The 55,668-nt window shown below is 69.5% G+C and carries 50 protein-coding genes (2 of these 50 only partly in view); 35 read left to right on the forward strand and 15 right to left on the reverse strand.

From position 1 onward, the window contains the following. On the forward strand, positions 1-2,000 hold the 3' portion of the coding sequence (gene pbpC, locus AC6JA9_RS15030; protein WP_497959999.1) for a penicillin-binding protein 1C. It extends 373 nt beyond the left edge of the window; only the last 2,000 of its 2,373 coding nucleotides appear in the window; the start codon falls outside the window, past its left edge; it ends in the stop codon at positions 1,998-2,000. A gap of 24 nt (positions 2,001-2,024) precedes the next feature. Here pbpC and AC6JA9_RS15035 read toward each other — a convergent pair whose 3' ends face one another. After that, the gene (locus tag AC6JA9_RS15035) at positions 2,025-3,818 is read right to left on the reverse strand and encodes a CotH kinase family protein (RefSeq protein ID WP_497960000.1); all 1,794 of its coding nucleotides are present in this window, start codon (positions 3,816-3,818) and stop codon (positions 2,025-2,027) included. Positions 3,819-4,158: 340 nt separating this feature from the next. Here AC6JA9_RS15035 and AC6JA9_RS15040 point away from each other — a divergent pair, with 340 nt between their 5' ends. Then, a complete protein-coding gene (locus AC6JA9_RS15040; protein ID WP_223746578.1) occupies positions 4,159-4,626 on the forward strand; it encodes a YgaP family membrane protein in 468 nt (155 codons plus the stop codon). Between the two features lie 49 nt (positions 4,627-4,675). Here AC6JA9_RS15040 and AC6JA9_RS15045 read toward each other — a convergent pair whose 3' ends face one another. Then, positions 4,676-8,227, reverse strand: a complete 3,552-nt coding sequence (locus AC6JA9_RS15045) for a tolB protein precursor protein (RefSeq protein WP_223746579.1) — start codon at positions 8,225-8,227, stop codon at positions 4,676-4,678. 188 nt (positions 8,228-8,415) lie between these two features. Here AC6JA9_RS15045 and AC6JA9_RS15050 point away from each other — a divergent pair, with 188 nt between their 5' ends. Continuing rightward, positions 8,416-9,867 (forward strand): LVIVD repeat-containing protein, encoded by a 1,452-nt coding sequence (locus AC6JA9_RS15050; RefSeq protein WP_223746580.1) that lies wholly within the window; start codon positions 8,416-8,418, stop codon positions 9,865-9,867. 71 nt (positions 9,868-9,938) lie between these two features. Here AC6JA9_RS15050 and AC6JA9_RS15055 read toward each other — a convergent pair whose 3' ends face one another. From AC6JA9_RS15055 to AC6JA9_RS15090, 8 genes are all read right to left on the reverse strand, one after another. Next, on the reverse strand, positions 9,939-11,357 hold the full coding sequence (locus tag AC6JA9_RS15055; protein WP_223746581.1) for a hypothetical protein: 1,419 nt from the start codon (positions 11,355-11,357) through the stop codon (positions 9,939-9,941). Between the two features lie 165 nt (positions 11,358-11,522). Next, entirely contained in the window at positions 11,523-13,166 is a 1,644-nt protein-coding gene (locus AC6JA9_RS15060; protein ID WP_497960001.1) for a hypothetical protein, read from the reverse strand. Beyond that, complete coding sequence (locus AC6JA9_RS15065; protein ID WP_141330679.1) at positions 13,163-13,945, reverse strand: outer membrane lipoprotein-sorting protein; 783 nt, start codon at positions 13,943-13,945, stop codon at positions 13,163-13,165. The genes AC6JA9_RS15060 and AC6JA9_RS15065 overlap by 4 nt, the downstream gene beginning before the upstream one ends. Positions 13,946-13,950: 5 nt before the next feature. Next, positions 13,951-15,252: an ABC transporter permease gene (locus AC6JA9_RS15070; RefSeq protein ID WP_223746583.1), complete on the reverse strand. Its 1,302-nt coding sequence runs from the start codon at positions 15,250-15,252 to the stop codon at positions 13,951-13,953. A 3-nt stretch (positions 15,253-15,255) separates the two neighbouring features. Continuing rightward, positions 15,256-17,364, reverse strand: coding sequence for an ABC transporter permease (locus AC6JA9_RS15075; RefSeq protein ID WP_223746584.1), 2,109 nt, complete (start codon positions 17,362-17,364; stop codon positions 15,256-15,258). Between the two features lies 1 nt (position 17,365). Continuing rightward, positions 17,366-18,115 (reverse strand): ABC transporter ATP-binding protein, encoded by a 750-nt coding sequence (locus AC6JA9_RS15080; protein WP_223783105.1) that lies wholly within the window; start codon positions 18,113-18,115, stop codon positions 17,366-17,368. Next, a complete protein-coding gene (locus AC6JA9_RS15085; RefSeq protein WP_223746585.1) occupies positions 18,112-18,612 on the reverse strand; it encodes a GbsR/MarR family transcriptional regulator in 501 nt (166 codons plus the stop codon). Before AC6JA9_RS15085 ends, AC6JA9_RS15080 begins: the two co-directional genes overlap by 4 nt. A 235-nt stretch (positions 18,613-18,847) precedes the next feature. Beyond that, entirely contained in the window at positions 18,848-19,480 is a 633-nt protein-coding gene (locus AC6JA9_RS15090; RefSeq protein ID WP_223783104.1) for a S1 domain-containing protein, read from the reverse strand. 275 nt (positions 19,481-19,755) lie between these two features. Between AC6JA9_RS15090 and AC6JA9_RS15095 the strand changes: the two genes are divergently transcribed. The 28 genes from AC6JA9_RS15095 to AC6JA9_RS15230 all read left to right on the forward strand — a co-directional run bounded on the left by AC6JA9_RS15095 (position 19,756) and on the right by AC6JA9_RS15230 (position 42,718). Then, positions 19,756-20,037 (forward strand): hypothetical protein, encoded by a 282-nt coding sequence (locus tag AC6JA9_RS15095; RefSeq protein WP_046712697.1) that lies wholly within the window; start codon positions 19,756-19,758, stop codon positions 20,035-20,037. A gap of 135 nt (positions 20,038-20,172) precedes the next feature. Next, the gene (locus AC6JA9_RS15100; protein WP_223746587.1) at positions 20,173-20,742 is read left to right on the forward strand and encodes a hypothetical protein; all 570 of its coding nucleotides are present in this window, start codon (positions 20,173-20,175) and stop codon (positions 20,740-20,742) included. A 92-nt stretch (positions 20,743-20,834) separates the two neighbouring features. Then, entirely contained in the window at positions 20,835-21,269 is a 435-nt protein-coding gene (locus AC6JA9_RS15105) for a tetratricopeptide repeat protein (protein WP_046712699.1), read from the forward strand. A gap of 19 nt (positions 21,270-21,288) precedes the next feature. Beyond that, positions 21,289-21,681 carry a hypothetical protein gene (locus AC6JA9_RS15110; protein WP_223746588.1) on the forward strand — a complete coding sequence of 131 codons (393 nt, stop codon included), beginning with the start codon at positions 21,289-21,291 and terminating at the stop codon, positions 21,679-21,681. A gap of 7 nt (positions 21,682-21,688) precedes the next feature. Continuing rightward, complete coding sequence (locus AC6JA9_RS15115; RefSeq protein WP_223746589.1) at positions 21,689-22,525, forward strand: sigma-70 family RNA polymerase sigma factor; 837 nt, start codon at positions 21,689-21,691, stop codon at positions 22,523-22,525. After that, positions 22,407-22,958 (forward strand): EscF/YscF/HrpA family type III secretion system needle major subunit, encoded by a 552-nt coding sequence (locus AC6JA9_RS15120; RefSeq protein WP_223746590.1) that lies wholly within the window; start codon positions 22,407-22,409, stop codon positions 22,956-22,958. Before AC6JA9_RS15115 ends, AC6JA9_RS15120 begins: the two co-directional genes overlap by 119 nt. Positions 22,959-23,061: 103 nt before the next feature. Next, positions 23,062-23,877 (forward strand): type III secretion protein, encoded by an 816-nt coding sequence (locus AC6JA9_RS15125; protein ID WP_141333049.1) that lies wholly within the window; start codon positions 23,062-23,064, stop codon positions 23,875-23,877. A gap of 75 nt (positions 23,878-23,952) precedes the next feature. Next, positions 23,953-26,331 carry a hypothetical protein gene (locus AC6JA9_RS15130; RefSeq protein ID WP_497960003.1) on the forward strand — a complete coding sequence of 793 codons (2,379 nt, stop codon included), beginning with the start codon at positions 23,953-23,955 and terminating at the stop codon, positions 26,329-26,331. A 24-nt stretch (positions 26,332-26,355) separates the two neighbouring features. Then, a complete protein-coding gene (locus AC6JA9_RS15135) occupies positions 26,356-27,030 on the forward strand; it encodes a FliH/SctL family protein (protein ID WP_141323013.1) in 675 nt (224 codons plus the stop codon). A gap of 25 nt (positions 27,031-27,055) precedes the next feature. Next, positions 27,056-28,369 carry a type III secretion system ATPase SctN gene (sctN, locus tag AC6JA9_RS15140; RefSeq protein ID WP_141323014.1) on the forward strand — a complete coding sequence of 438 codons (1,314 nt, stop codon included), beginning with the start codon at positions 27,056-27,058 and terminating at the stop codon, positions 28,367-28,369. An 86-nt stretch (positions 28,370-28,455) separates the two neighbouring features. Further along, complete coding sequence (locus AC6JA9_RS15145) at positions 28,456-28,944, forward strand: flagellar assembly protein FliH (protein ID WP_046712706.1); 489 nt, start codon at positions 28,456-28,458, stop codon at positions 28,942-28,944. Positions 28,945-28,977: 33 nt separating this feature from the next. Beyond that, on the forward strand, positions 28,978-29,874 hold the full coding sequence (locus tag AC6JA9_RS15150) for a flagellar hook-length control protein FliK (protein WP_497960004.1): 897 nt from the start codon (positions 28,978-28,980) through the stop codon (positions 29,872-29,874). Beyond that, the gene (sctQ, locus tag AC6JA9_RS15155) at positions 29,871-31,295 is read left to right on the forward strand and encodes a type III secretion system cytoplasmic ring protein SctQ (protein ID WP_223746593.1); all 1,425 of its coding nucleotides are present in this window, start codon (positions 29,871-29,873) and stop codon (positions 31,293-31,295) included. Before AC6JA9_RS15150 ends, sctQ begins: the two co-directional genes overlap by 4 nt. An 87-nt stretch (positions 31,296-31,382) precedes the next feature. Beyond that, a complete protein-coding gene (locus AC6JA9_RS15160) occupies positions 31,383-32,036 on the forward strand; it encodes a FliO/MopB family protein (RefSeq protein WP_223783101.1) in 654 nt (217 codons plus the stop codon). A gap of 13 nt (positions 32,037-32,049) precedes the next feature. Then, positions 32,050-32,877: a type III secretion system export apparatus subunit SctR gene (sctR, locus tag AC6JA9_RS15165; RefSeq protein WP_223746595.1), complete on the forward strand. Its 828-nt coding sequence runs from the start codon at positions 32,050-32,052 to the stop codon at positions 32,875-32,877. Positions 32,878-32,890: 13 nt separating this feature from the next. After that, positions 32,891-33,154, forward strand: coding sequence for a flagellar biosynthesis protein FliQ (gene fliQ / locus AC6JA9_RS15170; RefSeq protein ID WP_223746596.1), 264 nt, complete (start codon positions 32,891-32,893; stop codon positions 33,152-33,154). Further along, positions 33,151-33,969, forward strand: a complete 819-nt coding sequence (locus AC6JA9_RS15175) for a flagellar biosynthetic protein FliR (RefSeq protein ID WP_046712712.1) — start codon at positions 33,151-33,153, stop codon at positions 33,967-33,969. Before fliQ ends, AC6JA9_RS15175 begins: the two co-directional genes overlap by 4 nt. A 22-nt stretch (positions 33,970-33,991) precedes the next feature. Next, the gene (gene sctU / locus AC6JA9_RS15180) at positions 33,992-35,074 is read left to right on the forward strand and encodes a type III secretion system export apparatus subunit SctU (protein WP_223746598.1); all 1,083 of its coding nucleotides are present in this window, start codon (positions 33,992-33,994) and stop codon (positions 35,072-35,074) included. 46 nt (positions 35,075-35,120) lie between these two features. After that, positions 35,121-35,402: an EscU/YscU/HrcU family type III secretion system export apparatus switch protein gene (locus AC6JA9_RS15185; RefSeq protein ID WP_141323021.1), complete on the forward strand. Its 282-nt coding sequence runs from the start codon at positions 35,121-35,123 to the stop codon at positions 35,400-35,402. Between the two features lie 53 nt (positions 35,403-35,455). After that, positions 35,456-35,935 carry a hypothetical protein gene (locus AC6JA9_RS15190; RefSeq protein ID WP_141323022.1) on the forward strand — a complete coding sequence of 160 codons (480 nt, stop codon included), beginning with the start codon at positions 35,456-35,458 and terminating at the stop codon, positions 35,933-35,935. A gap of 4 nt (positions 35,936-35,939) precedes the next feature. Next, a complete protein-coding gene (locus AC6JA9_RS15195) occupies positions 35,940-36,404 on the forward strand; it encodes a SycD/LcrH family type III secretion system chaperone (protein ID WP_074957228.1) in 465 nt (154 codons plus the stop codon). A 122-nt stretch (positions 36,405-36,526) separates the two neighbouring features. Then, a complete protein-coding gene (locus tag AC6JA9_RS15200) occupies positions 36,527-37,120 on the forward strand; it encodes a hypothetical protein (protein WP_223746599.1) in 594 nt (197 codons plus the stop codon). Between the two features lie 155 nt (positions 37,121-37,275). Beyond that, positions 37,276-37,491, forward strand: a complete 216-nt coding sequence (locus AC6JA9_RS15205; RefSeq protein ID WP_223746600.1) for a hypothetical protein — start codon at positions 37,276-37,278, stop codon at positions 37,489-37,491. A 164-nt stretch (positions 37,492-37,655) separates the two neighbouring features. Further along, positions 37,656-38,114 (forward strand): hypothetical protein, encoded by a 459-nt coding sequence (locus AC6JA9_RS15210; protein WP_223746601.1) that lies wholly within the window; start codon positions 37,656-37,658, stop codon positions 38,112-38,114. An 88-nt stretch (positions 38,115-38,202) separates the two neighbouring features. After that, positions 38,203-38,685 carry a tetratricopeptide repeat protein gene (locus AC6JA9_RS15215; protein ID WP_223746602.1) on the forward strand — a complete coding sequence of 161 codons (483 nt, stop codon included), beginning with the start codon at positions 38,203-38,205 and terminating at the stop codon, positions 38,683-38,685. A gap of 98 nt (positions 38,686-38,783) precedes the next feature. Then, positions 38,784-40,907 (forward strand): type III secretion system export apparatus subunit SctV, encoded by a 2,124-nt coding sequence (gene sctV, locus AC6JA9_RS15220; RefSeq protein WP_223746603.1) that lies wholly within the window; start codon positions 38,784-38,786, stop codon positions 40,905-40,907. 162 nt (positions 40,908-41,069) lie between these two features. Beyond that, positions 41,070-42,152 (forward strand): DUF1521 domain-containing protein, encoded by a 1,083-nt coding sequence (locus AC6JA9_RS15225; RefSeq protein WP_223746604.1) that lies wholly within the window; start codon positions 41,070-41,072, stop codon positions 42,150-42,152. Between the two features lie 44 nt (positions 42,153-42,196). After that, positions 42,197-42,718, forward strand: coding sequence for a tetratricopeptide repeat protein (locus tag AC6JA9_RS15230; RefSeq protein ID WP_370640324.1), 522 nt, complete (start codon positions 42,197-42,199; stop codon positions 42,716-42,718). A 54-nt stretch (positions 42,719-42,772) separates the two neighbouring features. Here the strand turns inward: AC6JA9_RS15230 and AC6JA9_RS15235 are convergent, their stop codons facing one another. Both AC6JA9_RS15235 and AC6JA9_RS15240 read right to left on the reverse strand, forming a co-directional pair. Then, positions 42,773-43,822 carry an FHA domain-containing protein gene (locus AC6JA9_RS15235; RefSeq protein WP_223746606.1) on the reverse strand — a complete coding sequence of 350 codons (1,050 nt, stop codon included), beginning with the start codon at positions 43,820-43,822 and terminating at the stop codon, positions 42,773-42,775. 34 nt (positions 43,823-43,856) lie between these two features. Beyond that, a complete protein-coding gene (locus tag AC6JA9_RS15240; RefSeq protein ID WP_223746607.1) occupies positions 43,857-44,918 on the reverse strand; it encodes a tetratricopeptide repeat protein in 1,062 nt (353 codons plus the stop codon). 100 nt (positions 44,919-45,018) lie between these two features. Here AC6JA9_RS15240 and AC6JA9_RS15245 point away from each other — a divergent pair, with 100 nt between their 5' ends. Next, entirely contained in the window at positions 45,019-45,537 is a 519-nt protein-coding gene (locus AC6JA9_RS15245; RefSeq protein ID WP_223746608.1) for an outer membrane beta-barrel protein, read from the forward strand. Here AC6JA9_RS15245 and AC6JA9_RS15250 read toward each other — a convergent pair. Beyond that, on the reverse strand, positions 45,534-46,337 hold the full coding sequence (locus AC6JA9_RS15250; RefSeq protein WP_370640325.1) for an RDD family protein: 804 nt from the start codon (positions 46,335-46,337) through the stop codon (positions 45,534-45,536). The two genes, AC6JA9_RS15245 and AC6JA9_RS15250, sit on opposite strands and share 4 nt — an antisense overlap. A 151-nt stretch (positions 46,338-46,488) precedes the next feature. On the opposite strand from AC6JA9_RS15250, the gene AC6JA9_RS15255 reads away from it, so the two are divergent. After that, positions 46,489-49,617 (forward strand): cyclic nucleotide-binding domain-containing protein, encoded by a 3,129-nt coding sequence (locus AC6JA9_RS15255; protein WP_223783099.1) that lies wholly within the window; start codon positions 46,489-46,491, stop codon positions 49,615-49,617. A gap of 252 nt (positions 49,618-49,869) precedes the next feature. Here AC6JA9_RS15255 and AC6JA9_RS15260 read toward each other — a convergent pair whose 3' ends face one another. Further along, positions 49,870-51,654 carry a hypothetical protein gene (locus tag AC6JA9_RS15260; protein ID WP_497960008.1) on the reverse strand — a complete coding sequence of 595 codons (1,785 nt, stop codon included), beginning with the start codon at positions 51,652-51,654 and terminating at the stop codon, positions 49,870-49,872. A gap of 204 nt (positions 51,655-51,858) precedes the next feature. Between AC6JA9_RS15260 and AC6JA9_RS15265 the strand changes: the two genes are divergently transcribed. After that, positions 51,859-53,418, forward strand: a complete 1,560-nt coding sequence (locus AC6JA9_RS15265) for a bifunctional metallophosphatase/5'-nucleotidase (RefSeq protein WP_223746610.1) — start codon at positions 51,859-51,861, stop codon at positions 53,416-53,418. Between the two features lie 114 nt (positions 53,419-53,532). Here the strand turns inward: AC6JA9_RS15265 and AC6JA9_RS15270 are convergent, their stop codons facing one another. Continuing rightward, complete coding sequence (locus AC6JA9_RS15270) at positions 53,533-54,984, reverse strand: hypothetical protein (protein ID WP_223783098.1); 1,452 nt, start codon at positions 54,982-54,984, stop codon at positions 53,533-53,535. Between the two features lie 132 nt (positions 54,985-55,116). Between AC6JA9_RS15270 and AC6JA9_RS15275 the strand changes: the two genes are divergently transcribed. After that, positions 55,117-55,668, forward strand: partial view of a stage II sporulation protein M gene (locus AC6JA9_RS15275; RefSeq protein ID WP_223746612.1) — the 5' portion only. It continues 465 nt past the right edge of the window; 552 of the gene's 1,017 nt are visible here — the first part of the coding sequence; the start codon lies at positions 55,117-55,119; its stop codon lies beyond the right edge, outside the window.

Below are 55,668 nucleotides of genomic sequence, written 5' to 3' on the forward strand. Positions count from 1 at the left end.
TGCGCATGCTGGAGCCCCGGCCGCGCACCTTCACCTCGAAGCTCGTGGAGTCCCTGCGCGCGGTGCAGCTGGAGCTGCGCCTGACGAAGCAGGAGGTGCTCGCGGCCTATCTCCAGTTCGTCCCCTACGGGCGCAACGTGGAGGGTGTGGAGGCCGCGGCCCTGGCGTACTTCGGCCACACCGCGGCGCACCTGAGCCCGGCCGAAATCGCCACGCTGCTGGCGGTGCCGCAGAACCCCAACCGCCGCTTCCCCACGCCGGAGAACCGCGAGCGGCTGCGCGCGGCGCGCGACGACGTGGCCCGCAGGCTGCTGGAGGCGGAGGCCCTTCCGCGTGGACCGGAGGAGGCGAGGGTGCCCGCCGAGCAGGTGCTCGCCGACGTGCGCGCCTCGGACGTGCCGGGCGGGCTCAAGGCCTTCCCTCGCGAGGCACCCCACGTGGCCGTGTGGCTCAGGGCCCAGCGCCCCGGCCAGACGCGGCTGTCCACCACGCTGGATGGGGGCACGCAGCGCCTGGTGGAGCGGGTGATGCGCGACGCGGCCCGGGAGCTGAAGGCCAAGGGCATCCACAACGGCACGGCGGTGGTGGTGGAGCGGGAGCAGGGCGCGGTGCTCGCGCTGGTGGGCAACTTCGACTTCTTCGACGCGGAGCACGGCGGGCAGATTGTCGGCTTCGCCACGCCGCGCTCGCCGGGCTCGGCGCTCAAGCCGCTGCTGTACGCCATGGGCATCGACCAGGGCCTCACCGGCCCCGAGCAGCTCGTGGCGGACATCCCGACGACGTACGGCGGCTATGCGCCGCGCAACTTCGACGGCCGCTTCCTGGGGCTCGTGCGGCTGGAGTACGCGCTGTCCCAGTCCCTCAACATGCCCTTCGTGCGGCTGCTCGAGCGCGTGGGCGTGGAGCGCTTCCTGGCCGCGCTGAGGACCTCGGGTGTCACCAGCCTGGTGCCGGACCCGGGCCACTATGGCCTGTCCGCGGCCGTGGGCGGCATCGAGCTGACGCCCCTGGAGGTCGCCGGGCTCTACGTGGCCATCGCGGGAGATGGCCGCGCCCGTCCGCTGCGTCTGCTCGACGAGGGCCAGCCGCCGGAGGCTCCGGTGGAGGTCATGTCCCCGGGCGCCGCGTGGCTGACGCGCAAGGCACTGGCGCTCAGGGACCGGCCGGACTTCCCGGAGCGGCGCCGGCTGACGGGCCTGCCCGCGCGGGTGCACTGGAAGACGGGCACGAGCTTCGGCCACCGCGACGCTTGGGCCGCGGGCTCCGGCCCCCGGCACACCGCCGTCGTGTGGCTGGGCAACTTCAACCACGCGCCGAGCGTGCACCTGGTGGGCGCGGACGCGGCGGGCCCGGTGCTGTTCGACATCCTCGAGGGCTTGGGGCCCCGGGGCCGCTCGCTGCCCGAGGACGAGACGGTGGTGCCGGAGGACCTGATGCGGGTGGAGGTCTGCGCGTACTCGGGGCACCTGCCGACGGAGGCGTGCACCCAGCGCAAGCACGTCCACGCGCGCCGCTCGGCCGTGCCCACCGCGGTGTGTCCGTATCACCAGCGCGTGGAGGTGGACGTGGCCACGGGCCTGTCCGTGGGCCCCACGTGCAGCGCGGGGCGCAAGACGGAGTCGCGTGTCTTCGTCACGTGGCCGGCGACGATTCGCCGCTGGCTGGAGGAGCAGCACCGCCGGCTGCCCGAGCCCCCCGCGCCCGCCCCGGGGTGTGAGCCCGGCGGCGCCCGGGCGGCGCCCTCCATCGTCTCACCGGCCCCCGGCCACGTCGCGCTGCTGATTCCGGGCGTGCCCGCCAACCAGCAGGAGGTGCCGCTGGAGGCGGAGGCCTCGCACGAGCGCGCGCTCACCTGGTTCGTGGACGGCGCGCTGCTCGGCTCGGCGCGCGCGGACGAGCGGGTCTGGTGGACGCCGTCGGTGGGCTCGCACGAAATCCTCGTCACCGATGACCGGGGCCTCACCGCCCGCCGCACGCTCGTCGTCCGCGAGCGGCGGTAGGCCCCGGCCGCGAGGGCGCTGCTCTCAGCGGGCCTCCCAGCCCGCCTCGCCGCGCTGGTACTGCTGGCCCGAGGGCAGCGCGCCGTAGAAGAGGAAGTCCTTCACGCCCACCACGGACTTGCCGTCGAACAGGCCCAGCTCGCCCTTGGGGGGCAGCTGGATGCCCAGCTCGGACGCCTTCAGCCGCACCTTCGCGCCCGGGGCCACGGTGAGCGCCGGGAGCACCGCGCCCATGGGCGCGCGCACCTGCGTGGGCGCATGGTCGCTCTGCGCCAGGCTCACCCGCAGGTTGGTGGTCAGCACCATGCCCTGGAGCGACACGGCCGTGGTGCCGTGGTTGGCCACGTCCACCCAGCCCTCCACCGGGTCGAACGCGTCGAACACCAGCGTCGAGCGCTGCGCCTTGAGCCGCGCCCAGTCCTTCTCCACGAAGGCCCGGCGCTCCCGGACGTAGCGCTTCATGTAGTCGCGGCTGGCGTGGAAGCGCGCGTAGTCGATGTACGGGGCCGTCCGCATGTGCGAGTCGATGAGCGCGTGCACCGCGTCGATGTACGGGTTGAGCACCTCGGGCTTGAACAGCTCGTCCAGCGCCTTCTCCAGCCGCTCGTCCAGCCGCCCGCGCAGCTCCGGGTTCATCAGCACGCGCGTGGCCAGGTTGGAGAACACGGGCAGGTAGCCCGGGTAGGACTGCGACTCATTCTTGCGCTGCAGGTACATCTTCTCCGTCCACGCGTCGGACAGCGTGAAGTTGAACAGCGGGTGGCGCATGCTGTTGGTGCTCGTGGCCATGTCGGGCACCGGGTTCAGGTACCACCAGCGCGCGTCCACGTTGTTGAGGTCCCACGGCACATAGGACCACTTCGCCACGGCCCGGTCGTAGATGAAGTAGCTCTCCGAGTCCTCGACGAAGTTGTTGGACATCAGCGCGTCCATCACCATGGAGCGCAGGTAGTGCTCCAGCTGGAGATGCTTGCCCAGCCTCTCGGCGAACTCGGGCTCCGGCGAGTGGTTGATGACGTCCATCATCGCGACGAGCGCGTCGTCGGGCTGCCGCTCGTTCGTCTTCTTCGTCCAGTTGCCCTGGTAGGGCACCTTCCACGTCTTCATCTCGCAGTCCTTCCACCCGCATCGGTAGATGGTCGCGTCGTCATCCGCGAAGGCGTGGGCCTTGAGGAAGGCCTTGTTCACCTGCTCGATTTCCAGGAACACGCCCTCGTTCTTGCCGTTGACCGTCAGGAGCACGTACGTCGCCTTGGACGCGGGCACGCGCATCGCCTCCAGCAGGTCGAAGGCCATCTTCTCCGCCAGCAGGGACGCGTCGGCGAACTCGGCCACCAGGTTGAGCGACGTGCGACCCTCGAAGCGGGTGCCGTCCGCGAAGCTCACGTTCCAGCTCTTCTTGTCGAAGAACCGCGCGGACGCGCCGCGCAGCCGCACCTTCACCGGGTACGTCATCCCCTTGGCCTTGAAGACGGCGTCCTGCTCGGGCGTCCACACGTCCTCGGCGAACTTCTTCATCGCCTCCGGAGGGATGATGAGCTCGTACTCGGGCACGCTCGTCTGCAGCTTCGGCATGACGTAGGGCCGCTGGGCCTCGGGCGTCGGAGGTGGCGGTGGTGGTGGAGGAGGAGGCGGCGGCGGGTCCACCGGCCCCGGGTCCTCGGGCGTCGGATTCGGCGTCGGGTCCACGGGCGTCGGATTCGACGGCGTCGGGTCCTCGATGACGGGTGGCGCCTGCGTCGGCGGAGACGGGGCCTCGGAACCACAAGCCCACATCCACATCAATGGAAGACAGAGCAAGAGTCGTGAGCGAGTCATCGACCGGGGTTGAGCAAGGCGCGTGCCTCATGGAGGCCAAGGTGCGCTGCCCGGTAGTGGACGAATCCACTGCGCCTTGGGGCCATGGGGTGGGAAGTCGATGAAAGGGATTTCCCATCCTGGTCCGGTCAATCGCCCCACCCTGGAGGGCAGAGGACCCGTCGCGCCGCGCGTCGCCTCCTGGGTCGGAACTGGAGCGGCCCCCCCGGAAGCGGGCCCTCTGGCGGGGCAGGCAGGCAGTCAGGGAAGCCACTTCTCTTCCCACCCGTCGCTGTTCCCGACGCGCCGTTGCGCCCCTAGCTTCATCGAGAAGAGGGGATCGCCGCGACAGGGAGACGCGATGGAGACCTGGAACCAGTCGTCTGATTCCGCCCGCAGCCACACGCCGCTGATGGTGAACCGTCGTATCGACGAGCACGTGGAGGCGTGCGTGCGGCACATGGCGACCCACGCCGACCGCCCGGAGATGAGCCGCTACCTCCAGACGCTGGAGCGCGAGTGGGACCTCAACCGCGCCGTCATGGTGGGCACCGCCGTGGCCGGCGCGCTGGGCCTCCTGCTGGGCAGGCGGGACGGCGGCGGCTGGCGGTGGCTCAGCGCGGTGGCCGCCGGCGTGCTCCTCCAGCATGGCGTCCTGGGCTTCGGCCCCCTGTCCGCTCCCTTGCGCGCGCTGGGTATCCGCACGCGCCGGGAGATCGATCTGGAGAAGTTCGCCATCAAGGCGCTGCGCGGTGACTTCGAGCGCATCCCCAATGACGGTGGCCCCATGGCCCGCGCCAACGCGGCGCTGGTGGCCGCGCAGTCCTGAGCTGTCCTGCCCCCGCTCACGACAGCGCGAGCGGGGGCCCGGACGATTCTCAGTGCCGGGGCGAGGTGTAGCCGCCACCCAGCGCCGGCATCAGCGCGGGCGAGGACGGCTGCGGCGCGCCGTTCTTGGCGCCCGTGTCGGCCGTGTCGAAGAAGCCGTTGAGGCCGGCGATGCCCAGCGAGAAGTTCGTCACCCAGCCCGAGTCCGGCTTGCCCGCGGCCGCGTTGATGTCGAGCGGCCGGGCGAAGTGCAGGCGCATCAGCAGCGGCCCCAGCGACACGTTGAAGCCGATGGCGGCGTTCAGCACGCGGTGGTCCCACAGGTCCCGTGAGCTGTTGCCCACGCCGCCCACGTCGACGCCAGCCACCGCCTCCAGGTCGTTGAGGAAGGCCACCCGGATGATGTCGTTGAGCGGCAGCTGCAGCTCCAGCGTGGAGTAGACGAAGTTGCGGCCCAAGAGCCACCGCTCGTCGCCGAAGTTCACGCCGCGCAGGGTGTCGAACGAGGACAGGAAGTAGGAGCGCGCGTAGCGTCCGCCCAGCGTGGTGCCCGCGCCGCCGCGCAGGAACAGGTGCGTGCGGCCGTAGATGGGGAAGTAGCGCTCGGCGTCGACGCGCACGTTGCCGTAGGCCTCGGAGTTGAACGGCTGCACACCCACCGTCGTCTCGAGCAGCGCGGAGCTGCCCGACAGCGGGCCCGTGGCGTAGTGGTACTTCAGGCTGTCGTAGCCGATCTGCCCGCTCAGCTCCGTCTGGAAGCGGATGGAGCCGTTCTTCTGGTTCCACAGCGACAAGAGCTCCCGGTTGGCCTCGTTGCGGTCCGGGAAGAAGAGGCGGAACTCCGTGTCGTCGTCGAGGAAGTACTTGGTGCCACCCACGCTCAGGTCACCCTGGATGAACAGGAATGTGCTCAGCGGGTAGCGCAGGCTGCCGAGCGCGCCGAAGTAGCGCTCCGCCGACGTGAAGAAGACGGGCAGGTCGTCGAACGTCTGGTCCACGCGGAAGCGCAGCGACTGGAAGAGGCCGCCGCCCCACGTCGTGCGGCGCTCGTCGTTGATGTAGAGCATGTAGCCGTCGGTGAGGTCGAAGCTGCCGTACACCGCCAGCGTCAGGATGAACTGGTGGTCGCGCATGCGGTCGCTCGCCGCGGCGAAGAGCTGACCGACGAAGCCGCCGCCGCCCGCGCCCGCGAAGCCGAAGATGGGGCCGAACTCCAGGTTCTGTCGGGCGAAGGGCCGGTAGGGCGTGGCGTCCGTGAGCGGGCGCACCGCGAGCGGGTTGGGCGGCTCGGGCGGCGGCTCGGGCGGCACGTCGAGCGCGAGCATGCGCGGCGGCCGGAGCACCGCGGGCTTGCGCTCACCGGAGACGTGGAAGAGCATCCACAGGCTGCCCTCGGGGCCGGGGCCTGGCTCGAACACGCCCGTGGTCAGGTCCGTGCGCCGCACGATGCGGCCGTCCGCCATCAGCTCGTGCAGGTCGGAGCTGCTGTTGTTGAAGGCGGTGAAGAACACGCGCCCGTCCGCCAGCGCCACCGGGTCCGCGTGGTCGCGGTCCTCGCTCGTCAGCCGCTCCACCTGGCGGGGCGCGTCCACCTTCACGCGGAAGAGGTTGAACTTGCGGTGAGACGTCGCATCCGACGTGAAGACGATGCCCGAGGGGCCCCACGTCACCTGGCGCTCGGAGAACACGTCGTCGGTGAGCCGCAGCGGCTTGGCGTCGGGGCTGGCGTTCAGGTCGATGACGTACACGTCGCGCAGGCCCTCGTCCTGGATGCCGATGAAGGCCACCCAGCGGCCGTCCGGGGAGATGGCCGGCGAGTACGCGGCGAGCAGCCCGTGCTTGTCGATGCGGTACGTCTTGCGGTCCCCCAGCTCCAGGTTCACCGACGTGCCCACCTCCCGGTCGATGCCGGTGCGGATGGGGTTGCGGCGCACCAGCACGTCCTGGGAGCGCTTCTCCACGGTGTGCTTGTAGTCCTGCACGTAGATGACGTCGCGCCCGGTGATCTCCGCGACGAACGCCAGCTTGTCCTTCGACAGCGCGAAGTTGCGGCCTGAGATGGGGTGCAGGGACTCCACGCCCGGCATGCCGTCGCTGGCCACCCGCACGTTCTTGTCCGGCGCGCGCGGGTCCATCATGTACAGCCGGCTCTCGCCCGTCTCCGGGACGATGGTGCGCATGGCCAGCACCGAGCCGTCCGGGGAGCTGGTGAACGCGGTGATGTAGCCGGGCGCCTTGTCGAGCAGGTCCAACGCGGGCGCGGACTGCTCCGAGCCCAGGTACGTCTTGTACGCGCGCCGCTTCAGCCAGTTCTCGAACCGCGCCGACAGCCGCTTCGGGTCATCGCCCGTCAGCCGCTCCAGCAGCTCCTCGAACTTCAGCGACGGCGTGTCCTTGGCGCCGCCCACCAGCCGGGGCGACTCCTCCAGCACGCGCTGGATGAAGCCCTTGCCGTACTCCTCCTCCAGGAAGGCCACGCGCACCTGGCCGACCTTGTAGATCCACAGGTAGCCGTAGGGCCCGGGGGAGAAGAAGTCGAGGAACGCGTAGCCCTTGTAGAGGTCCGGGTTCACGAGCAGGTCCCGGACCAGCATCTCCGCCTCGGGGTCCATGCCCCGCTTGGCGTAGAACTCCGCGAGGCCTTCGATGAACCACAGGGGGATGGCCTGGAGCGGCTCGCCGAACACCTTCGCCTGCTCCGTCACGGTGCGCACCTTCTGGATGGTGAACTGGTGCGCGAGCTCGTGCGTGCTGACCTCCTCGAAGAGCCGGTGGTCACCCAGGTACGGCAGGGTGAGCTTCAGGTCACCCTCGGTGCTGGTGACACCCAGGGTACCCTCGGACAGCGGGAAGAGGTTGGTCTGCAGGAACTCCTGGTAGCTGCTGTAGAGGATGTACGGGAAGGTCTCCGTGGGGACGTACTGGAACGTGTCCACCAGGTAGCGGTAGGCCTCCTCGATGAGCGGCGCGGCGCGCTCGGCGACGATGCGCTCACGCTCGTAGAAGTAGAAGCGCACCCCGCCGGCCTTCGCCCCCAGCGACCTGGCGTAGGTGTAGTTGAAGCCGCCATCCGGTGAGCCGCCCAGCGCGGGGCCTCCCAACGCGGGCGCGCCCAGCGCGGTGCCTCCGTCGGGGTCGCCCAGCGCGATGCCTCCGTCGGGGGCGCCGAGCGCGGCGGTGCTCAGGGGCGTGCCGCCGTCCTCGTTGGAGGCGACGGAGCCCGGAGGGGGCGGGGGGCCGGCATCCTCGGTCTGGACGAGCTCGGGTGCGGGGCTGGGCGACAGCGTGGTGGACGGCTCGGTGGGCGCGGCCGCGCCGGAGGGCGGGGATTTCGTGTCTCCGGCCTCCGCGTTGGCGGTGGGGGCGTCCGGGTTGGCGCCACCCTGGACGCCGGGGGGCTGGTCATGCGCCGTCCTGTCCGGAGGCCTGGCCTCTTCGCCCGTGGCCTGGGGGCCGACGAGGATGTCGACGTGCCGCCACTCGAACTCGTAGCTGTTCACCGGCGTCTTGCCCGGGCGGCGAGGCACGACGAAGACCTGGGCCAGCGCCAGCTCCGGCAGGAGCAGGGCCAGCGCGGCGGCAGCGAGGAGACGGGGGTTCACGAACACCTCATGGGTGGGGTACTGGCGAGACAGGGCTTCCTGGGAGGCTCGCTCTCAGGAGTGAGCCTATACAAGGGCCTCGTTTATTTCTTTCCGTTTACTTGCCCGACGGTGGGCGTCCCGCATCCCTTGGGGAGAGTGAGGGAGGGGCTTTCGTTGTGTGGCATGGCCCGGTATGCATACGGGTCATGAGACGCCTCTTCGTACTGAGCAGCACGCTGGTCCTTGCCCTGGGTTGCGGCAAGGACGGGGACTCCAAGAACAAGGCGGAGTGTCACCTTGCCGCCATCAACCTGTCGTCCTGTCAGCGTTCAAGCCTCGCGGCCCTGCAACCCGCGGGCGTGTGGAACGTCAATGTCGAACTGAACGATGGCTCGGGTTCGGCGGGCGCGCTGCGTCTGTCGGGTGCGGACGGCGCGAAGGTGCTGGGCTTCACCGTGACGGAGCAGCAGCACACGGAGGACTCGTACTACCTGGCCGCGGACGTGGTCGACCCGTTCGAGCGCACGGTGCGCTACGCCTTCGCCGGCTGCGAGGCGAGCTCGCCCAGCCGCATGAAGGGCACCTTCCGTCGTTGCGTGGACGGAGAGCTGGACCTGCAGGGCACGTTCGAGGCGGCGCGCCTGCAGCGCAAGGCGGACGAGGTCGAGGGCTCCGGGGTGGAGCTGGTGCGCGAGATCCACCTGGGAGAGGAACTGGTCCCCAAGGAGCTGACGGTGGTGGGCGGCCGCGCCTACGTCACGCTCGGCAAGGATGGCTTCGCCATCTACGACGTGAGCGTCCCGTCGGAGACCCGGAAGCTGTCGGGCCCCAAGCCGTCGAGTGATGTCTACAACGACCTGGTGGTGCACGGCACGCTGGCGTACGTGGCCAGCCAGAAGAGCGGCCTGGTCATCTACGACGTGGCGGACCCGGAGAAGCCGGTGGTGCTGCGCTCGTTGACGGACCCGTCGGTGGAGGTGGGCTCCCTGGCGCTGAACGGCAACCTGCTGTTCGCCGCGTCGCCGGCGCCCAACGGCGAGGTGTTGGTCTTCGACGTGACGACGCCGCTGCAGCCGAAGCTGCTGAAGCGCTACTTCATCGAGGGCGCCGAGCCTTTGAGCGGGGAGGTGCCTTTCGACGTGGTATCGGTGGGGAACCGGCTCTACGTGAGCAACTGGACGTTCGGCGTCACGGTGTCGGACATCACGACGCCCTCGGCGCCGAAGCTGCTGGGCCGGTTCGGAGGCATCTCGTCCCGTTCGTTGGCGGTGGGCTCGGTGAATGAGCGTCCGTTGGTGTTCTCGGGTGGCGAGGACTGGGGGGCGTTCGTCAGCGTGCTGGACGTGTCCAATCCGGCGAGCACGCTCCAGGTGGGGGAGTTCCGGGTCCGCCCGGAGGTCTCCGTGCGCGCGATGGCGCTGTCGGGGACGAAGCTCTACGTCGCGCACTACCAGGACGGTCTGCGGGTGGTGGACGTGAGCAACCCCGGCGTTCCTCGGCAGGTGGCGTACTTCAACACCTACCGCGAGACGGACGCGGGCCGTGGCCTGTCGTTCTTCGAGGGGCTCAACGCCATCGCGGTCCCGGGTGACGGGTACATCTACACGACGGAGTCGTCGCGGGGTCTGCTCATCTTCCGCGAGACGCCGGCGCCCTGAGTCTGGTGTGACTTCCGGTGAGGCGCCTCATGCTGGAGGCGCCTCACGCGGTCGTGGTGCTGTGTCGGAGTCTAGGGCGACAGCAGCGAGTTGCCCGTTCCGCTCCTGCCGAGGCTGGCGCCGCGTGCGAGGTTGAGCTCGATGCCGGCCTCCTGGAGCGCGAGCCGCGCGGCGTATCCGTCGCTGCGTCCCGCCGCGTCACGAGCGAGGTTGAGCAGCGCTCGGGCACGGTCCGCATGGACGATGACGTTGCCCTGACCGAACGCAGCCGCGCTCTGGCGAATCTCCACGAAGGCGCTGTCGGCGATGTCCAGGGCATCGTCGACGTCATCCGCGCCCTGCTGGATGGCGGCGTCGGCGGCCATCATCCATTCGCCGGCGCTCTGGAGCGCGGAGAGCCGCTGCTGGCGTGATTGCTCGGTCTCGACGGCGCGCTCGCCGAACGTGTCGACCTGCTGCTGGGTGGCGACGGCGTTCTGTTCAATCTGGTCGTCGCGAGCCCGGAGCTCTTCCTCGAGCTCGTCGAGTCGGGCGCGCAGCTGCGCGACCTCCGTGTCGTTCGAAGCGGGGGGATTCGAGGTCGCGGAGGTCTGCTGTTGTCCGGAGGGGGCGTTGTTGTTCTGCGGCACGGAGGTGCCCTGCGTGTCGGTGGATTGAGGCACGGTGTTCGAGCCCGAGCCACCGGTGCCGTTCGGAGAGACGGGCGACGTGCCCGTGGTGCCCTGGCCACCGCCTTGCTCGGCCTCGGTGGGACCGAAGCCGCCCAGCGAGTCTTGAGGCTCGGGCTGCGCGCCTGAGCCGCCCGTGCCCGATTGCGTCGAGGGCTGAGTCGTCGTGCCAGTCCCGACGCCACTCGAGTCGTTCGGAACAGAGGTCTGAGGCGTCGTACCCGAGCCACCCGTACCGTCGACCTGTCCACTCACATCCGAGCCTTGCGGAGCCTCGGCGCCGTAGTTCCCCGAGGCGCCAGTCACATCCTGTCCGCCCAGCGGAGCGGGGGCGGGCTGTGAGAGCGCGGACGTATTCGAGCCTCCGGGTTGATTCACCCGAGCATCGCCCCCTTCATCGCCCACATCACCCGAACCGCCAACGCCCAGGTCCGTATCGGACACGGTCGAAGCGGCGCTCTCCGTCTGCTCCGCACCGCTCCCGCCCGTGCCCTCCTGCACCTGCGCGGGGATGGGCATATAGGTCTGATAGGTCTCGTCGACGGCGATCTCGCTCGGCGTCGCCGGAGCCGTCCCATCGGGGAGGGCGGGCGTCACCACATAGCCGCTGTACGGCGTCGTCCCGTCCGCGGTGGGCTGCTGGATGACGTAGTTCGGGGGGAGCCACGCGCCATCCGCCTCCTCGGCGGCCTGCTCGTTCGCGTCGCGCAGGGCCTCCGCGGCCGGGTCGCGGACGTTCGGGTCCATGGGAGAGGGGTAGGGCGTCTGGCTCTGTCCCTGAGCGACGCTCAACCCCGCGGCGAGGGCGATCCACAGGTTCATGTCGCCAGAGTGTTCACTGCTCGAATTCTCCGGCACCTCGGCGGCCCGCTTTCCCCTCGCTCGCATGCCCGACGTGCGACCACCCCGCCGCCCGCTGGGAGAAGTCGAAGGGCCGTGTCCCCACTCGGGAACACGGCCCCTCGAATCCCTCCGCTGACCACCGCCTCAGATGCTGATGCGCAGGCCCGCGCCCAGCTCGAAGGTGGGGTAGTTGATGGTGATCGGCGGATTGGGCGGCTCGCCTTCGCCCGCCGGCGCACCAGGAAGCGTGAACCCGCCGAAGCGGAACTCGCCACCCTTGTGGCCGTAGTGGACCGCGCCGTACGCCTCCACCGTCAGATAGCTCAGCGCGCGGTGGGTGACGTTGAGCCGGCTGATGTACGACTTGTCCGAGAGGTTGCTCAACGTGAACAGGTTGAACGACGTCCGCTCGAGCGAGCCGGGGCGGTCCAGGAAGAGGTACGCGGAGCCGTAGTGGCGCCCCGTGTACAGCGGCTGGAAGGCCTGCTTGAAGAGCAGGAACGGATAGCCGAACGAGCTCGTGTAGCCCGTCGAGTTGTAGAAGTACTCCACGCCCAACACGGCGATGTCGTTCTCACCGTACGCGAAGCTGTAGTTCGCGCCAGTCGTCACCTGGGGCGTGAGACCCGAGGGGAAGTAGGCCTCGACGATGTCGGGATTGGCGAGCACATCCTCCGCCGTGGTCCCCGGAGGAACGCGGTACAGCGGCTGCTCCGTGCTCTTCTTCAGCGCCACCTCGCCATACACATCGATGGGCCCCAGCGCGGAGGACACATCCAGTCCGAAGCGGGGCTTGCGCCCCCGCTGGGCCACCGTGCTCAAGCCCACCTCCGCGGGCCCCAGCACCACCTCGGCGCGCAGCGCGCCACCGATGCGGCTCAGGCTGTTGACGGGCTCGGACACCCCCGCGCGAGGCACGCCGCCGGTGTTGTCCGTGAGCACGCCCGTATCGGTGCCCAGGTCATCCATCACCGCGAGCGCATAGAAGTTCCAGCCCCGAGCCTCCCAGGGGACATGGACCTTCAGCATCGACACACCGGTGCGCAGGTCGACGAAGGCCAGCGGGTTGCGCCGCTGCGGGGACAGGAAGTCGGTGGGGTTCCAGATCTGCCCCGTGCCCCACTTCACGTGCTGCTTGCCGACGGTGAGGAACACCGTCCGCTCGATGTCGAAGCGCAGCCAGGCCTGGTCCAGGAGGACGCGAGGATTCGCCAGGGCGCCCGCGGTCCCCGACTGCGTGGACACGGTGGGGTCGTAGCTCAACCGGCCCACCACGAAGCCGCGCAGGCGGTCCATGGGCCGCGCGTCGAAGTACCCGTCCACCAGCGTGGGCGCGGAGAACGCCGTGTCGCCGAAGGACGTGCCCTGCGTCGCGGCCGCGAAGCCGCGCAGGTAGAACTGTCCGCCAATCTTCAGCGGATCATCCACCGCCTCCTCGGAGTCGAACGCGCTGCGCGTCGCCGGCCCCGAAAGCGAGCGTGAGTCCCGGTCTCCAGGCTCCGGCGGCGCCTCCGTCAGCGGCCGCTGTCGCTCCGTCGCGTCGCCCGTGTTGCTGCCATCCGCGTCCGCCGAGGGCTCCGAGTCCCCGCCGAACAGGGCATCCTCGCTCGGACGCTCCGATGACGGAGCCTCCGAGGGAGGCGTCGAGGACGGGTCCGCTCGCGCGGGCGTGTCGTCCCCTCCGCCGAACAAGGCATCGTCGTCCCGCTGCGCCGACTGGCCCAGCGCGGCGGGAGCAACGAGGGCCACGGACAGCGCCGTGGCCAGGGTGAGGTCGCGGGGGCTCATCGGCTCTTGCTCTCGAGCCAGGCCTTGGTGAAGAGGTTGGCCTCCAGCGAGCGCAGGTCCACCGACTTGATGAGGATGATGGTGGAGTTGGCCTTCTCCACCTCGTCGTAGATGCGGATCTCCTCGGGGAACCAGACGTCGGCGCCCTTGGACTCGCTGAAGATCTTCTTCCAGCGCGGGTAGAGCGCGGTGCGCATCAGCCGGCCGGACAGCGCGTACTCCTCGCGCTTGAGGATGTTGGTGGAGTCCTTGTCCACCCACAGCTTCACGACGGGGTAGGCCACGTCGACGTTGGGCTTCACCTTGAGCGACAGCTTGTGCGCCGTGTACTTGCCCAGCTTGGCCTCGCCCTCGTACGTCGGGTCGAACTCCTCGGCCAGGCGGGACTCGTCGAAGTCGGCGCGGCGGCTGTCGGTGCCGGCGATGCGTTCGCGCTCCGTGCGACGCTCCCACTTGCCCACGTTGGGGTCGTAGCTCCAGAGGTTCTTGTCCATGCGGAGGTAGCCCTTGCCGGCCTCCGTCTTGGGCTTGCTGAAGAGGATCATCAGCTTGTCGTCCGCGTCGCGTCGGTACACGAACGCCTCGCGCACGTTGTCCGTCTTGTCCTTCTCCTTCTGCTCCAGATAGATGAGCGCCTTGTAGTCGCCACCATTGCGCTGGCGATCATCGATGGTCGCCAGCATCTGCGTCATGACGGCCGGCTCCAGGGCCAGGGCCACGGGCGCGGACAGCAGGGCCGCGGTGACGACCGCGGCGGACAGCAGGCTCTTGAGGCTCATGGAAATCACCCGATGTGGTGCATCGCCGTCACCGGCTTGAGCCGCGCGGCGAGGAAGGAGGGAATCAACGAGATGAGCGTGGTGCAGGTCGTGATGAACACCATGGCGCCCACCACCGCGCCCGCGTCCACCACCAGGTTCAGCCGCTCGGACATGATGAACATCGCCACCACCTCGGGGACGCTCACGTTCGCGGCCGTCACGCCCAGGCACACCGCGAGGCCCAGCAGCGCCCCCACCAGCGTGCCCAGCGCCCCGAGCGTCATCGCCTCGAAGAGGAACATCGCCACCACGCGCGTCCTCTGCATGCCAATCGCGCGCAGCGTGCCAATCTCGCGGGTGCGCTCGCGGATGGCGATCCACAGCGTGTTCATGATGCCCACGCCGATGATGACCAGCAGCACGAAGATGAGCACGCCCGTCAGCCCGTTGAGCGCCGTGAGCGTCCAGGTGATGAAGGACAGCTCGTCCTCCCAGTTGGTGATGTCCAGCTTCTGGCCCGTCCACGCCTCGCGGTTGACGACGTCGAACTTGAACCAGAACGCGCGCGGGTCGTTGTCCATCACGGTGAAGCCGGCCTTGGCCAGCACCTCGCGCAGCCGCGCCTGGACCTGCGGCACCTGCGAGACGTCCTTCAGGTACAGGTAGAGCGCGCCGGTGGTGTCCTCGCGCAGTTGGTAGAGCGAGCGCAGGGTGGAGGCTTCGACGTAGATGTTGAAGTCGCTCATCATGCCCATGTCACCGGCGATGGCCGCCACGCGCACGTCCACCGTGTTGTTGGTGCCGCGCATGGTGGGCGCGGAGATGGTGATGGTGTCGCCCACCTTCACCTCCAGCCGCTTGGCCTGCTTCTCGAACAGCAGCGCCGTGCCGGACTCCGACAGCCCGTCGAGCGAGCCCTCGCGAATCTGGAGGACCTTGTGGAGGCCCGGCTCGTTCTTCACGTCGACGCCGCCGATGCCCACCTGCATGGAGCTCTTCTCGCTGACGATCTTCGCCCAGCCGCGCCCGCGCTGGACGGCGTAGTCGAGCTCCGGAATCTCCTTCCGGACCAGCTCCATGACCTTCGGGTAGGACGTCACCACGGGCGCGGCCTGGCCGGCGGTGACCTTGTAGAAGCCGCCCACGTTGACGTGGCCGGTGGACAGGATGGTGGCCGAGCGCAGCAGCGTCTCCTTCATGCCCGTGGACAGGCCCATGAGGATGACGAGCAGCGCGGTGACACCCGCGATGGCCCCGCCGAGCAGCAGCGTGCGCCGCCGGTGGGTGCCGAGGTTTCGGAATGCGATGAGGAAGAGCTGGAACATGGGTCACTCGTCCGTCTGCATCGCCTGGAGGGGCGAGACGCGCGTCGCGAGGAACGCGGGGTAGAGGGTGGAGATGGCGGAGACCAACAGGACGATGACGAACGCCGCGACGAGGTTGCCGGCGCTCAACGTCGGGTAGAGGCGGGGACCGGAGAAGAAGAAGTACAGCGCCTCGTTGCCGGCGGGGATGCCCGCGCTGCCCAGCGCGCTCATGATGCCGCTGCCCACCAGCGCCCCGCCCAGGCCGAACACCGCCCCGAGCAGCACCGTCTCGATGAGCACCATGCTCAAGACGAAGGAGCGCTGCGCGCCGATGGCCCGCATCGTCCCCACCTCGCGCACCCGCTGCAGCGTCGCCATCATCATCGCGTTGTTGATGATGACCAGCGCCACCACGAAGATGATGAACACCGCGAAGTACAGCACCAGCTTCGCCATCAGCACGAACTGGCCGATGATGCCCGCGGCCTGCTGCCAGGACACCACGCGCAGCTTGAGCCCCGCGGCCTGGGTCGACTCGCGCAGCTCCTCCATCGTCCGGTCCAGCTGCTCCGGGTCCTTCAGGATGACCGCCGCGCTGAGCGCCTCGCCCTGTTCGATCTCCTGCTGCGAGTAGACGCGCGCCACCAGGTCCTCTCGGGCCAGCGCGCCCAGCCCGCCCTCGAACACCTTGGACTCCTCGATGAGCCCGGGCGTGGCGTCCGCCACCAGCGTGTTGCCGCTGTCCTCGCCGAAGAGCGCCTCCTCCGCGCTGCCCCGGTCCAGCTCCTTCAGGCCGCTGCCCTTCTGCAGCTCGGTGATCTCCGCCTTGCGCTCCGGGCTCAGGTAGCCGTAGAGGTCGCGGAAGGTCATCAGGTCCATCAGGTTGATGGCGCCCGCCATGAAGGACTTCTCCAGGCCCTTGAACTGGTAGGTGCCATAGACCTTCACGTTGATGCTCTGCACGTAGCCGGTGCGCGTGAAGGCGGTGATGGTGAGCGAGTCCCCCATGCGCAGCCGGTACAAATCCAGCAGCGGCGCCAGCTCCGCGTAGAACTGCTGGTAGCGCGTGTCGAAGTTGTCGTCGGTGGTGGTGAAGAACTCCGACAGGAGCTTCTCCAGCGACGGCTCCTGGCTGCCGAGCACCTTCTGCAGCCGCTCCACCGCCTGGCGCGTCTTCACCGGGTCCAGCTGGAAGAGGATTTCCCGCGTCTGGGTCTGGTTCTCCTTCACCCAGCGCTGCAGGGTCGGGTCGGTGTCGATGCGCTTCTGGTTGACGTCCCGCTCCTGCTTGATGTTGTCCAGGCGCAGCGCGGACTTCAGCTTGAGGAAGTTCTCGTAATAGAACTTGGACATCAGCATGCCGCGCTTGCCCGCGGGCACCGCCTGTCCGTCCACGACCTCCATGCGGTCGAACGACTTCTGGAACGCGTCCAGGTCCGTTCCCACGTAGCGGAAGTCCAGCAGGTCGCCGTCCGGCAGCTGCGGGGCGATGCGGTTCTCCAGGAACTCGAGCGAGCCGAACGGGTCCTCCTCGAAGGCGCTCCAGAACGCGTCGGTGCGGGCGCGCGCCAGCGCCTCCACCTCCACGGGGTCCTGGGCGGCCTCGGTGAGCAGCTCGCGGCTCTTGGCCCGCTGCTCCTCCATCAGCGCCACCATCTGCCGCACGTGGCCCTTCACGCTGTCGATGTTCTCGCGAAGGGCAGGGGACTCACCCTCCGTCTGGCGCTTCTTGTACAGGTCGCGCAGCCGCGCGAGCGTCAGGTCCACCGTGTTGCCGGAGGTGATGAGCGCGCCGCTGGTGCCCATGGGCACCACCGTCTTCACGTTGGGGTGCTTCTCCAGCACCGGCTTGATGCGGCTGAAGTCGTCCACCACCGCCAGGTCCGGCTCGCCGCTCATGCCGCCGTACAGGCTCAGCTCGTCCTTGGAGTCATCCGAGTAGACCTGGATGTGGCCCGCGACGCTGCCGATGATGCTGCGGCTCATCGCGCTGTCCATGCTGTCGAGCAGCGCGCCGCCCACGACCACCAGCAGGGTGCCGAAGAAGATGATGCCGCCGATGAGGATGTTGATCTTGCTGGTGAACAGGTTGCGCAACGCCACCTGCAACAGCAACCGGAGCTGCCCCATGTCAGTGACCCTCCGCGCCCGCGGCCATGGCCCGCTTCGCCTCGGCGGGGGTGAGCCGGTCGAGAATCTTCCCGTCCGCCAGGCGCACCACCGCGTTCGCGTGGTTCATCACCTTGGCGTCGTGCGTGGAGAAGATGAAGGTGGTGCCCTCCTTCTGGTTGAGCTCCTTCATCAGGTCGATGATGTGCTGGCCCGTCACCGAGTCCAGGTTCGCCGTGGGCTCGTCGGCGAGCACCAGCTGCGGCCGGGTGACGAGCGCGCGCGCCACCGCCACGCGCTGACGCTGGCCGCCGGACAGCTCGTTGGGGCGGTGCTTCGCATGGTCGGCGAGGCCCACCTGCTCGAGCAGCTGCATCACCCGCTCCTTGCGCTGGTTCTTGTCCAGCTTGCGCTGCAGGAGCAGCGGGAACTCCACGTTCTGGAAGACGCTGAGCACCGACACCAGGTTGAACGACTGGAAGATGAAGCCGATGGTGTGCAGGCGCAGGTGCGTGAGCTGACGCTCACTCAACTGCTTGGTGTCCTGACCCGCGACGCTCACCACGCCCGAGGTCGCGGTGTCCACGCAGCCGATGAGGTTGAGCAGCGTCGTCTTGCCGCTGCCGGACGGGCCGGCGATGGAGATGAACTCCCCGGGGTGCACCTGCAGGTCCACGCCCCTCAACGCGGGGACCACCACCTTGCCCAGGGTGTAGTCCTTGGTCACCTGGGTGATGGAGACGATGGGAGACTGCGCGACAGCGCCATTCATGCGGTGCGTCCTTTCGAGGCCTTGGAAGTGCGGGGTGTGGGGCGGGCGGCGCGCGAGGCTCGCCACCGCTCGGCGATACCGGCCATCTCGGCCAGGTAGAAGTCACAGAAGTCCGCCGCCTCGCGCAGGTGGTGCTTGTTCGCGAGCTGCGGCACGGAGAGGGCCTCCTGGCACACGCGGACGAACGCCTTGACGCTGTCCTCGGCGGTGCGAAGCCGGCTCTCCCAGCCATTGCTGTTGACGACGTAGTAGTGCTGCCGGTCTCCCGGCACGCTGACGGGCTCCACCAGTCCAATCGCCATGCTGGCGCGGATGTTGGTGGACACGGAGGCCGCGCTCACCTTGAGCACGCGCGCGAGCTGCTGCAGCGACAAAGGTTCGTCCGTCAGCATCAGCAGCGCGTGGATGCGCCCGCCGATGCGCGTGCCGCCCTGCCGCTCGAAGTACAGCCCCATCGATTCGATGAAGCGCTGCTCCGCGACGCCCAGCTCCTTCATGCACGGCCTCCGTCCCACCCGCGTGGGGGCCGCGCGCGACGCGCTTCCGCCGGGGCCCAGGGTGGCGCCCGGCATCTAGTTCGTTCAGGCCATTCAGTCAATACTGAATGAAGTGAATGGACCGCCCCGAGGCGTCAGGTGGGGCGGGTGAAGCGAAGGCCCACGGCCAGGTGGGGCCGTGGGCCTGGGATTCCCTCTGGGAAGAGGGCGTCATGCGGGCGTGTGCCCGTGGGCGCTAGTACGTGTCGGGGCTGGTGCTCTTGTCACCGCTGGTGTCGCCACCCATGTCCCGGTTCTTGCTGGAGTCCATGCCGGAGCCGCCGGTGCCGGGCTCATCCAGGGTGCCGCCGGGGTCCAGGGTGCCGTTGTCCTGCGGCGGCGTGCCCTGGTTGATGGAGGAGTCCGGCGTCATGACGTCCGTGCCCGCGCCGCCGGTGCCCGACAGCGAGATGCTCTTGGCCATGTTCTTGGTCTCCTTCACCTCGAAGCTGGCGCGGATCTCCTGGCCCTCCTTGAGGTCCTTGGCCTTCTTCAGGGTCGGGTCGGTGAACATGGTGCTCTTGTCGATGTCGAGCGGCACCACCGCGCCCTGCGCGTCCTGCACGAAGACCTTGCTGCTCTCGGTCTTCACCACCTTGCCGCTCAGCTCCTTCTGGCCCATGGCGCTGGAGCCCATGGTGGAGCCCGAGCCGCCCACGGAGCTGCCGGGCTGCATCGTGCTGTCCTGGGGCATGCTGGTGCTACCTGAGGTGCCCGAGCCGCCCTGCGCCGAGGTGTCCGTCTGGGGCTTGTTCTTGTCGTCGCCCGCCAGGGCCGTTCCGGAACCGACCAGCGCCAGCGCCGCGAAAATCCCGATCAGCTTCTTCATGGGAGAGTCTCCTGTGTGAGTGCGACGGGGGGCGTTGTGTGGTGCGTCATCCCCCGCTGTTCCAAAAGCTAGGTGCGGATGTGGAAGGGGACAGGGCTGGGGGGGCAAGGCTGGCGCGTGCCCGGTTCCTCCCCTGCCGGTGGGCCTGGGGCCAGCCAATCCCACGGGGCAGGATGGGAGGCGGCTTGAAGCAGGGGCCGCTTTTCCCCTACCGTCCAGCCAGCAAGCGTCCCGCGGCCCTGGTGCCGTGGGCCCGACAGGAGACCCCCTCCGCGATGCCCCCGTCCGCCAAGCCGTCGTCCGCCCCCCCGCCGCAGGAGCTGCCGGCGCCGTCGTACCCCGCAATCGAGTCGCTGCTCGAGGCGACCCCCGCGGAGGACGTCCGGGCGCTGTTCGCCCCGGTGAAGGAGGGCCTGGCCGGCCTCAAGGGCCCCAAGGTGGAGGTGGGCAAGAAGGCCCAGGTCGCGCTGGCCCACGCCGAGCAGCTGCTGGAGCTGCTGGTGGACACCCGCGAGCGGCTGATCGCCGAGGCCAAGGGGGCCAAGGGTCGGAAATGACGGGCTTTTACCCGTTCGTCACGGTTTTTGGCTCCGGGCAGGCAACTGGCGGAGCGCCGGGACGATAATGGGAGAAAGAGCACTGGATCATCCGGGAGCTCTGTCTTCTTCTTCTCGCAGCGCCTGGAGGATGAAATGGCGAACATCAACAGCATGCAGGGCCCCAGCATCCGGCTCTCCACCCACGTCACGACGGCGCGCCAGACCCCTGAGACGGGCTTCGGCGCTCGGCTCCACAACGGGCTGAACAGCGCGGCGGGCGCGGTGGGCACGGGCGTCGGCGCGGTGGCCGGCATGATTCCTGGCGGGCAGATCGTCTCCGCGGCGGTCTCCTCCGTGCACACGCTGTCCAACACGAGCGGCTCGGGCGCTGGCCCCTACGCCGGTGTGATGAGCACCGCGGTGGGCGCGGGCGGCGGCGGTGTCGTCGGCGGCGCCTCCGTGGGCGGCGCGGCGGTGGGCATCAGCGGCGTGGCCGGTGGCATCGGCGGCGGCGTGGCCGGTCCGGGCACGGGCGCGCTGGGCACCAGCACGTCGGACACCGTGGGCGGCAACTTCTCCCTGAACCAGATGGCGGCGGAGAACTCCAAGCTGCTCAACCTGCAGGCGGCCATCCAGCAGGAGTCGCAGACGTTCACGGCGATTTCCAACGTGATGAAGTCGCGGCACGATTGCATCAAGAACTCCATCAGCAACGTCCGCTAGGCCCGTAGGGCCTGGGTCGGGCCGAAGCACGGCGGGGAGGGGAGCGGCGCCGCTTCCCTCCTGGCCGCGCGCGGAAAGGAAGAGCGAAGTCCATGGCGGAGAGCGTCTCGGAGATCTCGAACAGCCTGGTCCCCCTGGGGCGCCAGCAGGCCATGGTGTTGCTGGAGGCCGGCTACCTGTGGCTGGACATGGGACAGTTCGACAAGGCGAAGGAGATCTTCGCCGGGGCCGCGGCGCTGATGCCCAAGAGCGAGGTGCCGCAGCTGGGGCTGGGCGCCGTGGAGTTCGCGCAGGGCCGTCACGACAAGGCGCTCCAGGCCTACCGCTCCGCGCAGCGGCTGGCCCCGCAGGCGTCGCTGCCGCGCGCGCATGTGGGCGAGGCGCTCCTGTTCCTGGGCAAGGTGCCGGAGGCGCTCAAGGAGCTCAAGGCGGCCATCGACCTGGAGCCGGAAGGTGACGGGGCGCGTCTTGCGCAGGCGCTCCTCCAGGCGAAGGATGCGGGAGTCCTGCCTCCCGCGAAGAAGTAGGGGCAGGGGAGGTTCACCCATGGCTGTCGGTGGCGTTGGACGCGGTGGAGGGAAGGGGCGCGCCGGTGGCGCGAAGGGGCCGTCGTCCGCGGCGCCCGCGGGTGGGGCTTTCGGCGCCCGGGTGGACAAGGCCGAGTCTCTCGTCGGAGTCTCCGGTCTGGTAGGCTCCAGCAACGTCCAGGGCCCCCAGGCCGCGGATCCGGTCGCCGCGCAGGCGATGGCGATTGCCCGCGGGCTGAAGAACGGGGGCTTCAAGAGCAAGGAAGAGGCGACCCGGGCGTTGGTCGCCGAGGTCCTGAAGGAGAAGCTGCGCATGAAGTCCTCCTCCCTCACCACGAAGATTGCGGACGCACTGCAGGATGACCCGCGGCTGAACCAGGTTCTCGAGCGGCTGTGGTCCAAGGCCGAGTGAGCAGCGCTTGCCACTGGGCGACGACAGACAGGCCATCCTCACGAAGTACGGCCCCTACGTTCGGTCCCTCGCGGCGACCGTGCGCAAGCAGTTCAACGCCCAGCTGGAGCTGGACGAGCTGGTGGCGTACGGACAGATAGGCCTGCTGGAGGCCGCCGAGCGCTTCGACCCGAAGGTGGGCGCCAACTTCCTCACCTTCGCCCACTACCGCATCAAGGGCGCCATCTTCGACGGTCTTCGGAAGATGGGCGTCCTGCGGGGCTCGGACGCCCGGACGGCGTACGTCGGGGAGCGGGCGGCGGCCTATTTGGGGAATTTGTCGGACCGCGAGTCGGGCTCAAGCAACCGCGGCAGCTCATTCGACGATGATGTCAGTGACATCTCGGATGCTGTGCAGGGGCTGGCGATGGTGTTCGCCTCCAGCCTCGAGGGTGCGGACAGCGCGGGCTACACCGACGAGTCCCTGCCGGTGGACATCCGGCTGGAGCAGGAGCAGCTGAAGACGCGGGTGCGGGCGGCGATCGAGAAGCTCCCGGAGAAGGAGCGAAAGCTCCTTCAGGGGTACTACTTCCAGGGCAGGACGCTGGAAGAGGCGGGGGCGGAAATCGGGCAGTCGAAGAGTTGGGCGTCTCGGCTTCATGCGCGCGCCATCGACCGGCTCAAGGAACTCTTGAACGAGGAGGAGGAACTTCCTCCGACCTCGACGGATGCAAGGAGGCTGTCACATGGCGGGTCCGATGGCGGGCATCTCCGCGGCGCAGGTGGCGCAGCAAAAGCTGCAGGATCAGGGCGCTCAGCAGACGACGAAGCAGGGCGCGTCGAAGTTCGACGGAGTTCTCGCTGACAAGGCGCAGGGCGCCGGTCAGGTGGACGCCGCGCAGGGCGTGAACAAGGCCCAGGCGACGCAGAAGACGGACATGGTCCGTCAGGTGGAGACGGTCAACAAGACGGAGAAGGCGGGCCTGAACAAGGTCAACGCCAACGCCGCCCAGCCCGTGTCCGCGAAGGCGGCCGAGCCCGTCGCCGCGAAGACGGAGACCGGCAAGACGGCCAAGGCCACCGACATGATGGAGCAGGTGCTCGGTGACCTGGAGAAGGGCCAGGGCAACCTGGAGAAGATCATCTCCCAGGCCGCCAGCGGCAAGCAGTTCTCCAACGCGGAGCTGCTCTCCCTGCAGGCGTCCATGTATCAGTACACCCAGCAGCTGGACCTGACGAGCAAGGTGGTGGAGAAGGCGACCACCGGTCTCAAGGACGTCGTCAAGACGCAGGTCTGAGTCCGTCCACCGTCCTTGGTGGCGCTTGACGAAGGGCGGCTCCTCCTGGTTGGAGGGGGCGCCCTTCCGCGTTTTCCGAGGCCCTAGTAAGCTCCCCGTGCCCATGATTCGCCGACCGCAAGCGTTTGTCGCCCCGCTCCTCGCCCTCGTGCTCGTGACGGGCTGTCACATTGAGCTCCAGCACGAGCTGAGTGAGGCGGACGCCAACGAAATCTACGTCCTGCTCAGCAAGAACGGCATCAACGCGAAGAAGGAGAAGGAGGAGGGCGGCAACGAGGTCCGGTTCATGATCACCGTGCCCAAGACGGATGCCGCCGAGGCCGCGGAGCTGCTCAAGCTCAACTCGCTTCCGCGTCCGGTGGAGAAGGGCCTGTCCCACTTCGCCAAGGGAAGCATGGTGCCCACCGCCACGGAGGAGCGCGCCATGCTCCTCAAGGCGATGGGCGGCGAGGTCTCCAACGCGCTCAACCAGATCGACGGCGTGCTGGAGGCGCGCGCGATCGTGAGCGTCCCGGAGAACAACGACCTGACGCAGCCGGAGAACAAGCCGATGCCGTCCGCGTCGGTGTTCATCAAGTTCCGGCCCGGCGCGGAGGGCAAGCCGCCCATCGACGTCAACGCGGTGAAGGCGTTCGTCGCCACGGCGGTGCCGGAGATGAAGCCGGACGCGGTGACGGTGCTGATGACGCCCGCGCTGGGACCCAAGGCGGAGAAGACCGACGAGAACCGGCAGCAGGACGTGCTGGGTCTGCGCATGACGGCCTCCAGCGCCAGCCAGTTCAAGGTGATGATCGCCGGAGCCTTCGCGCTCATCCTGGGGATGATGGGCGTCACGGCGTGGTCCATCATGCGCGGGGGCGGCGGCAACGCCCCCACGGCGCGTGGCCCCCGCCCCCGGGTCCGCCCGCCCGAGGCCTGACCGGTTCCGCGCCCCCCTTCGAGGGGGCGCCTTCTTTCCTCCCAGCGGGCGTCGGTGGGGCCCGCGAGGTGACGTTTGGACTCGTTCTTCACCTCGCTCAACAAGCGCCAGAGCATGCTGCTGCTGACCGCCGTGACGTTCGGCGGTCAGGAGAGCCTGGGCGCGATGGAGCACCTCCCGACGGAGGAAGGTGAGCTCTTGCGCCACCGCGCGCAGGAGATCCTCCAGATTCCTCGCGACAAGCGCATCCCGGCGCTGGTCCAGGAGATCAAGCGGCTGGTGAAGGACCGCCGCGGGCAGCTGTGGACCGCGGAGCCGGAGCGGCTGGCGGCGCTGCTGCAGCGCGAGCGCGGGGCGCTGGTGGAGATCGTCCTGCGCGCGCTGCCCGCGCCCCTGGCGGAGGCCGTGCGCGGCCACCTGCCGCCGCCTCGGGTGAAGCTGACCCGCGAGGTGCGGCCCCAGGTGCTGGACATCGTCCGGTGGAAGCTCGAGGAGGCGCTGGCGCGCGAGACGGGCGACTCGCAGTCCGCGGGGTTCAAGTTCTCCGACGTGCTCCTGCTGACGCAGCGCGAGCTGTTCACGGTGTGCGACCGGTTGGGCGCGCGCGTGCTGGGGCCGGCGCTGGCGGGGCTTCCCGACGCGGAGCGCGAGGCCCTGTTCGAGCCGCTGCCTCCGGACCTGAAGCTGCTCGCCTCCAAGTCGGTGGCGGCGAACGCGCCGCGCAAGCTGCCCGAGGAGGACGCTCGCGCGCAGCTGGAGCAGCACGATGCGCTGAGGAATCCGGCGGGCTCCATCCGCAGCGCGGGCGTGCAGCGCCTGGTGCGCGCGTGCGTGGCCCAGTCCGCGGAGTTCGCCGCGCGCATGGTGGAGAAGTACCGGGGCGAGTTCGGTGGGCTCATCGCGAAGTGGCTGCGCGAGGAGCGAAACCGGCAGCCGGCGCGGGGCGATGGTGGCCGCACGGACATCGTCATGGACCTGGAGCGGCTCGCCTCGCGCGGGCTCATCGAGCGCCCGGTGCGCCTGGCCACGCCGCCCCCGCCGCGTCAGTCCGCGGTGCTGCCGCCTCCGCCCGGCGCGCGCAAGGCCGCCGCTGCCGCCGCTGCCGCACGTCCCGCCGCGCCGTCCTCGGGGCGGGATGCCGCGCCTCCCGCGGGGCGGGAGGGTGCGAGTCCGCCGCCCCGCGAGCCCGCCGCCGCGCGCCCCGCTCCGGGGGCTCCCAAGGCCGCGCCCGGACAGGGTGGGACGGTCTCTCGTCGTCCTCCTGGCGCGGCGCCCGCCGTCCGTCGCGACTTCATGGCCGAGCGCGCCGCGAGGAACGCCGGCGCCATGTCCAGCCGCGAGGGCTCGCGTGTCGCGCGCCCCAAGGACGGGGCCTCGGATGGCTCGGCGATGCATCGGCTTCCGCCGCGCCGCGACCCTGGGGCCTCCCCGGAGGCCACCGGGGACCACCGGGAAGCCCGGCGAGACCCCGCGGCCCCGGTGGCCCGCAGGGAGCCGTCCGGAGCCGACCCCCGGTCCGCTCGACCTGGAAGGGTGGATCCGGAGGGTGCCCGCATCGGACCGCCTCCGTCGCGCCTGGGACAGGGGGGGGCTCGTCCTCGTCCGTCGAGCGCTGCCGCGGGCTCGCCCGAGGCCCCGGCGCGTGCTCGCATCGGACCGCCTCCGTCGCGCCTGGGAGGCCCTCGCCCCTCGAGCGCGGCCGCTGGTGAGCCCCTGCCTCCCGGTGCCCGAGAGCGTTCCCGTGTGGCGCCCGACGCCGAGGGTTCGCGGGTGGCGCCCGCGGGGGATGGCTCGCGGGTGGCGCCCGCCGGTGATGGTTCCCGTGTGGGGCCAGCCGCCGGGGGCTCGCGGGTGGCGCCTGTCGGGGGCTCGCGCGTGGCGCCTGCCGGTGATGGCTCGCGAGTCGGGCCCGCGGGAGATGGCTCTCGTATCGGGCCCGCCGGGGGCTCGCGCGTGGCGCCTGCCGGTGATGGCTCGCGAGTGGGCCCCGCGGGAGATGGCTCTCGTATCGGGCCCGCCGGGGGCTCGCGGGTGGCGCCTGCCGGTGATGGCTCGCGAGTGGGGCCCGCCGCTGGGGGCTCCCGGGTAGCGCCCGCGGGCGATGGCTCACGCGTGGCGCCCGCGGCCGGCGGCTCGCGCATCCAGCGCCCCCCCGAGGCAGGGTCCCGCGTGCGGCCTCGTCCCGAAGCCCCCGAGGCCCAGGAGGTCTCGCGCGTGTTCCGCTCGCGCTCGTCGGTCTCCATCGCGGCGGTGCGCCCCGAGCCCCCCCGTGAGGGTGGGGCGGAGCGGCCTCCTCGGGTGCTGGCCGGGCGGGCTGGCACCTCCGCGGGGCAGGCGCCCGCGGGCGGGCAGGAGGGGACGTCCGTGCAGCGCAGGCCACGTTCACCGTCCGGGACGGACGACTCTTCGTCCTCGGGCTCGGGCGGGCGTGGACCTCGCGGCGGAACGCGCTAGCATCCGGCCCGCAAGGAGCGGCGCATGGCGATCGGCAAGGTGATCAAGGGAGACGGGACGGCCGAGCCGTCCGTCGTGTCGGAGCGGCCGGTGTTGCGGCCTCCGCGCGCGGGGGTGATGAACGCCGAGGTCTTCGAGGCGCGCCAGGGCGCCCAGGGCATCCTCGAGGAGGCGCAGCGCGAGAAGGAGCGCATCCTCGCGGAGGCGCAGCGGGAGCGTGAGGCGCTCCTCGTGAAGACGCGCGAGGAGGGACGTCAGGAGGGGCTCGCCCAGGCCACGGAGATCATCCTCCGGGCGAAGATGCAGGCGGGGGAGATCCTGGCCACCTACGAGCAGGACGTCATCGCGCTGGGGCTGCGCGTCGGGGAGAAGATCATCGGCCGGAGCCTGGAGAAGGACCCGGACCTGATGCTGGAGCTGTGCGCGGCGGCCATCGACAACCTGCGCAGCGCCCGCTCCATGGTGCTGCGGGTTCATCCCAAGACGGCGGCGGTGCTGCGCGCGAAGAAGCCGGTGTTGATGGAGCTCATCGGTCGCGCGGTGGACCTGGCCATCAAGGAGGACCCCGAGGTGGCCCCGGTGGGCTGCATCGTCCAGACGGAGTTCGGCACGGTGGACGCGCAGCTGCCCACGCAGTTGGAGATGCTCCAGAGCGTGCTCTTGCCCGACCAGAACGGCCCGAAGGAAGGCCCGGCGTAGCCGGGACGGGAAGGAGCCCACGTCCATGGCCATCGACCTCTCTCGTTATCTCGACCTCATCAAGGACGCCCAGACGGTCCGCGTCCGCGGCCGCGTCACCGAGCTGACGGGCCTCATCATCAAGGCGAGCGTCCCCAACGTCCGCGTGGGCGAGCTGGTGCTCATCAAGAGCCGCGCGCGCGGCGCCGTGAAGGCCGAGGTCGTCGGCTTCCAGGGCGACGAGGTCATGCTCATGCCCCTGGGTGAGCTGTACGGCATCGGTCCGGACAGCGAGGTGATTCCCACCGGCAAGCCGCTGAGCATCAAGTGCGGCGAGGCGCTCCTGGGCCGCGTGCTCAACGGCATCGGCGAGCCGATGGACGGCAGCCCCCTGCCGGACGAGGGGCTCATCGACTGGTCCGTGGACCGCGACTGTCCGGACCCCTTCACGCGTCAGCGCATCGAGCGGCCGCTGCCCCTGGGCGTGCGCTGCATCGACGGACTGCTCACGGTGGGCGAGGGCCAACGCGTGGGCCTCTTCGCCGGCTCCGGCGTCGGCAAGTCGACGTTGATGGGGCAGATCGCGCGCAACACCAAGGCCGACCTGTGCGTCGTCGCCCTCATCGGCGAGCGTGGTCGCGAGGTGCGCGAGTTCATCGAGGACGCCATGGGCGAGGAGGGCATGAAGCGCTCCGTGCTCGTGTGCGCCACGTCCGACCAGCCCAGCCTGGTGCGTCTGCGCGCCGCCTACGTGGCCACGGCCATCGCCGAGTACTTCCGCGAGCGCGGCGGCAACGTGCTCTTCATGCTCGACACGGTGACGCGTCTGGCGCGAGCCCAGCGTGAGATTGGCCTCGCGGTGGGCGAGCCCCCGGCGCGTCAGGGCTATCCGCCGAGCGTGTTCTCCATGCTGCCGCGCATCCTGGAGCGCACGGGCAACTCGCAGAAGGGCAAGTGCACCGCCATCTACACGTGCCTGGTGGCCGGCGGTGACATGGAGGAGCCCATCGCGGACGAGGTCCGCGGTATTCTCGACGGCCACTTCATCCTCAACCGCGCCCTGGGCGAGCGAAACCAGTGGCCCGCCATGGACGTGCTCGCCAGCCTCAGCCGCGTGATGAGCGGCATCGTCTCCAAGGAGCACAAGAAGGCCGCGGGCAAGCTGCGCGAGACGCTCTCCACGTACGAGAAGCAGCGCGACCTCATCCTGCTGGGGGCCTACCAGTACGGCACGGACCCCCGCACGGACTACGCCATCGACAAGTACGACTCCATCATCGACTTCCTCAAGCAGGACACCCACTCGAACTCGGACTTCGAGGACACGGTGGGCCAGCTGGTGGGGCTGTTCGACGAGTGAGGTCCACCCAGGAGGGTGGGCTTGGGGCCCCCTGGTCCACTGGACGGGGGTGCACCTCCGGGAAACCGGGGTAGGATGGGGGCACCATGCCCCCGTACCGGTTGCAGACCCTGCTGGACATGCGGACCCGGGCCAAGGAGGAGGCCGAGCAGGCCTTCTCCGACGCCATCAAGGCCCTGGAGCGCGAGAAGGTGGAGCTCCAGCGTCTGATGGACGAGCTGGAGCGACGCAAGCGCGAGCGCAAGGAGAAGGTCGCCGCCTACCTCAAGGAGATCATGGCCAAGGGTGCCGGCATCAACGGCATGAACATGATGGGCCGCTTCGAGGAGCGCCTGAAGGACGAGGAGGCGCAGGTGGCGCTGGAGGTCGAGCGTCAGCGTGAGGCGGTGAAGGTGGCCGAGCGCCTGGTCGAGCAGCGGCGCCGGGAGATGGCCGAGGCGGCCAAGGAGCTCAAGGCCATCGAGAAGCACAAGGAGACCTGGCAGAAGCAGGTGAAGCATGAGCGCCAGCAGCGCGAGGAGTTGAGCCAGGAGGAGATTGGCAACGCCTTGTTCCTGGCTCGGCAGCGCAAGTAACCTGCCGCCACCCCATCCCTCGGGAAAGATGTCATGAGCCGTGTCGACGACGACCGTGAAGCAGCGCGCCTGGCCGAGCGCATCATGCAGGAGAAGAAGCTCGCCGAGGGCCAGGCCAAGAAGCGCCAGGAGGGCACGTCCGCCTTCCAGAAGCTGATGCAGCCGCAGGCGCAGCCCCAGGCGACGGCCCCCACCCAGACGCCGCAGACGCCGGGAGGCCTGGCCCGTCAGGTGCTGGCCAAGGCGACCCAGCAGGGGAAGACCTTCGGCGAGGCCCTCCAGCAGCCGCCCCAGATGGGCGGCAACCCCGCCTCCACGCTGGCCCAGACGCAGCGTCGGGCGGACACGAACACCTCGGAGGCCCGCTCCGGCTCGCGCGCCTCGGACGCCAAGGAGACCCAGCGCACCTCCGAGGGGCGGGAGAAGGACCTGGACAAGGCCGACTCGGCCCTGGGGCAGGTCAGCTCCGAGCGCGGCGCGGCCATCCGCGCGGACGCGGACGCGGGCGGCAAGGGCAGCGGCGGCGGTGGCAAGGAGGACAAGAAGGGTGGCGGTGGCACGGAGATGGGGGCGGGCTTCCGCTTCAACCCCGCGCTGATGGCGCCGGTGCCGGTGGCCAAGCCCAAGGACACCGCGGGCTCCGAGCGGCTGCGCGCCATGGCGAGCGAAATCGCGCAGAAGATCGTCGACCGCGTGCGCGTGGGGACGAACGCCGCGGGCCTGGCCGAGTTCCAGATTGATCTGCGCGGGGACGTGCTCAACGGCCTGTCCATCAAGGTCAGCGCGCGCAACGGGAAGATCTCCGCCACCTTCAGCGGCACCAACCGTGACGTGCTGAAGATGCTCGAGGAGCAGAGCGACGGGCTTCGCGCCGCGCTCGGGGGCCGGGGCCTGAAGCTCGAGACGGTCCGCTTCGAGGCGAAGACATGAGCGTGGAGCCGGAGGACGAGTCTCCGGGCGTGCACGAGCGCACGATGCTCGTGGACCTGCGCAACCTCAAGCCCGTCCGTCCTCCTCCCGAGAAGGCCGGCGCGCCGGAGAATGCGGAGCCGCGTCCCGAGAAGGCCGAGCGGCCGGAGAAGGTCGCGCGGAGCGCCTGGCGTCCCTTCACGTTCAAGGGGCTGGAGAAGGTGTCGCGCGCCCAGGGGCAGCTCGCCGAGCGGCTGCGCTGGCTGACGCCCAACGAGGGGACGCTGACGGGCGTGTCCGCCCGGCTCAAGGGGCTCTTCGACGCGGAGGTCGGCCTGTCGCTGGAGTCCGTGCAGGTGCGGCCCATGGCGGAGCTGCGCCGCTTCCTGGGGGACCCGACGTTCCTCGCGGTGCTGGCGCCCGGGGCGCTGCCGGGGCGGGCGGTGCTCGAGGTGGAGCTGGCGCTGGCGCACACGGCGGTGGACCTGCTGTTGGGCGGCGCGGGCGAGACGGTGGGCTTGAGGCCCCTGACGGACATCGAGGAGGGCGTGATGGGCTACGTCATCCTGGAGGCGCTGCGGGTGCTGGTGCCCGCGCTCCAGGCCGGCGTGCCTCGCCCGAGGCTGGACGGGGTCGCCCGGGGCGTGGACGAGGTGTCCGCGCGCCTGGGGGACGACGGGCCGATGTTGACGGTGCACCTGAACGCCACGCTGGGACCGCACGGCGGCATGGTGCGGCTGGTGGTGCCGGCGGCGGTGCTGGAGGCGGCCGAGCCCGCGGTGGAGAGCGCCCAGCGGCGCGCCCGCGTCAAGGCGGACCTGGCGGCGAACGCGGGCCGGCTGTCGGCGGTGCGCGGGTGGCTGCGGGCGGAGATTGGCACGGCGGAGCTGACCGGCCAGGACCTGGCGAGCCTGCGCGTCAAGGACGTGGTCCTGGTGGACGTGCTGTCGGCGCGGCCGGACCGGGGCGAGCCGGGCACGGCGCAGCTGCGGCTGGGCGCGGGGCGCTCGGGGCACGCCGAGGCCGAGGTCTTCGTCGAGGACGGGCGCTACCAGGCGCGCATCACCCGCATCATCCCCGGGGAGTCGGGGAACCCGCGCTCGGCCACCGAGGAGGGTGGGGGGCGGGACGAGGAAGAGGATTTCACCAACCCGGAGCTGGACGTTCCTCCGGAGCTCGAAGGGGCGCCCTTGGACGACGTGAACAAGCCGGACGGAAGCGACCTGCTGGGCGACGTGCCGCTGCAGATCGCCGTGGAGCTGGCGCGCATCCCGGTCACCGCCGAGCAGGTGGTGGGCATGCGGGCCGGTCAGGTCATCGAGCTGAGCCGGGGCCCCGGCGAGCCGGTGGAGCTGTCCATCAACGGCAAGGTGGTGGCCCGCGGTGAGCTGGTGGAGATGGAAGGCCAGCTCGGCGTCCGCGTCACCACGTTGGCGAGCTGAGCACCTTCGCGAGGACTGGAAGCAAGCGGGCTGCCAGACGGGGCCCGTGGCGGTCCTCCGGCCTTTGAACTAGCCTCGCCCCCAGCCATGGCAGTCCTCCGCAACCCCCTCCCGCGCCTGACCCTGGGCGTCACGCTGCTGCTCGCGCCCGCGTCCGTGTGGGCGCAGGCGCCCGCGCCGAGCCCCTCGCCCGTTCCCGCCGCGCCCACTGGGGCCGCGGTCGGGGACGCCGTGGCGCCGCCACAGGCAGGGCAGGGCGCCCCGGCCGCGCCTCCTCCTGCCGCGCCTTCTCCTGCCTCGTCCCCCGTCTGGGAGGACCCGTCCATCAACGCCGCCGCGGCTGCGGAGGCGGAGCCGGAGAGCATGGGCTGGATGCTCGTGCGCACCCTGATGGTCCTGGGCGCGGTGGTGGCGTCCATCTACCTGACGTTGAACGTGGGCCTTCGCCGGCTGATGGGCCTGCAGTCCACCTCGACGGGGCGGCAGACGGTGGTCTCCGTGGTGGAGCGGCTCCCCCTGGACCCCAAGCGCGCTCTCTTCGTGGTGAAGGCCGCGGACGAATACCTGTTGGTGGGCGGCGGCGAGGCGGGCCTGCAGTTGCTGTCGAAGCTGGATGCGGAAGCCGTCGAGCGCATCCGGGCACAGCGCCCGCAGACGAACGTGGTTCCCCTCAGCCCTTTCCTCCAGAAGCTCCTTTCCCGTCGCTCCGGGGGCTCGTCGTCCGAGCCCCCTGGCGCCTGATGGCCCCCTTCCCGTGAACGCCCTGACACCCGCCCTCCCTCGTCTTCCGCGCGTCGCGCCCTGGCTGTTCGCGGCCGTGGTGTCGCTGCATCCCTTCATCGCGCTCGCGCAGAAGAAGCGCCCGGGCGGCATCCCCGACTCCGTCGCCAACGAAGCGGTGAGCGCCGACACCTTCACCTCGCGCCCCCTCGTCCTCATCCTCGCGCTCGCCGCCATGGGCCTGGTGCCCTTCGCGCTGATGATGGTGACGAGCTTCGTGAAGATCTCCGTCGTCCTCTCCATCGTCCGCTCGGCGCTGGGCACCCAGCAGATTCCGCCCACCCAGGTGATTACGGGCCTGGCCGTCATCCTCACCGTCTACATCATGGCCCCGGTGGGCACCTCCATGTACCGGGCCTCCGAGGTGGACATCTGGGACACCGGCGGCGCGGGCAACTTCTCCTCCGCCAAGGTGGGCACGCTCCTGGAGGGCGCCGACCGCGCCAAGGAGCCCCTGCGCGCGTGGCTGATGAAGAAGGTCACCGTGAAGGACCGCTCGCTCTTCTACAACCTCGCCAAGAAGATGCGCACGGGTGAGGACCGCGACTCGGTGAAGAGCGAGGACTTCATGGTCATCATCCCCGCCTTCGTCGTGTCCGAACTGAAGGAGGCCTTCCAGATTGGCTTCCTGCTCTTCGTCCCGTTCATCGTCATCGACATGGTGGTGGCCAACATCCTGCTGGCGCTCGGCATGCACATGCTGTCGCCGACCACCATCTCCATGCCCTTCAAGCTGCTCCTGTTCGTGCTCGTGGACGGCTGGTACCTCATCGCCAAGGGCCTGGTCGTCGGCTACCTGTAAGAGGAAGGCACCCATGAACCAGCTCACGTTCATCACCCAGGAAGCGCTGTTCCTGGTGCTCGTGGTCTCGGCCCCGCCGGTGTTGATGAGCCTGTTGGTGGGCTTCATGATCTCCCTGTTCCAGGCGACCACGCAGATCCAGGAGCAGACGCTCACCTTCGCCCCCAAGGTCATCATCGTCTTCGGGGTGCTCGCCATGACGGGCCCGTGGATCGGCGGCCAGCTGGTGCGCTTCACGTTCCACGTCTTCGACCGGTTCCCCGCCCTCATCAAATGAACGCCGCGGAACTCGTGTCCGAGCTGGCTGCCCGGACCAACTTCTCCGCCGCCATCTTCACGGTCGCCCTGCTCATGTGCCGGGTGATGCCCGTGCTCATCTTCAGTCCGTTCCTGGGCGGTGAGGTGGTGCCCACGGAGATGAAGATGGGCATCGGCCTGACGCTGGCCATCGTCCTGTATCCGTCCATCGCGCACTCGGTGACGACCATCCCCCTGAGCGCGCTGCCGTACATCGCGCTGATGGCCAAGGAGATCTTCATCGGCTTCTCCATGGCCTTCGTCGTCAACGGCGTGTTCGAGGCCGCGCGCATCGCCGGCACGCTCGCGGACACCATGTCCGGCAGCAACAACGCCCAGCTCTACGTGCCGCAGCTGGGGCAGCAGGTCTCGCTCTTCTCCAACCTGAAGGTGCAGCTGTCCGTGGTGCTCTTCCTCACCCTGGACGGCCACCACCTGGTCATCCGTGCCCTGGCGGACAGCCTCACCACGGTGCCACTGGATGGCTTCCCGCGCTTCAGCCAGGGCTCGTGGACCTTCTTCGACGTGCTCATCCGCGTCTTCGCGGACATGCTGCGCGTCAGCCTGGCCCTGGCGGCCCCCGCCACGCTGGCCGCGTTCCTCACCGACGTGGCGCTGGGCGCCATCAACCGCGTGGCGCCGCAGATCCAGGTGTTCTTCATCTCCATGGCCATCAAGCCGCTCGTCGGCGTGCTCATCACCTTCCTGGTGTTGGGGACGTTGATCGGCCGCATCCAGGACGAGCTGGCCCACATGCTGAAGGTGCTCCACGACGCCCTTCGGCTGCTGGCCTAGCGCCCACGGGAACCTCGCGCCCATGTCGGACGATAGTGGAGACAAGACAGAGGAGCCGTCGCAGAAGAAGCTCGACGACTCTCGCAAGAAGGGGCAGGTCTGGAAGAGCAAGGACCTGAGCGGCGTGGCGGTGCTCGTGGTGGGCCTGGCCGCCGTGAAGGCGACCTGGGACAACCTCGAGAAGGAGATCTCCAGTCTCTTCCTCTTCAGCTTCGACCACGTGGCGCGGGGCGGAGACCTGGCCGACGCGACGGGCCAACTGCTCTACCTGGGCGTGCGGGCGCTGCTGCTGGTGACGCTGCCGGTGCTCCTGGGGGGCGCGGTGATTGGCGGGCTGATGGAGTTCCTGCAGGTGGGCTCCCTGTTCACCATGGACCCGCTGATGCCCAAGCTGGACAAGCTCAACCCGCTGGCCGGGTTGAAGAACATGTTCAGCAAGAAGTCGCTGGTGGAGCTGCTCAAGAACCTCATCAAGATTTCCGTCACCGCCTACGTCGTCTACGGCGTGGTGCGCGACGCGATGCCCATGGTGCTGGAGACGGTGCGCCAGGACACTCACACCATCATGGTCATCATGGGGGAGCTGGTGACACGCGTGGCCGCGCGCGTGGCGCTGCTCTTCGTCATCTTCGCCATCTTCGACGTCTGGTGGCAGCGCAAGTCCTTCATGAAGGACATGATGATGTCCAAGGACGATGTGAAGAAGGAGTACAAGGAGAGCGAGGGCGACCCGCATCACAAGGCCAAGCGCAAGGAGTTCCACCAGGAGATCATGGAGGGCCAGCAGATGGAGGCCGTGCGGGACGCGGACGTCATCGTCACCAACCCCGACCACGTGGCCGTCGCCCTCAAGTACGACCGGGAGAAGGACGGCGCCCCTCGCGTGCTCGCCAAGGGCGTGGACCACAAGGCCGAGCGCATCAAGGGCATCGCCCGCGAGCAGGAGGTCCCCACGCTGCGCAACGTGCCGCTGGCGCACGCGCTCCTGCGGGTGGAGGTGGGCCACGAGGTCCCGGAGGAGCTGTACGACGCGGTCGCCGAGGTCCTCAACTTCGTCTACGAGCTGAAGAACGGCGCCCCCCAGGCCCCCGCGGCCCGCGCATGACGGGGTGGGGTGGGGCTACAATCGCCGGGACTTCGCGGAGCTGCCCATGAGTGACGACGCCGAAATCGCCATCGCGCTGAAGTACGACAAGGAGAAGGACGGCGCTCCGCGCGTGGTGGCCAAGGGCCTGCGGCTCAAGGCGGAGAAGATTCGCGCCATCGCCAAGGAGCACGGCATCCCCGTGATGCGCAACATCCCCCTGGCCAACGCGCTTTACCGGGTGGACGTGGGCCAGGAGGTGCCCGAGGAGCTGTACGACGCGGTGGCCGAGGTCCTCAACTTCATCTACGAGCTCCAGCGGGAACAGGCCGCCTCGGGCGGCAGGTAGGCGAGGGGGGCTGGACGGCCCCCCCCTGTCTGGGGTGTGCTCCGGAATCGACGATGGCCAGAATCAACAATCAGCCCCCCGGTGGACCCCAGTGGCCCTGGGGGGGACCCCGCAGCGTCCGTGAGCGGCTGGTCGACCCGTCCCAGGTCGACCGCAAGAAGCTGCGCAAGACGGGCAACCCCAAGAACCCGGCGCTCGCGTCCGCGGCGCTGCTGGACTTCATCGGTCCGGCGCACTCCTCGGAGGAGCTCCGCCTGCCCCTGCCGCCGCACCCCGGCGGACACGAGGCGGACCTGGAGGGCTTCAGTGACAGGCCCCACCTGGCCAGCGTGGCGGGGCGGGGGAGCGACGAGTCGCGCCACCTGCTGGAGCGCGGCCTGTCGCGCATCAACGCCTCGCCGGACCGCCTGGAGCGCCTCAAGGCCCTGCTCCAGCGCGAGGCCTCCATGCTCACCCTGGTGGACCAGGTGAACGAGGAGACCAAGGAGATCATCCGCCGGATGTGGGCGGAGCAGAAGGACGAGGGTTACTAGCGCCATGCCGGAGGACCCTCAGGACGAGGCGCAGCTGGCGGCACGGCTGCAGCGTTGGGCGGACGGCAAGTCCACGCTGCGCGAGGTGCGCGGCTACTCCAACGACGAGCTCTACGCCATCGCCAAGACGGCGTACTTCTTCTTCTACCAGGGGCGCATCAACGAGGCGCGCACGCTCTTCCAGGGCCTGTACGCCGTCAACCCCACGGACGGCTACTTCGCCAAGGCCCTGGGCGTGGTGGAGATGGCCGCCGGGAACGGGCAGGGCGCCCTGGCCGCCTTCGACGTGGCCGCCAAGCTGTCCCCGCAGGACCCCTCCGTCTACGTGGGCCGCGCCGAGGTGAAGCTGGCCCTGGGTCAGAAGCAGCAGGCGCTGGAGGACCTTCGCCGCGCCGCGGCGATGACGCCCCAGGATGATCCCGTGGTGCGCAAGGCCGGCGCCATGGTGACGGCGCTCACCCGCCGTTGAGTCCAGCACGCTCCGGCGTCCGGCTTCGGCCAGACGCCGGGTAGGTGAGCCTGGAACAGTCTGCTAGGCTCGCCGGGTTCACTCACCCCAACCCTCTTTGTGGAGAGGTGGAGAGTCATTCGATGAGCACGCAGAAGGCGAAGATGGGCGCGCTGCCGCCAGAGCCCGCGGCGCTGGTGGAGAAGCGCGAGAAGCTGCTGGCGGAGCTGGAGACGCAGTCGAAGACGGCCCAGGGCACCTTCCTCCAGGTCGTCCGCACCATGAAGATGCTGGTGTCGTCCACCACGCCGGGCGCCCCGTTCGACGAGCGCCTCTACGGCGACGTGTCCAGCGCGCTCGAGCGCTTCATGGCCGACCCCATCCTCCCGGTGCCTCCCGCGTTGGGCATGGTGGTGACGTACCTGTCGGAGCGCCTGAACACCTACGGGATGACCATCCAGAACGCCGTCAAGGAGGCGAACCCGGAGATGCACGCGAAGCTCGCGTTCACGCCTCCGAGCGCCCAGCCGGCCCCCGCACCGGCGGCGCCGGCCGCCGCGGCCCGCGCCCCCGCCGCCAAGGATGGCTTCGAGAGCGGCTCTTCTCGCCGGGCCCTGGCGCTGGACCCCGAGGCCAACCCCCCTCCGCCCGCGGCGGACCCGAAGCAGGAGCAGCAGAAGCTGGAGGGTTTCAAGGCCTGGATGAAGAACCCGAGCCTTGGAAAGATCAAGGGTTAGGCCTGTTTCCGGAGGGGACCCGGGACGGGCGGATAAGCCGGAAATGATCCGGATAATTCGCAGGAAACTTCTGGCCCCCTCCCCCGATAATCTTTTTGTAGCCGCCGCTGCACTTCACCTCGCAGCACTCACGAATTAATCACAGGAGAACGTCCATGAGCATCTCTGCCAACTTCAACGCCGCTGCGAGCAGCATCCTGGCCGGTTCCAAGGCCTCCAACGACATGATCGCGGCGGCCCCGAAGGATCAGCAGCCGTTCCTCCGCGCGCAGGAGCAGATGCAGCGCGAGGCGAAGCTGGTGGAGCTCATCTCCAACTCGATGAAGGCCATCGAGAAGATGCAGAGCGCCATCACCAGCAACATGCGCTAATTCGGTTCAGCGCTGGTCGCAGCACCCTGGCCTCGCAACAGCTCTCCGAGCTGCTGCGGGGCCGGTTCATTTCTGGCCGCCGGTGGACACGCGGCCCTCGAGCGTCCGAAACTTTCCGCGCCGCTCCACGAGAATTCCTTCAACCCTACCTTTTGGAGAAATCCATGGTCGCTCCCGTCAATGGCGGTCCCCGCTATACCTCCTCGACGCAGAAGACCGCGTCCGAGTCTTCCACCCAGACGCCGTCGGATCCGGCCGCGGAGCGGGCCAAGCAGCAGGCCACCATGGATGGAATCCGCAAGAAGGACCCGAGCAAGCTGACCGGCGCGGACCGCGACAACTACGCGAGCGCCCTGGGCACGGACAAGATCCTGGAGAACAAGGCGTTCCTCGGCTTCTTCCCCGACTCCGTGTCGGAGACCATCGCCAAGAAGCTGGACGAGGACGTCGCCAGCTTCATGAAGCAGAACCCCAACGCGTCCCTGAAGGACATCGACAAGCACGTCGACGACCGCTTCAAGGCGCAGATGTTCAGCGCGGTGGTGGCCCAGAAGGGCGTGGACATGGCCATCGCCAACCTGAAGAAGCAGTTGCAGAAGACGCGCGACGGCTTCGACGATTAGCTCGCTCGGCGTCTCCTGACTGGTGGGCCTGCTGGAGGCGGGCTAGACTCCAGGCCGCCTCCATGTTCCGCCCCGGGAATGAGTCCAGATGACGACGACCCAAGCCAAGGCGCCGGTCTCCGAGAATGATGTGAAGCCGCTGTCCGGTCCGGCGCTGCTGGAGCGGGCCACGCAGGGCTTCGACCTGTTCCAGGAAGGCCGCTTCCAGGAGTCGCTGGCCCTCTTCGAGGAGCTGGCCGCGATGGATGGCTCGGAGGCGTACTTCCAGACCGCCCTCGGCGCCTGCCACCTGGCGCTGGAGAACCTGGACCAGGCGGAGGCCTTCTTCAACCGGGCCATCGAGCTGGACCCCTCGGACCTGACGCCGTTCGTCAACCGGGGTGAGGTCCATCTGCGCCAGGGCAAGGTGATGGAGGCGGCGCGTGACTTCAACCACGCGGTGTCCCTGGACCCCGAGGGCAAGGACCCCTTGAGCGCTCGCGCGCGGATGCTGGCGGCCGCCGCCCTGGAGAGCGTGGAGGAGGCCCAGTCCGGCGCCCCCGAGCGCGACTCCGGCTCCGAGCGTCCCTGAAGTCCCCCCGTCTCCCCCCTGGACGGAACACCCCCGCCCGGCTCGTGAGGCCCCCCTTGGGCCCGGGGCCGGGCGCGGACTAGGATGGGTATCCTCTGATGTCCGCCTCCAATCCGAACAGCTTCCTCTCGAAGTACTCCGACATCGTCCTGGCTGTTGTCGTGGTGGCCATCGTCGGGATGATGATCGTCCCGCTGCCGCCGCTGCTGCTGGACGTGCTGCTGACGCTGAACATCAGCATCTCGGTGGTGCTGCTGCTGGTGTCCCTCTACGTGCCAGCGGCGCTGCACCTGTCGGTGTTCCCGACGCTCCTGCTCATCACCACGATGTTCCGGCTGTCGCTGACCATCTCCACCACGCGGCTCATCCTGCTGACGGGAGATCCGGGTGAGGTGGTGGTCGCCTTCGGAAACTTCGTGGTGCAGGGCAACTTCGTCGTCGGCGCCATCCTGTTCCTCATCCTGGTCATCGTGAACTTCATCGTCATCTCCAAGGGCTCGGAGCGCGTCGCCGAAGTGGCCGCGCGCTTCACCCTGGACGCGATGCCGGGCAAGCAGATGTCCATCGACGCGGACCTGCGCGCGGGCTCCATCGACCAGGACCAGGGCAAGAAGAAGCGCCGCGACCTGGAGCGCGAGAGCCAGCTGTTCGGCGCCATGGACGGCGCCATGAAGTTCGTCAAGGGCGACGCCATCGCCAGCATCATCATCACCGTCGTCAACATCGTCGGTGGCCTCATCATCGGCGTGACGCAGAAGGGCATGTCCGCGGCCGACGCGGCCCAGAAGTACACGCTGCTCACCATCGGTGACGGCCTGGTCGGCATGATTCCCGCCATCCTCATCTCCACCTGCGCCGGCATCATCGTGACGCGCGTCGGCGGCGAGGAGGAGGGGGCCCACCTGGGCAAGGACATGGGCAGCCAGCTCACCGCCTACCCGAAGGCCATCGCCATCGCCGCGGGCATGCTCATCATCCTGGGCCTGGTGCCGGGTCTGCCGAAGATTCCCTTCTTCCTGTTGGGCTTCGGCGCGGGCTTCGGCGCGTGGACGATGCTCAAGAAGCAGAAGGAAGCGCAGATGGTGGAGGAGGCCGGGCCGGCCATGGAGTCGGACCTGGGCACGCCGATGTCGTCGGAGCCGGCGCCCAAGGAGCCGATGAACCCGGACTCCGAGCTCTTCATCCCCGTCGTCACGCCCATCGTCCTGGAGGTCTCCGACGCGCTGGTGCCGTACGTGGACTCGCGTCAGGACAACGGCAAGTTCCTCTTCGAGCTCATCCCGTTCATGCGCGATGGCCTCTTCGTGGAGCTGGGAGTCCGCTTCCCGGGCGTGCGCGCGCGCGGCAACTCGTCGCTGCCGCCGGGGGCGTACCAGATTCAAATCAACGAGGTGCCCGTCGTCACCGGGCAGGCCACGCTGGGCCACGTGCTCGTCAACGACACGGTGGACCGCCTGCGCCTGATGAACATCCAGGGCTTCGAGGCCATCAACCCCGCCACCCGCCAGCCGGCCGCGTGGGTGCCCGAGCAGCACCGCGACACGCTGGAGGCCGCGGGCCTGACGACGTGGGACGTGCCCGGCTACATCATCCTCCACGTGGCGGCCATCCTCCGGCGCAACGCGCGGGAGTTCGTCGGCGTGCAGGAGACGCAGACGATGCTGGAGCAACTGGAGAAGGCCTTCCCCGCCATCGTCAAGGAGGTCATCCCCAAGGTCGTCAACGTCCTGAAGCTCACGGACATCCTCCAGCGCCTGGTGGAGGAGGAGATCTCCATCCGTGACCTGCGCGGCATCCTCCAGGCCCTGTCGGAGTACGGCCAGGTGGAGGCGGACAACGTGATGCTCACCGAGCACGTCCGCGCCTCGCAGCGCCGCTACATCTCCCACAAGTACGCGCGCGGCAGCGGCACGCTGGTGGTCTACCTGCTGGACCCCAACATCGAGGAGGCCATCCGCGGCTCCATCAAGCGCACCTCGGCGGGCGCGCACCTGGCGCTCGAGCCGGAGCTGGCGCAGGAGATCGTCCAGGCCGTGCGCTCGGAGTGTGGCCACCTGCCGCCGTCCGCCCAGCGCCCCGTCATCCTCACCGCCATGGACATCCGGCGCTACGTGCGCAAGCTGCTGGAGTACGAGTTCAACCCCTCGTTCTCCGTGCTGAGCTACCAGGAGCTGTCCCCCGAGCTGAACATCCAGCCGGTGGCCCGCATCTCCACCCGGTAGTCCCGGGGCAGGGCAGGGCGCGGGGGCGTCACTTCCGACCCCCGCCGTCGTGATCGGAATCCTCGCGTTTCAACGCAACTCGCGAGGCAGGACACCGACAATGGAAGGAAGGCGGGAGTGCGTGCTCTCCAGCGCGGATTCCCCGAGATTCGGGAGGAAGTCATGACGAGTGTCAATCAGGCCGGCAACGCTTCCCGCACCCTCAGCACTGGCAGCACGAAGGTCGGGCTGAGCGATGCGGAGCTGACGAAGAACCTCGGTCTCATCGAGAAGACGGTGGAGAGCGCGTTCGCGGACATCGAGTCCGCGGTGAAGGCGCTCAACCAGCTCAGCGAGAACTCGTTCTCGACCGAGCCGGTCCGGGTGAGCGACCTGACCGCGACGGTGGACTCCGGCAACGTGTTCCCCACGGAGAAGCCGCTCATCGACGAGAACACCTTCCGCCCGGCGGACAAGCTGAAGGTGGACGACAAGGGCACCATCACCACGCCGGGCGGCTACAAGATCGAGCAGCTGGGCCAGTTCGAGTGGAAGATCTCCGGTCCGGACGGCAAGAGCACCCGCATCTGGGGCGACCCGCACGTCGACGAGAGCGACGGCGGCAAGTTCGACTTCAAGCGCAACACCACGTTCCAGCTGCCGGACGGGACGGAGATCAACTGCACCACCGTGCCCTGGGGCAACAACGGGATGACGGTGACGGGCAAGCTGGACATCACCAACGGCGCGGACCACATCGCCGTCACGGACATCGACAAGGGCAAGGGCAAGGTCGGTGAGCTGACCAAGGACGGCTACGAGACGACCGTCGCCTTCCAGTGGAACGATACCTTCCAGAACAACAGCCGGGACCTGCTCGTCATGGGCAAGGACTCCGACGACTGGGCCAACCAGGGCAAGGAAGTCCTGGGCGACGAGGGCGGCGGCGCCACCTTCAAGCACGGCAAGGACCTGGAGTTCCAGTACAAGGACACCCCCTCGGTGCTCAACCTGCTGCCCGAGCCGGCCAAGGACAAGAAGGACACGTCCAAGGCGGGGGACGTCACCCAGCAGCGCGACGCGCTGATGCAGAAGGTGAACGACCACATCACCCAGGCCCTCGCCGTGCTGGGCAAGCCGAAGGAGTCCGAGAAGGAGCAGCCCCTCGAGGACCGCTTCAAGTCCGTCGCCGACATGTTCAAGGCGCTGGATGAGATCAACTCGCTGAATGATATGGTCAAGCCGCGCAGCAACATCTTCATCTGACCCATGGCAACAAGAGGGGCCCTGTCCGAGGGGCCTCTCGCGAGGTGGTCTTGAGCGGCAAACCGGAGAGCGGTGGAACGCCGGACGTGCGGATTCCGAAGGCCCTGGTGGACAAGCTCGTCAAGGGCGAGCTCCAGCTGGGCCAGTTCCTGGGAATGACACGTGAGCGGCTCTTCGAGTACGCCGCCGTGGGCCACAAGATGCTCCAGGCCGGCCGTACCCGGCTGGCGCTGGACATCTTCCAGGGCCTGACGGCGGCCGCGCCGCAGGAGCCCGCCTTCCACACCCAGCTGGCCGCCACGCTGCTGACGATGGAGCGCGTGGACGCCGCGTTCGACGCCTACCAGCGCGCGCTCGCGTTGGATGGCTCGCACGGCGACGCGCTGGTGGGCCGCGGCGAAATCCTGCTGCGCCGGGGCAACGTCCCGGAGGGCCTCAAGGACCTGAGTCGGGCCATCGAGCTGGACCCGGGCCTGAAGAAGCGCTCCACCCAGCGCGCCAAGGGCACGCTGCTCGCGCTGAAGAAGCAGGCCGAGACGCTCAAGGCCGCCCGGCCGAAGCGCTGACGTGACGCCGTCCCCGCGGTGAGTGCGTGCGGGCGCGCAGGTCGCGCCCGCGCCTCAGGCGCCGGCGACCACGGCGATGAGCAGCACCAGGAACACCAGCCCCACCACGCCCATGACGACGAGCGGGACGAGCTTCTGCTTGTCCTTGAGCATCGCCATGGCGCCGCCCGGAGCGACCTCGTCCGGGACGGAGTTCTCCTGGGAGGACTGGATGGGCTCCTCGATGGGGCCGGGCTCGGGCTCGGGTTCCGGCTCCGGGGGAGCGGGCTCCGGCTCCGGCTCCGGGGGAGCGGGCTCGGGCTCCGGCTCCGGAGGCTTCTCCTTTCGCACCGGCGCGGGGCGCGAGGGCGACGGAGGCGGGGCCTTCTTCACGTCGGTGGCGAGCTGGACGGGCTCCTCGGCGGGCTCGGCCGGGTCGACGTAGAGGAAGCGCGTGCCGCCCACCTCCACCTCGTCGTTGTCCTTGAGCGCCTTGCGGTTCACCCGCTTCTTGTTGACCTTGATGCCGTTGCGGCTGCCCAGGTCCTCCACGTGGGTTCCGGACCAGTCGCGGCGGATCTTCGCGTGCTTGCGCGAGGTGAGGTCGTCCTTGAGGACGATGTCCACCTCCTTCTCGTCCCGGCCGATGACCAGCTCGGACGCGTCCGCGATTTCGATGCGCTCGCCCTCGCGGGGGCCGTTCATGATGCGCAGGTAGCGCTCCTCCGAGGAGGACAGTCCGCGCATCACGTCCTTCAGGTTGTCGCGCGCGATGAAGGACGTCTTCTCCGACGTGGCGTCCCCGTTGATGAGCTCCGTCACCTTGTCGAAGCGCACGTCGTACTGCGCGATGGCGATGACGTCGCCGTTGCGCAAGAGGCGCTTCTCGCCCTTGGGCAGGGGCTTGCCGTTGACCTGGGTGCCATAGGCGCTGCCCAGGTCCTCCAGGAAGAAGAGCGTGCCCTCCTGGCAGATGCGCGCGTGGTTGCGCGACACCGCCTGCTGGGCCAGCACCACCTGGCAGGACTTGTCTCGCCCCAGCGTGATGACCGATTCGGTGAGGACGTGCTCGGTGCCCTTGGCTCCGGCCTCGCTGCGCTGCGTGACGGTGAGACGGACGCTCATCGAGGGGGTGGTGCTTGCAGGGAACTGCGGGGCATCAGAACGTCGCGTTGCTCAGGTACTTCTCGCACGTCTGATACTCGGTGGGGAACTCTTCGGAAGTCGCATACTTCAGGAAGTTCTTGCAGGCCACCTCGGCGTGCTCGTGCTTGTTGGCGTCCTGGAAGAGCTCGAAGAGTCCGAAGTGGCAGGGGGCGTACTTCCCATCCAGCTTCACGCACTTCTTGTAGGTGGTCTCCTCCTCGGCCAGAAGCCCCTTCTCGCGGAAGGTGCGGGCGAGGGTGAAGAGCGCGGGGGCGGAGTTCTCCGCCTGCTGGGTGTCCTTGACCTCACGCAGGCCCGCGTCCGTGAGCGCCGCCTTGCGCTGGGCCAGGGCGAGGTTGTTGACGCAGCTGGTCAGCTTGGCGTCCAGCTGGATGCAGTTGGCGAAGGCCTCGCGCGCGTCGACGAAGCGGCCCAGCTCCATCAGCGTGTTGCCGTAGTCGTGCCAGACGTCGGGGTTGTTCGGGTCCGTCGCGGCGGACTGGGCCATGTGCTCGGCGGCCTCTTCGTACTGGTCCTCCTCGAAGGCGATGATGCCCAGCGAGTGGTGGGCGGCGGCCAGGTTCGGATTGATGGCGAGCAGGGTGCGGAACTCCTTCTTCGCCTCCGTGTACTTCTTCATCTTCATCATCGTGACGGCGAGGCTGTAGCGCGTGTCCAGGTTGTCCGGGTTCACCTTCAGGGCGCGCCGGTAGTTGTCGTGCGCCTTCCCGTAGGCTCCCTCCTCCGCGTAGAGGTAGCCCAGGTTCTGGTAGGACTGGAGGTGCTCCTGGTTGTAGCGCAGGGCCTTGATGAAGTGCTTCTTCGCGTCCTCCTTGCGGCCGGCCATCATCGCGATGATGCCCTTGTTGGCCCACAGGTCCGCGTACTGCGGCGAGAACTCCAGGCCCAGGTCGCAGTAGACCTCCGCCTTCACCAGGTTCTGGGCGTGCAGCTCCTGGGCGCAGAGCTCGTTGTTGATGAGCGCGCGCTCATGCGGCGGCGGCGTGGACAGACAGCCGGCGAGCGGAAGCGTGCAGACCAGGGAAAGCGCGGTGACGAGACGGGCAAGACGCATGGCCGACCGAGTGTAGGAGAGCGCCTCCTTTGGCGCAACGCCTCGGCGGGGCCTGAATCCGGGCTGATTTCGGTGGGTTGCACGATTAGAGTGGCCGCCCATGCGTACCTTGCTCTGTGCTTTCACCTTCGCGCTGGCCCTGCTCGGGGCGGCCCCGGCTCACGCCCAGTTCGCCAATCGCAGCCTCGGGTTGTCGCTGGGTTACATGGACTTCAACCGCACCAAGGGGTTGGACGACGCCTTCTTCCTGGGCATCGACGCGAGCCTCTATATCGAGAACGGCTTCGAGCTGGTGTCCCTGTCGAAGGTGGCCTTCCCCCGCGACACGACGGACCCGGCGCGCAAGCGCGTGGTGGGCCTGGCCCCGTCGCTGGGCATCCGCTACCTGCTGATGGAGGAGAGCATCCGCCCCTACCTCGGCTCCGACATCAGCTACCTCATCGTCTTCAAGGAGAGCATGAGCAACTTCGTCGGCATCGGGCCCAATGCCGGCGTGGACTTCTTCATGTCGGACTCGGTGAGCGTGGGGCTCAGGGCGCAGTACAACTTCTACATCGCGCTCAACGAGAAGACGCAGAACTCGCTGACGTTGTCAGCGGGCGTGGCGGCGTACTTCTAGCGCTTGGGCAGGAGGGCCGCGGCGACGAGCAGCGTCCATTTCTCGTCGGACAGGTGGGCGGGCTTCTCCATCGCCAGCGCGTCCTGCAGCCGTGCGCCGAGCGCGGCGAACAGGCGCAGGCGGGCCTCCATGCGCAGCTCGTCCCGGCGGAGGACGGCGGTGAGCACCAGCTCCCGCTCCTCCGTGGACAGCCGCTTCACGCGTGAGACGAAGAGCGGATCCGCCAGCAGGCCCTCCTCGCCGGAGGCGTTGATGGCGGAGGGCACCTTCAGCCGCCGCTCCCGCACGACGATGGTGCCGGCGAGCATGTCCCCCAGCCGCTGCTGCGAGCCGGAGACGAGCGCCGTCACGCCACCCACCAGGTACAGCAGGGGGAGCCGGTCCACGGGACGGGCTAGGTTGCGCAGCGCCGCGTGGTAGAAGCCGATGCGCACGCCGCTCTCCTGGATGACCCGCAGGGACAGGGCGCGCTTGCCCACCGTCTGGCCGCTCCAGAGCGTCTCCAGGGTGATGCCGTAGCCCCAGTCCACCAGGAAGTACACGACGATGCCCAGCGCGCTCGCGACGCCGGGGAAGGCGGCCATGACCAGGCTCAGCCCCAGGATGACGGCGAGGCTGATGACCACGACGATGACCGAGTCCAGGAGCCACGCCAGGAAGCGCGAGTACAGGCCCGCGAGCGTGAAGCGGAACTCCACGTACTCCGGTGTGAGCACCGTGTGGGTGCCGTCCAGCAAGGTGTCGGTGGCCGTCGTCACGGCGGGCAGTGTAGCCGGCTCTCCGGGCATGCGGGGGAGCATGGGGGGATGCGGGTATTCCCAGGTGAGCCCTTCGGGGGCCCTGCCTGGCCGACCACCCGGCGAGTGCCCCGTGGGGGGCGCGGGCGGACGGGCGTCTGTGTTAATCATGGCTGTCGGGGTGGTGGGGTAGCCTCGCCGCCCCTCGCGCAACGTGCCCCCCTCCGCCACCTCATCCTGGAACCGCCGCCTCTTGCCGGCGGCCGCCTTTCAGTTCGCGCTCATCGCTGGGGTGACGCAGCTCAAGACGGCGGCCAACGCGCTGGTGTTGTCGCGTTTCGACTCGCAGGCGCTGCCCTACCTGTACCTGTTGGGTGCCCTCATCACCGCGGCGCTGACGGTGCTGCCGCGCTTCAAGCCGGGCTCGCCGTTCGAGTCGCCGGGCGTGCTGACGGGGCTGGGCGGTGTGGTGTCGATGGGGCTGGCGGTGGCGCTGTCGGTGGGCGTGAGCACGTCGGCGCTGGCGTTGTACCTGTTCGCGGACACGTTCTCGACGTTCGTGTCATTCCGGTTCTGGGCGCGCATGGCGTCCGCCTTCGATGCGCGCGAGGCCCGGCGCGCCTTCACCGCGCTCAATGGCTTCGCCATGGGCGGCGGCATCGTCGGAGGTCTGCTGGTCCAGGGGCTGGCGGAGCGGCTGGGCACGCCGGCCATGGTGGTGAGCGGCGGCCTGGGGCTCTTGGCCGCGGGCGCCATCTTCCACCACCTGTATCGCGGTGAGCCGCCGCCTCCGCCCCGGGGGCGTCCGGCGCCCACGTCGTTCATGGCGTTCAGCTACCTGGCGGAGAGCCCCTACGCGCAGGTGCTCGCGGCGCTGGGCATCTCGTTCGCGGTGCTGTCGTCCTTCGTCGACTACCTGTTCCGCATCCGGCTGGAGGGCCAGCTCAGCGAGGACGCGCTGGCGGCGCTCTTCGGCTCGCTGCAGCTGTGGATTGGACTGTTCTGCGTCGCGTTCCAGCTGTTGTTGACGCAGCGGCTGCTCAAGCGCCTGGGGCTCCTGCGCTACGTGGCGCTGGTGCCGCTGGTGCTCGCGCCGTTGGCGGGCGCGACGCTGGTGACGCCCGACCTGTGGCCGGTGCACCTGTTGCGGCTGGTGGAGACGGCGGTGAGCTACTCCATCCTGCCGGTGGGCATCCAGCTGCTCTACGCGGCGGTGCCGGATGACCAGCGCGAGGGGCTGCGCGCGGCGGTGGATGGGCTCTTGCGCAAGAGCGGCGTGGTGGTGGCCGGTCTGCTGCTCATCGGCGCGGGGCGCGCGGCCACGGGCATGTCGATGGCGGTGGCCGTGGTGGCCATGTGCGCGGCGCTCGGGTTGCTCCTGGTGCGTCTCAAGCCCGCCTACGTCGCGGCGCTGGGTGAGCAGGTGGGCGCGCACGAGGAAGAGGAGGTGGAGCTGGAGGGGGAGGAGGAGCAGCGCCTGTTGACGGAGGCGTTGTCGGCTCCCATGCCGGACCGTGTGCTGCGCGCCGTGGATTTGATGGAGCAGGCGGAGGTGTCGCTGCGGCAGCACCTGCCGGCGTTGCTGCGACATCCGCATGAGCGCGTGCTGGAGCGGGGCGTGGCCCTGGCGCTGGAGCTGGAGGCTCGCGAGCTGGCGCCGGTGCTGGAGCGATTGGTGGAGGAGGGGCCTCGTCGGCCTCGGGACCAGGCCGTGTGGGCGCTGGCGCGGCTGTCTCCGGAGCGGGCGGAGCGGCTGTTGCCGGCGCTGCTCAACCACCCGGACGTGGGGCTGCGGTGCGCGGCCATCGGCGCCCTGGTGAAGTCGACGGGGAGCGCGGCGGCGCTCGCGTCGCTGGAGGAGCTGCTCGCGCGCGGTGAAGGGGCTCCGGTGATGGAGCGCCGTGAGGTGGCGAAGCTGCTGGGGCGGCTCCAGGACGCGCGCTTCGCGGGGCCGCTCGCCCGGTATCTGGATGATGGGGACACCACCGTGCGGCGCGTGACGCTGGCCGCGGTGGGGGAGGGCGGCTACGTGGAGCTCGCGCCCCGGCTGTTGCCCTTCCTGACGTGGCGCGAGGAGCGCAAGACGGCCCGCGAGGCGCTCATCGCGTTGGGCGACGCGGTGACGCCGCTGGTGGAGGAGCACCTCAACAACAAGAAGGCGCCGCTGGCGATGCGGCTGCAGCTGCCTCGCGTGCTGCGGGGCATCGGTACGCCCGCGGCGCTGGACGCGCTGCTGTTCTCCAACGTGCGGGATGATGCCTCGCTGCACTTCCGCATCGGCGCGCAGCTGTCGCGGCTTCGCGACGAGCACCCCGAGCATCCGGTGGACGTGGACCGCGTGCGCGAGGCGCTGGGCCGCCGGCGGGACACGTATCGGGCGCTGGTGGGGGCCTATCGCGACGTGCGCGCGGCGTTGGGAGATGGCTCGTTGCTCACCCGCGCGGTGGGCGACCGGCTGGACCAGGCGCTCGAGCTGTCGTTCTTCCTGCTGGGGTTGTTGGACTCGTCGCACCGCATGCGCGGCATCCACTACAACCTGGTGGGGCAGGATGCGCGGCGGCGGGCGCTGGCGTTGGAGTTGTTGGACAACCTGCTCTCCGAGGAGGACCGGGAGCTGGTGATGGAGCAGGTGGAGGCGCACCACCGGGAGCTGCCTCCCGGGGCGTCGGGGCGGCTGTGGCGCAGGCTGGCGGCGCTGGTGCAGAGCGAGGACGTGGTGCTGCGCGCGTGCGCCCGCCACATCGCGCGGGTGAACGGGCTGGACGTGCTCCCGCAGGAGGGTGAATTGAGCGACCGCATTGTCCAACGGATGTTCGAGCTGGAGGGCGTGAGCGTCTTCTCCCAGAGCGACGTGGATGACATCGCGGCCATCGCCGCGGTGGCCCGCGAGGGCTTCTTCCGCGCCGGTGAGCGCATCTATGCGCAGGGCGACCCGGGGGACGCGCTCTACGTCATCGTCGACGGCGCCATCGACGCGTTCCACGACGGCGAGCACGTGCTGCGCTTCCAGGGCAAGCAGGCCTTCGGCGAGGTGAGCCTGCTGGATGGCGCGCCGCGTCCCACGGACATGGTGGCCGCGGTGGACACGCGGGTGCTCATCATCGACCGGCGTGACTTCCTGGACCTGCTCGCGGACCGGCCCGAGCTGCTCACGGGGTTCTTCCGCGCGGTGAGCCTGCAGCTCCAGGCGCTCATCGCGCTGCCGGACTCGCGCGAGACGGGCGAGCGGCTGGAGATGACCGCGCCCGCGGCTCCCACCGCGCCGCCGCTGCCCACGGGCCCCGCGCCCGAGGGCTCGGAGCCGCCGACGACGGAGAAGCGCACCCGGGGTGGAGACGCCTGAGCGGCTCGGCGTGCTCGGGTTGACCGAGGGCTTCGAGCCGACGGGTTCGTGGCGCTGCCCGCGGGGGCCGTGTCCGAGGGCTTGGGGCCGATGACGTAGACATGCTCCCGGGGCGGCGACACCTGAGTGGCTCGCCGCGCTCCGGCTTCTCTGGGACCAGGTGCCGACTGCTTCGTGCGGCTGCCCGTGAGGTTGATGCCTGAGTGGCGGTGGCGGCGTCGTTCGTTGCGCCCCGTGACGAGGCGCGCTCTCTCAGGCGTCCTTGGCCGGGTGGTCCTGGTCCGGGCTGGAGGGAGGGAGCCGGCGGGCACGCTCGTGCTGGAGGATGTGCGCGGAGGCCACGGGGATGAGCGGCCGCACGAAGAACTTCAGTGGGGCGAAGGAGCCCACGAAGCGGACCAGGGACAGGCCCGCGTACGCCCAGGGGTGGCGCTCCACCGAGGCGACGGGCGCGTAGACCTCGCTCGTGCGCTGGGTCCACATGGCGCCGTAGCGCTGGAGAATCCCCCACCGCAGGCCGGGCACGCGGGTGGTGAGCGTCGTCCACGCGCGCAGGAACCAGGGAGGCCGCTGTCCCTCCACTTCATCCCAGGCGCGGCAGCTCTTGGCGGCGGTGAACACCATCAGCCACCACATGCCCCACAGCGAGGTGATCGCCGTGAGCAACGGGCCGCTCAAGCCCGTGCAGAACAAGGGCGAGGCGACGAAGACCGCGGCCGGGACTCCCACCGCGAACAGGAGCATCGCGCGCACCCGCCGCTGGACCTTCTTGCGCAGCCACTGCACGTTCAGTCGGACGTGAGGCGTGAAGGCCTCGTCCTCCGGCTCGATGCGCGTGAGCAGGCTTGCGTCGCGCGAGATGACGTCGTGGTAGTCGCGTGAGAGCGCGATGATGACCCACTGCGCGAGCTGCATCGCCGCGAACAGGGCGATCCAGAACGGCAGGCTGAGCAGCGAGAAGCCCTTGTACGAGAGGAAGGGCAGGGCGTCCTCCTCCTGTGGAGAGGGCTCGACCTTCTCTTGAGGCTTGCTCGACGAGGGGGCTCCCGCGACGCCACCCTCAGCCTGTTCCTCGGCGCCGCCCTGCTGGACCTCCGTCGTGATCGCCTCGGCGATGAGCGCACCCAGCGCACTCGCGAGAGACGGTCCACCGTCGCCCTGTCCGCTCGCCGCGGCCTCGACGTCGCGAACCCGCTGCTCGAGGGCCTTGTCGCGCGCGGCCTCGGCCTCCATGGCCTGCTTCATGGCGGCGCTCGCGGCCTTGAGGCTCTCGCGCACGTCGGGGGGCAGAGAGTCCACGTCATCCAGCACGGCCTCGGTGTTCTCCGGGGCCTTCTGGGTGTCGTCCGCGATGGCGCCCGACCCCGTCGGGGGCGTGCCCGGGATGGCGGTCTCCGCGAGCCGTGCCCCCGCGGGAGCCTGGGAATCTCGCGCCGACTGCTCCTCCGAGTCTGCCTCGGTCGTTCCGGCTGAGGACGTCGAGCCAGGCTTCTTCGCGACGTGCGTTGGCGCCACCGTCCCGGAGGCTTGCTCCTGTCCAGCGGCCTCCTCTTCGTCACCCGGCGCCGCCCGCGCTTCCGTGGGCTCGTCCCCGTCACCCTGCTCGGCGGCCTCGGCCTCTGCGACGGCCGTGCCCCGTGCCACGGAGGTCTCCTCCCCGGCCTGGGTGCCCGCGGAGGCCTCCTGCTTCTCACGCTCCCGGGCGGCGATGCGTCGTCGGCGCCGCTCGCGCAGGCGCTCCATCACCTCCGGGTCGACGTCCTTCGCCTTGTCCTCCGCCATGGCGTGCGCGGCCGCCTGGATGACCCGGGAGACCTCCGCCTCGACGGCCGCGTCCCGTCGCTCGTCCACCGCGTTCGCGGCCTTCTTCGCCGACCCCATGCACGTCAGCGCGAGCGCCAGGGCGACCATCGTCTGCATCATCCCCACACGCAGGTACCGGGAGCGCGCGGCGGAGTCCGCCAACAAGGCCCGGGCGATGTGGAACGGCAGGCTCATCCCATGCGCGAACTGCCTCAGCCGACCCTGCTGGCCCACACCGGAGCCATGCTCCTGGAAGTGGGTGGCTCCCTTTTGCAGTTCTTCCCAGAAATGCTGGGTCGAGGTACGACCGGAAGGGTTCTCCCCGCGCGCCGCGTCCTGACTCTGCTCTCCTCGGCGTGAGGGTGGGGCTTCAGGGGCCGAATGATCCGACACGCCGGCCACCGTATCACGTCCGGAGTTGTGCTAAACGGCGCTGCTGTGAACTCGACCCCCTGCTATCGCTTCCGTCCCTCCCGCCAGTCGCGCCTGTCTGGCGTGCTGGTCCTCGCGCTCGGCGCTCTGGCCGGCTGCGAGAAGAGCAGTCCTCCCCCCGCCGCGCCCGCCACCGAACAGCCGGACGCCGCTCCCGCGAAGCCCGCGGTGCCCAGCGAGGTCACGCTGCTGGTCACCGGCGGCACCTTCGGCCAGCTCCAGCCCGTCGAGGGCAAGGGCGGCGCCGCCGAGCTGCTCGGGCAATGGGTGAACAACGAGAAGCACTGTCCGGGCCCCGTGAAGGATGGCCAGGCCACGTGCGCGGACTCGGGCACCCTGGCGCTCGCCACCGGTGACCACTGGAACGGGCCCGCCCTGTCGTCCTTCTTCCTGGGCGCCCCCACGGCCGAGGTCATGGGCCGCATGGGCTACGCCGCCTCCGCCATGGGCAACCACGAGCTGGCGTTCGGCAAGGAGGCCTTCCTCAAGAACCGCGCCTCCGGCGGCTTCCCCTTCCTCGCCGCCAATCTGCGCGTGAAGGACCCGGCGCTCGCGGGTGACATGTCCCTGCCCGCGTTCCAGGTGTTCGACCGTCGCGGCCTGAAGATCGGCGTGGTGGGCCTGGCCTCCGAGAAGACCGTGCGCACGGCGATGGCCGGCCGCGCCGACGGGCTCGAGGTCACCGGTTACGAGGAGGCGCTCGCCAGCGCCGTCCCCGAGGCCCGCAAGGCCGGCGCGGACACCGTCGTCGTCGTGGCCGACACGTGCGTCACCGAGCTTCAGCCGGTGGTCGCCAAGCACCCCGAGTGGAAGCTTGCGCTCGTGGCCGGCGGCCGCTGCCCCGCGCAGGTGTACTCGAAGGAGAACGGCACCATCTTCGCGTCGCTGGACCGCGGCTTCTCCAAGTACCTGCGCGCGCACATCACCTTCGACCCGGCGAAGCCCGCGGGCGAGAAGGTCACCCAGTTCGAGGGCAAGCTCGTCGACGTGGCCGGTGGCACGCCCGACGCCGAGACCGCGCAGCTGGTCGCCAAGTGGAAGGCGCAGCTCGACGAGGTGCTGGGCCAGCAGATCGGCTTCACCAAGACGGGCATCCCCCAGGCCTCGCCGCAGATGGCGAAGTGGGTCGCGGGCGCGGTGCGCGAGTCGCTCGGCACCGACGCGGCCATCCTCAACAAGGGCGGCATCCGCGGCGACCTGCCGGCGGGCCCGGTGACTCGCGGCAGCATCTACACGGTGATGCCGTTCGAGAACTCGCTGCTCGTCGTGAAGCTCAAGGGCGAGGACCTGGCCAAGCAGCTGGCCAACCCCAACGCGCTCATCTCCGGCTTCACCGCCGCGGGCAAGGGCAAGTTCAAGGACGCCAAGGGCAAGGCGCTGGACCCCGCGAAGGAGTACACGGTCGCCACCGTCGAATACCTGTACTTCGGCGGTGACGGCTTCGAGTTCGAGAAGCTGGCCCCCGAGCCCACCGAGACGGGCATGGCGTGGCAGACGCCCGTGGTGGACTGGACCAAGCAGCTCGACTCCAACGAGAAGAAGCCGCTGGAGAAGCAGCTGAAGTAACCCGCGCCCACGCGCGGCTCCACGAGGCGCCGGACGAGCTCCCACCTGGGCTCCTCCGGCGCTTCGTCGTTGCGGGCCACAGGGGACGTGGCCCCGGGGGCCTGGGCTGCGCGGCTACTCGCCGCCGATGGGCGAGGTCGCCGAAGGCGCGGCGCCGCACACGGCCTCATAGCGGGCCAGCGTGTCGTGCACCGTCTGGCTCAGCCGCACCGGCGTGCCCTCGTAGAGGACCTCCACCGCGAGCTGCTGCGTGGCGAGCGCCTCCTGGCACCGGCCGAGCTGGAAGAGGATGGTGGAGTACGTGTCCAGCACGCTCGCGTTCCCCGGCGCCAGGGCGAGGGCCCGCTGCGCCGCCGCCAGTCCCCGCTCGGGCTGGGCCGTGCGCGCGTAGTAGCGGGCGAGCCCCTCCTGCGCGGCGACGTTGTCGGGAATCAACTCCACCGCGCGCAGCCTCGCGGCCTCCTGTTCCTCCGTCGCGTAGCCCGCGGCATCCAGCGCCTGGGCGAGCGCGTCCCACGCCCTGCCGCTCTCGGGCCTGCGGCCCACCAGCTCCCTCGCGAGCTCCAGTTGCTCCTGCGGCTCGGCCGTGTTGCGGATGCGCAGCAGGGCCACGGTGAGGTTGCCCGGGTCCTCCTTCAGCGCCTGGGCCATCTCGAACTCGGCCTTCTCCAGCCGCTCCTCGGGGGTGGCGCCTCCCGGCGTCATCAGGAAGAGGCGCGCGCGGATGGCGTGCACCTCCGCGGGCTCCAGGGGCCGGATGTCGATGTCCCCGGAGACGGGCAGCAGCGGCGCGGTGATGGTCGGGGAGCGCATGGGCACCGTGCCCAGGGCGTAGGCGTGGACCTGTCCGGCCAGGTCCTTCACGCCGTGGAACGCCGCATCCCAGGCGACGCGCGGGTCCTCCCCGCCCATCAGCCGCTTCTGGAAGCGCTCGAAGCGCTCGGCGTGCTGGCTGATGAAGAAGTGCACCCAGAGCCACGCGGACACGTAGTACTGCTGGGACTCGGCGCTGCTCATCGGCCCGCGGCGGTCCCACTCCCACAGCTCGTCCAGCGTGCGCCAGCCCTGGCGCCGGGCGATGTCCAGGAAGGGGCCGTGCTTCGCCCCCAGCACCACCTCCTGCTTCTCCGGCTTGAGGGCGATGGTCTCCAGGTAGGTGGCCAGCCCCTCCGACAGCCAGCGGGGCTGACGCACCAGCGCGAACTGGGAGAGGTAGTGCGTCAGCTCGTGGGCCTGCGTGGAGATGTCCGCGCCCTCCTCGCTGAGCGCGTAGCTGTGGCCCGCCATCACCAGCACGGGGCCCTCGGCCATCGTCGCGGAGAAGCCCTCGATGCTGACCTGGGTGAACTCGGAGAGCTCCCGGCGGTTGCGCAGGACGATGACCTCCACCGTGCCCGGCGGGTCGAAGCTGCCGCCCCAGGCCTGCAGCAGGCCCTGGCGCATCAGCTCCAGCTCCCGCGCGGCCTCGGCGGACGTCTCCGCGTCCAGGTTCGTGCGGACGGTGAAGTGCGGGCTCTTCACCTCCACCCAGGGGCGGCCGCCCTCGAGGGGGCACAGTGCTCGCATGGAGCTGCACCCCGTCACACAGGCCAGAAGGCACCCCAGCAACGCCAGCCGACACGTCATGTTCCTGTTTTCCCACAACTGACGCCCGTAGGGCAGGGTGGGCATCCCTCCTCGCTGGGCTAGAGTGTCGTCATGGAGATGGCGGAGTTCATCGCGTCGCGCCGGCCTCGCTGGGAGAAGCTCGAACGGCTGCTGGACCAGTCGGAGACCCGGGGCCTCCGGGGCCTGAGCCTGGAGGACGCGCGGACGCTGGGGAAGCTCTACCGCGCCGTGTCGAGCGACCTGCTCTGGGTCCGGGCGCGCAGCGGTTCGGCGGACGTGAGCGCGTACCTCAATGATTTGGTGGGCCGGGCCTATGCGCTGACCTACCCGGGGCGGCGTCCCCGGTTCGCGGACGTGTGGGGCTTCGTGGCCCGGGGCTTCCCGGCGCTCTTCCACCGCGAGGTGCGCATGTACCTCGCCGCGGTGCTGCTGTTCCTCGCGGGCGGGGGCTTCGGCTACCTGGGGATGCTGGTGGACCCGGAGGCGGCGCACTACCTGGTGCCCGCCGAGCACCTGGACCTGGACCCCGTCCAGCGCGCCGCCGACGAGGCGAAGGGCGAGGGGATGACGGCCGACCAGCAGGCCCATTTCTCATCGTACCTCTTCACGCACAACATCCAGGTGGCCTTCCTGGCCTTCGCC

The organism is Myxococcus sp. MH1 (genome assembly GCF_059738865.1).

Bases quoted from the DNA above. Each gene is read 5' to 3' on its own strand.
- AC6JA9_RS15035 (WP_497960000.1), bottom strand. From the start codon at position 3,818: ATGACTCGCTCACGACTCTTGCTCTGTCTTCCATTGATGTGGATGTGG.
- AC6JA9_RS15040 (WP_223746578.1), top strand. From the start codon at position 4,159: ATGGAGACCTGGAACCAGTCGTCTGATTCCGCCCGCAGCCACACGCCG.
- AC6JA9_RS15050 (WP_223746580.1), top strand. From the start codon at position 8,416: ATGAGACGCCTCTTCGTACTGAGCAGCACGCTGGTCCTTGCCCTGGGT.
- AC6JA9_RS15055 (WP_223746581.1), bottom strand. From the start codon at position 11,357: ATGAACCTGTGGATCGCCCTCGCCGCGGGGTTGAGCGTCGCTCAGGGA.
- AC6JA9_RS15060 (WP_497960001.1), bottom strand. From the start codon at position 13,166: ATGAGCCCCCGCGACCTCACCCTGGCCACGGCGCTGTCCGTGGCCCTC.
- AC6JA9_RS15065 (WP_141330679.1), bottom strand. From the start codon at position 13,945: ATGAGCCTCAAGAGCCTGCTGTCCGCCGCGGTCGTCACCGCGGCCCTG.
- AC6JA9_RS15070 (WP_223746583.1), bottom strand. From the start codon at position 15,252: ATGTTCCAGCTCTTCCTCATCGCATTCCGAAACCTCGGCACCCACCGG.
- AC6JA9_RS15075 (WP_223746584.1), bottom strand. From the start codon at position 17,364: ATGGGGCAGCTCCGGTTGCTGTTGCAGGTGGCGTTGCGCAACCTGTTC.
- AC6JA9_RS15080 (WP_223783105.1), bottom strand. From the start codon at position 18,115: ATGAATGGCGCTGTCGCGCAGTCTCCCATCGTCTCCATCACCCAGGTG.
- AC6JA9_RS15085 (WP_223746585.1), bottom strand. From the start codon at position 18,612: ATGAAGGAGCTGGGCGTCGCGGAGCAGCGCTTCATCGAATCGATGGGG.
- AC6JA9_RS15090 (WP_223783104.1), bottom strand. From the start codon at position 19,480: ATGAAGAAGCTGATCGGGATTTTCGCGGCGCTGGCGCTGGTCGGTTCC.
- AC6JA9_RS15095 (WP_046712697.1), top strand. From the start codon at position 19,756: ATGCCCCCGTCCGCCAAGCCGTCGTCCGCCCCCCCGCCGCAGGAGCTG.
- AC6JA9_RS15100 (WP_223746587.1), top strand. From the start codon at position 20,173: ATGGCGAACATCAACAGCATGCAGGGCCCCAGCATCCGGCTCTCCACC.
- AC6JA9_RS15105 (WP_046712699.1), top strand. From the start codon at position 20,835: ATGGCGGAGAGCGTCTCGGAGATCTCGAACAGCCTGGTCCCCCTGGGG.
- AC6JA9_RS15110 (WP_223746588.1), top strand. From the start codon at position 21,289: ATGGCTGTCGGTGGCGTTGGACGCGGTGGAGGGAAGGGGCGCGCCGGT.
- AC6JA9_RS15120 (WP_223746590.1), top strand. From the start codon at position 22,407: ATGGCGGGTCCGATGGCGGGCATCTCCGCGGCGCAGGTGGCGCAGCAA.
- AC6JA9_RS15125 (WP_141333049.1), top strand. From the start codon at position 23,062: ATGATTCGCCGACCGCAAGCGTTTGTCGCCCCGCTCCTCGCCCTCGTG.
- AC6JA9_RS15135 (WP_141323013.1), top strand. From the start codon at position 26,356: ATGGCGATCGGCAAGGTGATCAAGGGAGACGGGACGGCCGAGCCGTCC.
- sctN (WP_141323014.1), top strand. From the start codon at position 27,056: ATGGCCATCGACCTCTCTCGTTATCTCGACCTCATCAAGGACGCCCAG.
- AC6JA9_RS15145 (WP_046712706.1), top strand. From the start codon at position 28,456: ATGCCCCCGTACCGGTTGCAGACCCTGCTGGACATGCGGACCCGGGCC.
- AC6JA9_RS15150 (WP_497960004.1), top strand. From the start codon at position 28,978: ATGAGCCGTGTCGACGACGACCGTGAAGCAGCGCGCCTGGCCGAGCGC.
- sctQ (WP_223746593.1), top strand. From the start codon at position 29,871: ATGAGCGTGGAGCCGGAGGACGAGTCTCCGGGCGTGCACGAGCGCACG.
- AC6JA9_RS15160 (WP_223783101.1), top strand. From the start codon at position 31,383: ATGGCAGTCCTCCGCAACCCCCTCCCGCGCCTGACCCTGGGCGTCACG.
- fliQ (WP_223746596.1), top strand. From the start codon at position 32,891: ATGAACCAGCTCACGTTCATCACCCAGGAAGCGCTGTTCCTGGTGCTC.
- AC6JA9_RS15175 (WP_046712712.1), top strand. From the start codon at position 33,151: ATGAACGCCGCGGAACTCGTGTCCGAGCTGGCTGCCCGGACCAACTTC.
- sctU (WP_223746598.1), top strand. From the start codon at position 33,992: ATGTCGGACGATAGTGGAGACAAGACAGAGGAGCCGTCGCAGAAGAAG.
- AC6JA9_RS15185 (WP_141323021.1), top strand. From the start codon at position 35,121: ATGAGTGACGACGCCGAAATCGCCATCGCGCTGAAGTACGACAAGGAG.
- AC6JA9_RS15190 (WP_141323022.1), top strand. From the start codon at position 35,456: ATGGCCAGAATCAACAATCAGCCCCCCGGTGGACCCCAGTGGCCCTGG.
- AC6JA9_RS15195 (WP_074957228.1), top strand. From the start codon at position 35,940: ATGCCGGAGGACCCTCAGGACGAGGCGCAGCTGGCGGCACGGCTGCAG.
- AC6JA9_RS15200 (WP_223746599.1), top strand. From the start codon at position 36,527: ATGAGCACGCAGAAGGCGAAGATGGGCGCGCTGCCGCCAGAGCCCGCG.
- AC6JA9_RS15205 (WP_223746600.1), top strand. From the start codon at position 37,276: ATGAGCATCTCTGCCAACTTCAACGCCGCTGCGAGCAGCATCCTGGCC.
- AC6JA9_RS15210 (WP_223746601.1), top strand. From the start codon at position 37,656: ATGGTCGCTCCCGTCAATGGCGGTCCCCGCTATACCTCCTCGACGCAG.
- AC6JA9_RS15215 (WP_223746602.1), top strand. From the start codon at position 38,203: ATGACGACGACCCAAGCCAAGGCGCCGGTCTCCGAGAATGATGTGAAG.
- sctV (WP_223746603.1), top strand. From the start codon at position 38,784: ATGTCCGCCTCCAATCCGAACAGCTTCCTCTCGAAGTACTCCGACATC.
- AC6JA9_RS15225 (WP_223746604.1), top strand. From the start codon at position 41,070: ATGACGAGTGTCAATCAGGCCGGCAACGCTTCCCGCACCCTCAGCACT.
- AC6JA9_RS15235 (WP_223746606.1), bottom strand. From the start codon at position 43,822: ATGAGCGTCCGTCTCACCGTCACGCAGCGCAGCGAGGCCGGAGCCAAG.
- AC6JA9_RS15240 (WP_223746607.1), bottom strand. From the start codon at position 44,918: ATGCGTCTTGCCCGTCTCGTCACCGCGCTTTCCCTGGTCTGCACGCTT.
- AC6JA9_RS15245 (WP_223746608.1), top strand. From the start codon at position 45,019: ATGCGTACCTTGCTCTGTGCTTTCACCTTCGCGCTGGCCCTGCTCGGG.
- AC6JA9_RS15250 (WP_370640325.1), bottom strand. From the start codon at position 46,337: ATGCTCCCCCGCATGCCCGGAGAGCCGGCTACACTGCCCGCCGTGACG.
- AC6JA9_RS15270 (WP_223783098.1), bottom strand. From the start codon at position 54,984: ATGCGAGCACTGTGCCCCCTCGAGGGCGGCCGCCCCTGGGTGGAGGTG.